This window comes from Kurthia zopfii (genome assembly GCF_003143955.1).
GTDB classification, from domain to species: domain Bacteria; phylum Bacillota; class Bacilli; order Bacillales_A; family Planococcaceae; genus Kurthia; species Kurthia zopfii.
Map to the genome: position 1 here is coordinate 1 of NZ_QFVS01000006.1, position 57,671 is coordinate 57,671.

Below are 57,671 nucleotides of genomic sequence, written 5' to 3' on the forward strand. Positions count from 1 at the left end.
ACCGAATCTATTTACACTTCGCATTAAAAAGAGCGAGCCACGCTTCATAAATGAAAAGTGATCTCGCTCAAACCAATCGATTTTTATTCAATTGAAAACTCTCACCAACGTTATTTGACAAAGAGCCGAAATAATTTAACGATTTATAATGTTGAAAACCGTCTACTAATGAGCTTTTTAATTGTTCAGTCATTGTTGTTCGATCTGACATATCAATTGTTGCAAAAATATTATATTGTTCTATTAATTTTGCATTAAATGATTCAGGATTTTGTGATAACGCAACAATCAAACAGTTTTGATCTTCTTTTCTAATTGCTTCAATTAATTCTTCTGCTTTAATTGATTCGCTTAAATCTAAACTAATATAATAAAATTCTGCCATACTACCACTTAACGATTTTATGACGCTTGAAGGTTTTCTAGTTGTTAAATTAAACTCGGCATTAATTCCTTTTAAAGTTGCGTACTTCTCTAATGTACTATGTACGATTTCAATATAGCTATAATCTTCTTCACATATAATTACTCTCATAATTACTCCCCCAAAACTTACATTCTTTAATTCTCTATAATCTATTTATAAGATTATCACATATATCTTAAGAATAGCATTAAATTAACATTTCACATAATACAAAACTTGTTAGATTTGAAATATAATATTAATATTCGTTTAAAAAATTATTATGGTTCAAACTTACGGATTTTTACAATCTTGCAAATAGCGTATTCACTGGAATTGTAATCATCATTATACAACAAATTTCGACAAATATAATAGAGTTAAAATGACTAATTTTAGGGTATAAATACTAGCAAGAGGTGATACTTATGTCCATACTAAATCAAAAATCAGATCAAAGTTTTGAATTTATTGGCAAAAATGTTGGAATTTTTATGATTCATGACTTAACTGGAAGTCCGCAGAATTTAATGGAAATTGGTGAGATTTTTGCAGAAGCAGGTTATTCTGTTCAAATTCCTTGTTTACTTGGTCACGATGAAAATGAAGAAGTATTACAAAACAAAACGATTGATGAAATTTATCACAAATTGTATGACGAATTTAATTCATTCAGCGATCAACTTGAATATACAATTTTATTCGGCTTTGCTACGGGTGGTGCTTTTGCACAACAAATTGCGAGTAATAATGAAATTGCAGGATTAATTTTATTGAATTCATTATTTGCCCCTCCTGAAAAACTAGTTTCCGTCGCGATGAACAGTTCCGAAATCACACTTCCTACAGGTACAATTGATATCAAAAACAATCGTGCCAAAGTAAAAGTATTCGAAAATGTTCCCGTTAGTTTAATTAAGGAATTGACTGAGGTTAGCTCTAGATTGTTTAAAGATGCAGTCAATATTCATGCACCTGTACTAATTTTGCAATCGATTGATGACCATGTTTATGCACCAAAAGATGCCGATCAAATGCTGACGAAAATTGGCTCTAGAGAAAAGCATCTGGTCATGCTTTACGATAGTTATCATTATGCACCTGTTGATTATGACCAAGAGCGAATTGCTAATCAAAGCTTGTTCTTTATTAAAGGATTAGATCCAAGGCGTGAAGATTAGCGAACATACAAAAGGGATGTACCGTGGCTTAACACGATACATCCCTTTTAACGTTTTAAAACGGCCCGTAGTTCATATAATGCGCTACGATTAAAATAATGACACTGACAATAACTTGTGCGATGAAAAATGGAATATACCATCTCACCCATTTATTCCACGGAATTCCGGCTACCGCTAATGCGGCAATTAACGCCCCGTTTGTCGGGAATAATAATGCGGCAATACCATCACCTAATTGGAAAGCTAATACAGCAGTTTGACGTGTAACATTAACTAAATCTGCTAATGGAGCCATGATCGGCATTGTTAATGCTGCTTGACCACTTTGTGATGGGATTAAGAAATTGATGACCATTTGAATGAACATCATTGCGACAGCTGTAAGCGCTGAAGGAACATTTGCTAACATATCACCCATGAAGTGTAATAATGTATCTAATAATCCACCACTTTGGAAGATTACAAGTACTGCTTGAGCAAGACCGATTATTAATGCTCCACCAATTAACTCACTCGCTCCTTTAACGAAGCTATCAGCGATTTTCGAAGGATTCAGCCCTCCAACAATCCCCATAATAATACCCGCTAATAAGAATAATCCAGCTAATTGAGGAATAAACCATTCATATACTTTTACACCGATAATAAGTGCAACAAAATTCAATAAAAATACTGATAATACTAATTTATGACGTAAAGTCATTTTTAATGTGACATCTTTATCTTGTGGACTAAATGCACTAAACTTGCCGTAAATACCCAGTTCAGGATTTTTCTGAACTTTAGAAGCATGACGGTAAATAAAGTATGACGCCATTGAAAAGAAGATGATGAAAATGACGATTCTGAAGCCCATACCAGAGAACGTTGGTAATTCGGCAATACCTTGTGCAACTGCTGTCGAGAATGGGTTTAGGAATCCAGCGGTGAATCCCATCCAAGCACCCATTACAACGATTGCGAAGCCGGTTACAGCATCGAATCCAAGTGCAATTGTTAAAGGTACAATTAAAGCTACATAAACCGCTACTTCATCACTCATACCCATTGTTGCGCCACAAATTCCGAAGAATAGGACGAAAACAGGAATCATCAGTTTTTCTTTGCGCTTCATTTTTTCAGCGAATGTAACGATGAATGTATCAAGTGCGCCAGTAGCATTCATAATACCGAATACCCCACCGATGATTAGTACGAAGAAGATTGTCCCTGCACCATTTACCATCCCTTCGTGAATACTCGTGAATATATCTAGAAATTGAACAGGTGTATTTTCTACAAATTTGAATGAATCTGCAATTAACACACTATGCCCATCTTTATCTTCAGTGTCGTAGTGACCAGCAGGGACTATGTACGTCAAAATCGCTGATATAACGATTAATGAGAATATTAATACGTATGCATTAACTCCTTGTCCCTCACTATTTTCTTTTTTTCTTTTAAACATAATATAACTCCTTATAAACGAATAATGATGACTTAAATTGATTTTAAATACAATAATAATTATACATAGAGAATTATTTTTATACAATAGATTTTTTATTCGTGGAATATTCAAAAAACGTATTTCTCGCATACAAGAAATACGTTTTCCGATTTTACTTTATAATTAGCCTTTGACCTTCATAAACAAATGATAAATCCAACCTGTTTAATTCGATTAATACTTTTTCTGATTGATTAAACTTCTTGGCAATGGATGGAATCGAATCGCCATTTTTCACGAGATATACTTTCTTTCCTTTCGTTAAAGTCGAATTAAATGTTTTATATTTTTGTGGCTTACTACTAGTGGATCTAACTTTCGTCGTACGAATCTTTTTTCTTTATGGCTATTCAACTTTTGTGGTTGTTTGCGCAAGACCTGTTGTGGTTCATTTGCTTCATTCATTTGTTGATCAGTGACAGCAATAACTAACTTTGAACCAACTTGAATTTCATTTGAATCAAGATCATTCCATATAAATAATTGATCTGTTGAAATTTTGAATTCCTTCGCGATCGTACTTAAAGTATCCCCTTTTTCAATAACAATATATTTTGTAGGTACTAGTATTAATACTTCATCAAATTCGGTTAAGTGATGGCGGACAATAATTTCATTTAGTTTTTCTGCATATTTCGAGTCAGTGGCATATGCTCCTTGAAGAGCTTGAGTCGCTTCTTCATAATGATCACTAGTACTTTTCCAAGTTTTCATATAATAGAACGGATTACTTTTCAAGCCGTTTTTCATTAAATTCGCATAATCTTCAAGAGATTCATTCGTTGTTGAGTATTTACGAAAGGATGATTTAATTGAAAATAATTGAGCATTGCCATCGTCTTCCATCGTTCTAAAGTCGACTGTTCCACCATTATACTGTCCTTTTATACCGAATAAATTATTAAAAGGAGCTTGGCTTAGCTGACTTCTTCCGTAATTTGATTCTAGTATTGCTTGAGCGATCATTACGGATGCATAAATATTATGTTGTTGAGCAATTTCAGAAGCATCTTCACTGATTTTTTCAATGAATGGAACGCTATTTGCTGCCTCCACTGTCATATTATTAATTGATGACATTGCACCTATGATGACTAATACACTTAACCCCTTATAAATATTTATTTCATTCAACCACCTTTTATTAAATTTTACATAATTTACGTCTTCACTCTTTACCCTTTTATGACCTAAATATTCCTAAGCAACCATAGATTAATTATGATAAAATAAACTAATAATTCACAATTCGGGGTGCTGCATGCGAAAAATACATTATAGTTGGGTCATTTTAATCATCACATTTATATCCATCATAGTTGCTGGAATCGTTCGATCATCTTCCGGTGTTTTTATAGAACCTTTTGAAGCTGAGTTTTCATGGAGTAGAGCAAATATTTCACTCGCTTTTGCTGTCGGATTATTTTTATACGGCTTATCTGGTCCTTTCATGGCCGCATTTGTCGAAATTTTCGGACTCAAAAGAGTGATGGTTTATTCTATGGGCTTATTAGCTGTCGGACTTTTGGCTACATTATATATGAAGGAACAATGGCAGTTAATCTTAATATGGGGTGTTTTAATTGGCGTGGGCTCTGGATTATTCTTAACCGTTTTAAGTACACAAGTTGCCAATCGATGGTTTTCAAAACATCGTGGTTTGGCCGTCGGTATACTTACTGCTGCCACGGCCACGGGACAACTCGTTCTATTACCTGTTCTAGCCATATTAGTTGAGCAATATAATTGGCAAGCCGCAATTAAACTAATTTTACTTTTGGCGATTATCATGACGGTTATTTTATTACTATTTATGAAAGATACACCAGAATCAATTCAATTGAAGAAATACGGAGAACTTTCGGATTCACCTCCACCTCCAATACATAATCTTTCAAAAAATCCGTTTGTACTCGTATGGAACTCTTTAATAGAAGGTTTACGTTCAAAGGCGTTCTGGTTATTAGCTGGTAGTTTTTTCATATGTGGACTTTCTACAAGTGGATTAATCGGTACGCACTTCATCAGTTACTGCATGACATTCGGTTTTCCTTTAGTAGTTGCCGCTTCCATGCTATCTTTTATGGGAATTTTTGATTTAATCGGCACGACATTGTCGGGTTTCTTATCCGATAAAATCGATAATCGTTGGTTATTATTTTGTTACTATTCATTACGTGGACTATCGCTTTTAGCCCTTCCATTCGCATTGAATAGTGGTTCATACACTTGGTTAGTTGTCTTTTCCATTTTTTACGGCTTAGATTGGATTGCAACTGTCCCACCAACAATTGGCTTAGCTAGACGGGAATTCGGCATCGAAAAAAGCGCTATGATGTATGGCTGGATTGTTGCGTTCCATCAACTCGGCGCTTCATTTGCTGCATATGCTGGTGGCGTGATTTTCGACATCTTCAATTCCTATTCATTCGCATTTATGTTGGCTGGTGGTTTCTGTGTATTAGGTAGTCTTTTTGTTATATTACTTAAAAAACATGATCCGAAAACAGAAATTTACTAATGTTTGCAACCTTTTTGTAATAAAAACTGTTCTAGTAAAGGTGTAAAGTTATGATACAATAACTACTGAATCTTTATTAGGAGTGACCTTTTTGAATTATGAATTATTAAAGTCAATCAATGGATTGGCCGGACAAGTAGGTTGGATTGACGATGTAATGAAATTCGCCACTAACTACGCAGTCCATGTATTTGCCGTTGTTTTATTACTAATGTGGTTCTTTGGCAAGGAACAAATGAAAAAAACGGTTGTTTATTCTGCTATTTCAGGTGCCGTTGGTATTTTAGTTAATGTACTTATTAGTAAAATTTATTTTGAAGCACGACCTTTTGTAACGCATGATGACATTCATATACTTGTGGATCATGCCGCTGACGCTTCGTTTCCAAGTGATCATACGACCGGAGCAATTGCTCTTGCGTTTGCCATTGCGCTTCGCCATAAAAAACTCGGCGTAATTATGATGTTATTTGCATTATTAACTGGCTTCTCTCGTATATATGTTGGAAATCATTATCCAGGGGATGTTTTAGCAGGAATTATTGTCGGTATTTTAGTAGCTTGGATCTTTTCTAAAATGAAATGGCTTGTAAATCCAATTGCGAACTTCATTATTTCAATTTATAATGCTATTCCATTATTACCAAAAAAAATGTAGTCATTCCAGCAGGGAACCTAGTATCACAGGTTTCCTGTTTTTCATTTGTGCTATTTTAAATAAAAATGCAAGTAATAAAAATATTATAAAATACCGTTTTTAGCTATTTGAAAGCGTTTTATCCTTATTTATTGACAAATTTGTGAACGAAGTATATGATTAAGTCACAAAGTTGTCACAGTTTTCAGGAGATGTATATAACAAAGGAGGAATTTCTAATGAACTTATATGATATTATTTTAATCGGTGTTAGTTTGATTTCGATCCCTCTCGTTTGTGCAATTTGGCTTGATGCATTCTATGCTCATAGAAAACGTGTTGAGTTCTCACTTCTTAGAACCGCAGGATGGTATGCAGCAATTTTCGTTGTATCTTTCGTACCGACAGTGATCGCAGTCTACAATTTGAAAGGTTAGGTGTACGAACCGTGTTTATTTTCACATAGAAGCTCATCAATAGTCATCATTGATAAGCTTCTTTTTTTCGATAAAAAAATGCCGACCATTAAATGATCGACAAATACTTTTCATTATTTTGCTGCACCAGTAGACATCATAAGGAAACCTACGAAAGCCATACCGATTAAAACGCCAATTATATTGACGAAACTCATAACACTTCTCTCATTCTTAACAATACTGACTGCAGTTAATACACAGCCAATCATGTAAATAAAGAAACCTGAAAAGATGAAAAAGTTCCCTGATAAAAATTCAATTGATTGATCCGTAAATGGTGGAATTAAGAAAAATAATCCAGCAAAAACGAATACGAATGCGAAGCGCGAAAAGACGCGTGTCATATGAACACTCCTTTATAATCTATAAATCGTTCGATATCCCACTATGTAGAATAGCATATTTTGAACAATTCCAGTAGTTGGTTTGCACATGTGACATGAATTTGTATGAATTTTGGAATTAATTACCTGTAACTTGTTTTAAAGTTCTGGTAAATACTTCTTCTGGTTCAACGCCAATTATACCAAATCGATTGTCGAAAACGAAAAACGGCGCGCTTTCAACACCAATTTGTTGCGCAGCGTATTGATCCATTTCAAGTTCATAAGCAAATTTATCTTCTTCTAATACTTCTTTTGCTATCTCTTTTGATAATCCTATTTGTTCAATTACTGTATACAGAAAGTTTCGATCTGATAAATCTTTTCCATCTGTAAAGTGAGCTTTCATTAGTAAATCCGTATATTGTTGATCCAAATTTTCGGATGCTACCCACTTCCCTAGACGGTGTGCATCAGCCGTATTCGCACCAATCATTGTATCGAAATTAAAGTCTAATCCAACTTCTTTTGCATGCGCTGTTAATTCTTCAAGAAATTCATCCAATTTGCGTTGATTTCCGCCCATCATGTCAAGCATATAGTCTTTATAAGGTATGTCTATACTACCTTCGATTTCAGGATGTATTTCGTATTTTCTAAAAATCATATTTGGTGCTTCATCTAATTCTACTTTTTCAATTGCATTCGCTAGTTTTGTCTTGCCGATATAGCAAAATGGACAAGTAAAGTCTGAAAATATTTCGATCTTCATAATATGCCTCCTAGTTCCAGGCATTCATACCGCCTCGAACATTTTTAATTGATGTAAATCCTTGTTTTTTAAGCTGTTTACAAGCTTGCATACTTCTCATACCACTTTGGCAAATAACGATTACTTCTTTATTTTGATCTAAAGTACTGAAATTCGAACCTAGTGGCATGTTTTTAAATTGTTTAATATGTCTACCTTTATATTCGGCAGGTGTGCGTACATCAATTAATAATTGATTCGCATTTTTTTGATTGATGATACTTTTTAAATCACTTGTTGAAATTTGTTCAACACCTTTTGCAGGCTTCATTCGAATGATTAAAAATAGCACAATGACCGCAATGACAATCCAAACCATGTCGCATCTCTCCTATAAGATATCCATCCAAATTTTAATGGCAGTTGCTAATATTAAAATTGCCAAGAAAACTTGTAGAATTTTGATATTTAATTTCTTACTTACTTTTGCCCCAATTGGAGCAGCGATTAAGCTTGCAATAATCATAATAATTGTTGGAAGCCATTCTACTTGGCCAGTCGAAATCTTTCCAATCGAACCACCAATCGAAGCAAGCAATGTAATTGCTAAACTTGAAGCAATTGTAACTCGTGTTGGAATGCCTAGAACAACGAGCATGATTGGCACAAGGATGAATCCTCCACCAGCACCGACAATTCCGGATGCAAGGCCGACGATGATTGCTAAGCTGAATGCAAGTGGTTTATTGAATAGAATGTCTGCTTGATCTTCAACTTTCTTTTTCGGAATAAACATCATCACTGCGGCAATGATTGCCAATACACCATATACCATATTGACGCTTGTTTCGGAAAAAGAACTTGAAGCAAAACTACCAATGAAACTACCGATTACGACCCCAGATCCCATCGTGATAATTAACGGTTTATTAAGTAGTGAGCCATTTTTATACGCTAATACACCTGCTAATGACGCAAACATTACTTCAACCGCACTAATCCCGGATACTTCATGGGATGTGAAAGCTGTAAAGCCTAAAAGCGGTGGTACGTAAAGAAGGAGGGGAAATTTAATAATTGCCCCACCAATACCTAACATACCTGAAACAAAGCTACCGACTAAACCGAGAACGAATATTGTCAAGATCCATAGAAAATCCAAGGTATTTCCTTCTTTCTATCCGATCATTACCCTTTTTGGATAGTGAAAGTTATTTCTTCACCATTAACTTCTTGACTTAAAATTGTGTTTTTACTAGCATTTGCCCATGCTGGAATATCTGCTAACGACCCTTTATCTGTGACAGTTACTTCTAGTATTTGCCCCGCTTCTAAAGTATCTATTGCTTTTTTCGTACGTACGATTGGCATTGGGCAAGCCAACCCTTTTGCGTCTAATTGTAAATCAATATTCATTTTAATTGTCTCCTCTAGTATATACTATTATCGAATTGCGCATCGGTTAGGGCCGATTTCCATCTCTGTTTGTTCTTCATTTGTTGGGCTAATTTTCCCCATATTGACGTGACGAATTTGCGTATATGCATTTGGTTGTGGTGGTAAATGATCCGTTACAGCTTTACGGAATTCTTCTTCATCCGTCATATTTAGTCCGTGATTTTCAACTAATAAATCGCCGAAACGTTTACCTACTGTACCATTCGCGTTTAATTCCTCGATTACCATGAAATGCGCTGGTAAAACGATTAAATCTTCATTTAATTTGCGGTAGCGTGTATATAGCGTTTCGCGTAAATCCCCTACCCAATCCTCCGCAAGTCCAGCTAAGTCTGGGCGACCGATTGAATCGACGAATAAAATATCCCCTGTTAGGAAATATTTATGGTCAATAACCATAGAAGTTGAACCAATAGTATGACCAGGTGAATAAATTGCTTGTAAATCTAATGTCGATCCTCCAATTGTGAATGAAGCTTGATCTTCTAACTTCGCATATTTAAAAACGACTTCTTCCGCATCTTTTTCAGGTAAATAATACGTTGCACCTGTTTTCTCGGAAAGTAATCTTCCACCTGAAATATGATCGGCATGTAAATGCGTATCGAATACATATTTGATTGTCACGTTTTTTTCGTTTGCGAAGTTTTCAAATACATCTGTAAATCGTACTGCATCTACAACCGCTGCTTCGCCTTGAGAAACGACCATGTAAGATAAACAACCTTTACCTAAACGAACAAATTGGTACAATTCCCCGCCATTTTTTAAATCACTAACTTTAATTGGTTCAATATATGAACTCCAAGCTTTCATGCCGCCTTCTAAGTAACCAACATCTAAGCCTTCTTCTTGGATTAGATCGGCAACCATGATTGAAGAACCTTCTTTAGCACAAACGACTAGAATGTCCTTGTCTTTCGGTAATTTCGGTAATAAATCTTCCACTCCATCTAGTAATTCAAAATATGGAATGTTTAAGTATTCAAAGTTTTCGCCTTCAATTTTCCAATCAGCGAAGTCTCCTTCATTACGAACATCTAAAATAAATAGTGATTTTTTATTAATCACATAATCTGCAATTTTCTTTGATGACCATTTCGTTGTCATTCAATTACCCCCATAGGTATATTTTATTTGAAATATAAGAGTTGTTCAAGTAATACGTTTGAACAACTCAAATTGTTTATTAGAAACTTAATGATGGAGCTGCATCTTTAGCAAATTCTAAGAAAGTTACTGCACCGCCAACTTCGATTCCATCCACTAAATCTTCCGCTTTAATGCCCATTACGTCCATCGTCATTTGGCACGCGATGAATTTGACCCCTAAATCTTGCGCCATTTCTAGTAATTCAGGAATAGATGGGATATTTGCATTTTCAAAACCAGCTGCTACTTGCTCACTACCTGCTGGTACAGATAAATGATTGATTCCTTGTTTATGAATGAAGTTTAAACCTTCAAATGTGAAGAAGATTGTTACTTCCTTTTCTGTTGCCGCTGCTGCTGTTGCAATGTTGAATACTTTATATGCATCGAATAATCCACCGTTACTTGCGATAATTGCTACTTTGTTTGACATAATAAATTCCTCCAATAAATTTAAATTGTTTTTTCGATTAACCCTTTATAACCATTCATACCTTGTTCCACATTGAAAACTTCATCAAAACCATTTTTTTGTAACATCTGGCATGCTAAATCACTTCTTTGACCAGAGCGACAGATTACATAGATCGTTTTGTCCTTATTCAGTTGCGATAAATTATCAAATAATTGACCGAAAGGGATTGAAATAGACCCTTTAACATGACCAAAAGCATACTCAACTTCCTCACGAACATCTAAGACTAAAGAATCAGAACTGATAGAATCTAAGTTTTCAACATTGAATGTTTTTTCAAAATGAACTTGTTCTACTTTCGATGGATCACATTTTCTTAAATAGTGAATCAGCTTTCCATCTTCCTCAACTAAACCAATATATTGATGTCCTGTTGAATCTGCCCAAGCTGGTAAATCTGCTTTCGAGCCAGCATCAGTTGATACAACTTCAAGCGTAGCACCTACTTCTAATGTATTCATCGTCTTTTTTGTTTTGACGATGGGCATTGGACAAGCCATCCCTGTTACATCTAATTGATGATCTACTTTCATAGAAAACAATTCCTCCTCATACCGATAGGGGTATATTTTCATTAAAAAATAAAAACGAACAATGCCGTTTTGTTATTTCCTACTCACACTTTAATATACCCCGTTAGGTATTGTCAACAAGAAAGTTTATGAATACATTTTATTAATAATTAAAATATTAGTTATTAAAGCAAAAAATTAACAGAAAAGACTAAACGATTCATTTATACTATATATAATATTAATAGGAGGGACTATTTTGAAAAATTTATTCAATTTCAAATCGATCAAGACGAAAATTCTATTTAGTTTTGCCATTGTTTTCGTATTTGTATTGGTTTACAGTTACATAAGTTTGACAGCATTTAAAGAAATACGTGCAACTACAGAGAATATGATCCAGCAAGAAATGAAGCTTCAAATCGCAAATGAAAAAGCAGCTTCAAACTTTGCTATACAAGTATCTTCTGTACGCGGCTATATTATTACCGGAAATCAAATTGAAGCAAGTCAGTTCGATTTATATGATGAAAAAAGATTAGAAAATGAAGAAATCATCAATAAATTAAGTAATAAAGAGTTTGCAAAAGACTTAATGGATCGTACTAATCAATGGTCGAATGATGTTCGTACTAAAATCATAGATGAGTATGCGAAAGGTAATGAAAAAGTCGCAATTGCCAATCAAACCTCTATAAGTGCTACTACGAAGGAAATTCTCGCTTCATATGACCAATTAACTACTGAACGTGCAAAACAAGTTACTAAAGAAGGTGAAGATTTAGTTGCTTTAACGAAGAAAATCCAAATTTTCACATTTATTTTAGCGTTAATCACTGTTTTATCAGCAACGATCATTTCTGTAATTACAGCAAGAATCATTTCAAGACCTCTCGTACGTATTACGAAGAAACTCTCTACAATCGCAGATGGAGATTTAACGCTTGAAAAAGAAACAATGGACCGCAAAGATGAGATTGGTCAATTAAATAGTAAAGCGAATCTACTATTGGATCGTTTACGCGATATGATGGGAACGATGCAACATGTATCACAAAACGTCGCTAATCAAAGTGATTCATTAGCGCAAGCTGCTGATGAAATTAAGCAAGGTTCGAATCAAATTGCCATTACAATGCAGGAATTAGCTGAAGGTTCTGAAGAACAAGCTTCAAATGCCAGTGATTTAGCTTCAACTACAGACGGCTTTGTATCTGTCATTAAACATGCAAGCGAAAATGGTCAAAAGATTTTCAATAGTTCCACTGCTGTATTAACCTATACAAACGATGGTTCTGATTTAATGCAGCAATCGACGAAACAAATGAATTCAATCGACAATATTATGAGTAATGCAGTAACTAATATGCAAGAATTGAACAAGGAATCTGAACAGATCTCTACTTTAGTTCAAGTCATTAATAGTATCGCAGATCAAACGAATTTATTAGCATTAAACGCTGCGATTGAAGCTGCCCGTGCTGGTGAAGCGGGTAAAGGTTTCGCAGTTGTTGCTGATGAAGTACGTAAATTAGCAGAACAAGTGACGACATCTGTAAGTGATATTTCTACGATTGTAGATAAGATTCAAGTAAATACAGTCAAAGTTTCTCAATCATTAGAAAATGGTTATGGTGAAGTTGTTAAAGGTACTGCTCAAATCAAATCAACGAATGAAACTTTTGAAATCATTCGTAACGCAGTATCAACTATGGCTACTAATGTTAAAGAGATTTCAACCGATTTAGATGGCATCGTAACGTCTTCTCAAACAATTCAATCTGCTGTAGATGAGATTGCTTCTGTTTCTGAAGAATCGGCTGCTGGTGTGGAAGAAACAACTGCTACTGTGCAGCAAACGACTAGTTCGATGGAGCAAATTTCAGGAAATGCGGATGATTTAGCATCTATGGCTACTCAATTGAACGCAACAGTTAGACAATTTAAACTATAAGCATAAGAAAAACGGAAACTGCGTTGTCGCGCGGTTTCCGTTTTTTGTTATTTTCGATCAATTAAACGATTTGCTTCCAAAACATTCACTTTCTCCTCACCAAAAACATTCAACACTTTATGTTCTGTAGCATTTTCAATTATTCCTTTCACTTCTTGAGTAGATAAACCACTCTCATTGACGATTCTTGGAATTTGAACCTTCGCTGCTTTCACCGAAATATGCGGATCTAATCCTGATCCCGATGCAGTCATCAACTCTGCTGGAATATCTGACTTTGCAATACTTGGATTTTGATGTTCAAATTCTTTCAGCGACTCTTTCAAACGATCAATTAATGCTGGATTTGAAGGTGCGTAGTTATTACTGCCCGAGCTAACCCCTGCAAAATCTGTATCCCTTTTATCGTACATATTATATCCAACTGCAGATGGTCGAGATGTAAAATGTCCTTCCTCATCAAATTGCTGACCAATTAATGAGGAACCGATTACTTTTCCATCTTCTTTTATTAAGCTTCCATTCGCTTGTTTTGGAAAAGCTATTTGCCCAATTCCGGTTAATACAAGTGGATAAATTAAGCCACAAATGACCATAAAAGTTAATGTGATGAGCAATGCCTTTTTCAAACTTTTAATCCAATTCATAATTTACATCCTTTCTCTCAAACGATTAAATAAACGGCGCAATTAATAAGTCGATGATTTTGATACCTAAAAACGGTACAATTATACCCCCTACACCATATAGTAATAGATTTTTAGTTAGTAATTTATTCGCTGAAATCGCTTGATACTTCACGCCTTTTAAAGCAATTGGAATAAGCATAGGAATAATAATGGCATTGAAAATTAATGCAGCTAAGATCGCACTAGTTGGTGAATCTAAATGCATAATATTTAATTTTTCCATCTGTGGAATCCCCGCTACTAAAATCGCTGGAATTATCGCAAAGTATTTCGCTACATCATTAGCGATACTAAAAGTAGTTAATGCGCCACGTGTCATTAATAATTGTTTACCAATGCTGACAACTTCGATAATTTTCGTCGGATCCGAATCTAAATCGACCATATTGGCTGCTTCTTTAGCGGAATTTGTCCCCGTATTCATAGCCACACCTACATTAGCTTGCGCAAGTGCAGGCGCATCATTCGTGCCGTCTCCCGTCATTGCTACAACATGACCTTGTTCCTGTTCTCGCTTAATGACATTTATTTTATCTTCGGGCTTACTTTCTGCGATGAATGAATCAACACCTGCTTCTTGCGCAATTGCTGCTGCAGTCAATGGATTATCCCCCGTACACATAACTGTTCGAATACCCATTTGTCTTAAACGGTCGAAACGCTCTTTTAACCCCGCTTTTACAACGTCTTTTAAATAAATGACACCAATTACTTCACCATTTTTAGTCACTACTAATGGTGTACCACCTTTATTCGAAATATCTTTTACAAATTTTTCTGCATCCGACGGCATATTATTTACGTATTTTTTGACTGAATCGAACGCACCTTTTCTATATACATCCCCATTCGCACAATCTACACCGCTCATACGCGTTTGAGCCGAAAATGGAATGACTATTAGGCTTTGTTGCTGATCATCTGATAAGGACAGTGATGGAACTAATTGAAGTGCTAATTGAATGATTGATTTACCTTCCGGGGTATCATCCTGCTGTGAACTATAATATGCTGCCGTTGTAATATCTTGTTGTGTAAAATGATTCACCGCATAGAATTCAGTCGCCATGCGGTTTCCGTAAGTGATTGTACCAGTTTTATCTAAAATCAAAACATCGACATCTCCACATGCTTCAACTGCTCGACCATCTTTCGCAATGACATTAAATTGTGTGACGCGATCCATGCCTGCTATGCCAATCGCCGAAAGTAAGCCACCGATTGTTGTCGGTATTAAACAGACTGTAAAGGCAATTAATGTAGTAAAGGAAATATCGATTTTCAAAAAATTCAACATTGGAAACATCGTCACTACGACGAGAAGAAAAATGATCGTCAAACTAACAAGTAATGTTGTTAGCGCAATTTCATTTGGTGTTTTTTTACGAACTGCTCCTTCAATTAATTCAATCATTTGATCTAAAAATGATTCGCCTGCTTTTGCAGTAATCTTTATTAATAGTGAGTCACTCGTTACAACCGTACCACCCGTTACCGATGAAAAATCTCCACCATTTTCTTTTATAACGGGGGCTGATTCTCCTGTAATTGCCGATTCAGCGACCGTGGCGACACCTTGGATTACTTCGCCATCATTTGGAATCGTCTCCCCAGCCTTTACAAGTACTAAGTCGCCTAACTTTAACGATGAAGAGTCGACCATTTTCTCTTGTCCATCCATTAGTAAACGTGCCTGTGTGTTTGATTTTGTCTTTTTCAAACTGTCAACTTGCGCCTTCCCTCTACCTTGTGCAATTGATTCAGCAAAATTGGCGAACCATACAGTGATAAATAAGATGATTGTTACGATGACATTGTATATTCGATTTTCGTGACTACTAAGTGCGTTTGGGAAAAATACTAAGATCAATGAAATAACCATGCCGATTTCTACGGTCATCATGACAGGGTTTTTCCACATATATACAGGGTTAAATTTCTTGATGCCTTGCCATAAAGCCCCGAAGATTATTTCACGACTAAACGCTGCTTTTTTTGAACCTTCCATTGATTTCACCTTATTTCATCGATATTTGTAAGAATTCTGATATTGGGCCGAGTGCAAGTGCAGGTAAGAATGTTAAAGCACCAACAATTAAGATAATTGCCACTAAGAAAGTAGCGAACATTGGTGTATCTGTTTTTAACATTGTTTCCGTTTCCACATTGACCGCTTTTTTTGCGATTAATGTCGCAATTGCTAGTTGTAAAGCGATGGATGTATAACGACCAAAGAACATCGCTAATCCCGTTGTCACATTCCAAAAAGTCGAATTGTCTGCCAACCCTTCAAAGCCTGAACCATTATTTGCTGCAGAAGAAGCGAATTCATATAACACTTGAGAAAGCCCATGCGCTCCTGGGTTCGTGATTCCATCGACACCACCTACTGTTGCTACAGCGAGTGCAGAGAAGCCTAAAATCAACGCTGGATGCACTAATATACATAGCGCGATTAACTTCATCTCTTTCGCTTCAATTCTTTTGCCTAAAAACTGTGGTGTACGGCCAATCATTAAACATGCGATGAAGATGGCAAGTAACATATACATCATCATATTCATTAAACCAACGCCTTTGCCCCCGAAAACGACATTCAACATCATATTGAACATTGGTACGAGTCCACCAAGCGGCGTTAAAGTATCATGCATATTGTTAACCGTACCTGTTGTAAATGCTGTCGTTACAGTTGTGAAAAGTGCTGATTGTGCAATACCAAAGCGACTTTCCTTCCCTTCCATACTTCCAGCTTGCTGATCCATGCCTAATTGCGTAATTAGTGGATTTCCAGCTTTTTCGGCAAAGTAAACAGTTACTAAGCCAACGATGAAAATAGCAGCCATTGCTGTGAAGATCACCGCACCTTGTTTGCCAATCCAAGATTTTTTATTTTTTCGGTAAGCAATCATGAGTCCAAATGCGACAACACATGCACCTGGTAAAAGCATCATCGACAACATTTCAATAATTTTTGTAAGGACTGTCGGATTTTCAAAAGGTGTAGATGAATTGGCTCCGTTAAAGCCTCCACCGTTAGTCCCAAGATGTTTAATGGATTCCAATGAAGCAATTGGACCAAAAGCAAGATCTTGCTGCTTCCCTTCAAGCGTTGTAATCGTCGTATTTTTTTGTAATGTTTGCGGTACTCCTTGCCAAATCAGTGATAAAGAAATGACAAATGAAAATGGTAATAATACGCGTGTAATAATTTTCGTAAAGTCGACGAAGAAATTACCATTCACATCAGATTTCGCAATGAATTTTCGGCAAAATGCCATGCATACTGCGTAACCAGTAGCCGCTGATGTAAACATTAAAAATGTAATGACAATCATTTGAGATAAATAACTAAGTCCGGATTCACCACTATAATGTTGTAAATTCGTATTCGTCATAAATGAAATGATCGTATTAAATGACAATGTTGTTTCCATATTGTCAATTTGATTTGGGTTGAAAAATAAATATTTTTGCGTTCTCAATATGATGTAGCCGATTGCGACCATCATAAAATTGACAGCTAGCATAGATAAGAAATATTTCTTACCTGACATATCATCTTGTTGAATGCCACACACTTTGAAAATAAGCTTCTCAATAGGCGAGAAAAATCGCTCACCGATTGTTTTTTCATTCATTGAAATTTTGTTTAAGTATTTCCCCATTAATAATACGAGCGGTAAATAAATGAGGAGAATTAATAGTATTTGAAACATTTTCTCACCACCTTAATATTGTTCTGGATTCGTTAATGCGTGTAATAAGTATAAAAATAAACAAATGATGATGCCGCCAAGTACATACAATTGACTTACCTCCTATTGATCATGATTTTTATTGCACCAAAGCATTAGTAAATAGAGAACCCCGAACCCGCTAAACATGATGGCTACCATTAATAGTTCGAGCATCGTTCATCACCCTTTCGAATTTTGTATCCTTACTATATTCCAAAGGAGATTTAGGTAGTGTTTAGATAACCGCTCGAAACATTAAGATGGTATAAAGAACGACATTCATCAAAGTAATTTACAAAAAATGTAGTTATAATAGAGAAAAGGTGGTGGAAATATGACTGTTCATCAAAAAGGGAAATTGAAAATATTTCTCGGATATGCTGCTGGTGTAGGTAAAACTTACACGATGTTAAAAGAAGCACATGATTTACTGGAGCGGAAAATCGATGTAGTCATTGGATATGTAGAACCGCATATGCGACCTGAGACGACCGCTTTAATAGAAGGATTGGAGCAAGTTCCACTTCTTAAAGTCATGTATAAGGGGAAGTCATTCAATGAATTGGATTTGAATGGCATCATGAAGAGGAATCCGAAATGCGTGCTAATTGATGAGCTAGCTCATACGAATACACCAGGATTAAGGCATGAGAAAAGATACGGAGATATTGAAGAATTATTGAATCACGGCATTGATGTTTATTCGACTTTGAATATTCAACATATTGAAAGTTTGCATGACATTGTTGAGAAAATCTCTGGTATCGCAGTTCGTGAAAGAATTCCCGATCGAATCGTTGATGCTGCAGATCAAATAAAACTTGTAGATATCGAACCTGATGAATTGATTGATCGATTATCCAATGGCCAAATTTATCAAAAAGAACGTGCTGAAAAGGCGTTAGATCACTTTTTCACTATTAAAAACCTCACTGCTTTGAGAGAAACTGCATTACGGAGAATAGCGGATACAATACAGCAAAAGAATTTTGAAAAAACGGTCAATGAACATATTCTTGTCGGCGTGAGTAGTTCTCCTACAAGTGCAAAAGTAATTCGTACAGCCGCCAGACTCGTCCAATCGCTTCATGCAAAATTCACTTGTCTATATGTCGCGCTTGATGATGTTGAGATGTCTTCGGAGGATGAATTACGGTTGAAAAGTAATTTGAAATTGGCGGAACAACTGGGCGCAACGATTATTACTGTAAAAGATGACGGCATTGTTTCTGCCATCGCCAACTACGCCCAAATCAGTGGTGTAACTAAGATTGTAGTGGGCAAAACTTTGAGCCAAGGTCGAACTTTCCCACGTAGGAAACTCACCGACCAATTGAACGAGCGAATTCCAAATATTGCCCTTTTTATCGTGCCAGATCAAGATCATATTCCAAAATCCTTCAAACTCCCAAAAGTAGATGTTTCTTTTAAATGGAGTGACTTTGGTAAGATGTTTTTCATTTTCTTTATTGCGACATTATTAGGACTGTTTTTTGAAAAACTAGGCATTAGTGAATCGAATATGATCACCATTTATATTTTTGCGGTATTATTAATTGCCTTTTGGACGGATGGTTGGATCTTAAATATTATTAGTTCTGCATTAGCCGTTCTCACATTCAATTTCTTTTTTACGACACCAATTTTTTCATTCGAAGCGTATCACCATGACTATCCCATGACATTTACAATCATGTTCATTGCAGGGTTTTTGACGAGTAGTCTAATGAAAAAAATTCGAAAACAAGAAAAGCTAGCAACTTCAAATGCATACCGTGTTGAAGCTCTTTTAGAAGCAAATCGAAATCTACAAGGTGCTAGGTCTCACAAGGAATTAATTCACATTGGTTGTCATGAAATGATGAAAATAACGGAATTACCTATTGTTTTTTATGAAGTGGAACAGGATGCAATTGTTCAGAATCACTTCTTTGAGTGCATCATTCAATCCGAAACGAAAAACACGCAAATTAAAAGCCAATTGTTTAATGCAAATGAGCGCGCGATTGCAAATTGGGTTGTTCATAATCAAAAAAGAGCCGGTATGACAACAGATATTTTTAAAGATGCGCAGGCGATTTATTTGCCGATTTTTCATAATGATGCGGTGATTGCAGTTCTGACGATTACCCTTTCGAAAAAAGAGCAGCTTCCTACTTTTGAAAGACAAATTCTGCAAGCAGTTACGAATGAATTTACTTTAGCGTATGAACAATATTTCTTATTAAAAGAAAATGAAACTGTTGCACATGAGAAAAAAATGGAACAGATTCAATCTAATTTACTCCGTTCGATTTCTCATGATTTAAGAACACCTTTAACAACGATTTCGGGAAATGTGGATCTACTTAAATCGAATGAACGCTTACTTTCAATGGAACAAAGAAAAAATATGTATGAAGACTTGTCCTATAATGCGAATAGATTAGTGCAACTCGTGGAAAACTTACTCGCTGCTTCCAAATTATCGAACGGAAATTTCCCGCTTACGATCCAAAATGAAGTGGTGGAAGATGTACTATTTGAAGTCGTTCAACATATTAAAACATACAACTCTCGCCCCATTTCTTTGAATATTGAGGAGTCAACTTCAACTGCAAAAATGGATAGCCGATTGATTTCGCAAGTACTTCATAACTTAATTGACAACGCTGTTCACCATACAGCTGCGGATCGAAAAATCTTCGTAAATGTGCATGAAGTATCCGGAAATATTCGATTTGAGGTCATCGATGAAGGGGATGGATTATCAGAAGAACAAATTCAAAACTTACTCAATCCAAATCGAATTATGCAATTCAAACAACATGATCAACAGCGCGGATTAGGAATCGGTTTAATCCTCTGCCAAAATATATTGCAATTACATCAATCAACATTAACGATTCAAGTAAATGAACCAAGAGGAACAAACTTTGGTTTTACATTAGAAAGTGGTGACCATGAATGAAGAAAATCTTAATAATCGAGGATGACTTAGCGATTGGCAACTTAATGAAAATGGCATTTGAGCTGAACCAATTTTCTTATGAATTAAGTGTCACTGGCCAAGACGCATTGCAAAAAATCTTATCCTATCAACCTCATATCATAATTTTAGATTTAGGCTTACCCGATTTAGATGGGACGGAAATTATTAAAAAAGTGAGATCTTGGAGCAAAACACCAATCATCGTCGTTAGTGCGCGCGATGATGAAACGGATAAAATTGAAGCACTCGATTTAGGAGCGGACGACTATATTACGAAACCTTTTAGTATTGATGAACTGTTAGCGAGAATTCGCGTTGCATTGCGCAGAGTTGATGAAATTCAACCGGCGAGCAATTTATTTACGAATGGCCCATTAACAATCAATTTCTTATCACAGGATGTTTGCGTAAACGAGCATGAAATTTACTTAACACCTAATGAATACTTGCTGCTCGAAGTTTTAAGCCGTAATGTCGGCAAAGTGTTGACGCATAATTTCTTGTTAAAATCCATCTGGCAAGATGCACTAGACACGGATATTCCTAATTTACGTGTGTTTATGGCCACTTTGAGAAAAAAACTTGAAATTGCTGATTCCCCACTTATTCAAACCCATATTCGAGTCGGCTATCGAATGATTCATTATTAAATGATGGAGAAAGTGAAGTTGTGTGAAAACACGATTTCACTTTTTCTATTTGAATTTGCTACAATAAAGTGGACAGATCGATTAGGAGTGTTTATATGAATAAGATTTTTATTATAGAGGATGATGCGGCAATCGCTGCTCAAATTAAAGAACATTTTCAATCTTGGAGTTTGGAAGTTGTTATTGCGCAAGATTTTCATCGGATCATTGATGAGTTTAATGCGCACACACCTTCACTTGTCATCATCGACATCCAACTACCAGCTTATGATGGTTTTCACTGGTGTCGTGAAATCCGAAGTCTTTCGGATGTGCCAATTATTTTCCTATCTTCACGTGATCAACCAATGGATATGATCATGGCGATGCAAATGGGTGCGGATGATTATATTCAAAAACCTTTTCACATTGATGTACTATTATCAAAAGTTCAAGCGATACTTCGTAGAACATACAAATACACCATTACGACGAATAATCTTACGAAATGGAATGGTTTAGACATCGATTACGCAAGCAGTACAATGACTTTCAACGGTACACAAGTGGATCTTACTAAAAATGAACAGTTTATTTTAAAAGTACTACTTGAGCATCAAGATGAAATTGTATCGCGTGATGAACTCATGCGCCGGTTGTGGGATGATGAGCGATTTGTAAATGACAATACACTTACCGTAAACGTCAATCGATTAAGAGGTAAATTAAGCGATTTTGACTTAGATGATGCCATTGAAACGAAAAAAGGTCTTGGTTATATGGCCATCACAAAGGATGGGAAGCGATGATCCGACTATTCATAAAGGATCAAATTAGTTGGATCTTATTTTTCGTCATTCTCCTACTTTGGATGAATTTATTATTTTATTTAGATGCTGGTTTTGAAGGGATTTCAATTGCCTATTTGAATATGACTTCCATTGGACTATTCATCGTATTCGTCATTTTCCGCCTCGTTATTTGGCATTTGCAGTTTAAAAATCAAGCGATTCTCCATTTTGAAGGCAATAGTTTATTTGATTTATACAACCGTGAATTTGAAAAGCTATTAGAACAGACAAAGCAAAAGGAAAACTTAATGTCCGTCCAATTCCAAGAGCAGGCAGATGAGCAAGTCATGTGGATTCATGAGATGAAAACGCCGCTTACTGCACAGCGGTTGATGATTGATGCATTGCCACCTTCAAAAAAGAAGCAAGAGCTTGATTTAGAATGGATTCGCATGAATTTCTTACTTGATCAAACATTGCATACATTGCGAATGCAAACATTGGAAAAAGATTTGATTTTACAACAACTTCCTTTACGAGAACTATGTATTAAAGAAATACGCTCACTTCAAAGCTGGTTTTTAGAAAAGGATTTAGAAATCGACATGGATGATGTCACACATGAAGTGCATAGTGATGCAAAGTGGCTTCAGTTCATACTTCGACAAATTTTATCGAATGCCATTAAATATTCGCCGAATGGTTGTTCTATTGAAATAATGAGTAAACAAACAGCCGATCAACGCGTATATTTGGAAATACGCGATCACGGTGTTGGCATTTCTAAAGAAGATTTACCAAGATTGTACCAGCGTGGTTTTACCGGATCATTCGGACGTAAACAAAGTGCTTCAACAGGAATGGGCTTATATTTAAGCAAGAATATTGCGGATCGCCTAAAGATCAACATTCAAGTCACATCTGAATTAAATGAAGGGACAACTGTGAAATTATTCTTCCCGATCCCAAATAAAATGGACGAAATTCATACAGTGTGACGAAAATGTCACTTTAAATGACATATTGTCACGTCATTCAAACGAAAGTCACGTTGAATCATCGTATGCTTAATGTATCAAATAAAGGAGGCGTTTCTTTTGGAAATCGTCAAAGCGAGAAAACTTACAAAAAGCTACGGTAAAAAACAATCAGCAACTCAAGTTTTAAAAGGTATAGATTTAGATGTACAATCAGGTGAATTTGTTGGCATCATGGGCCCTTCAGGTTCTGGTAAAACTACATTACTGAATGTGTTATGCTCCATAGACACATACACTTCAGGTGTCGTTGAAATAAATGGCAATTCACTGCAAGACTTAAAATCAAAAGAACTATCGAAACTACGTCGTACAGAGATGGGCTTCATTTTCCAAGACTATAATCTTCTTGATACATTAACAGTCAAAGAAAATATCCTACTTCCTCTTGCGGTTAATAAAACGAAAAAAGATGAAGCGGAAGCTCGTTGCCAAGAACTTGTGAAACAACTTGGAATCGAAGGTATTTTAAATCAATATCCAAATGAAATTTCAGGCGGTCAAAAACAAAGAACTGCTGCGGCTCGTGCGTTAATTATGAAACCTTCAATTATTTTCGGTGATGAACCTACTGGTGCGCTAGATTCAAAATCAGCTGCTGCACTTTTAGAAAGTATCGAAAAATTGAATAAAGCAAACCATATTACAATCATGATGGTGACACATGATGCGGTCGCTGCAAGTTATTGTAGCCGTGTATTATTCTTAAAAGACGGTAAAATTTATACGGAGCTTTATAAAGGAGAACATAGCCGTACGGAGTTTTTCCAACAAATTATGAACACGCAAGCCGTACTAGGTGGTGAGCCAAATGAAGCTTAGTACGCTAGTTTTCAGAAGTATGCGCAAGAATATTAAACATTACTTCCTATACTTCTTCGCCCTTATTTTTAGTACAACTTTATATTTCTCATTTTTAACGATTTCAACAAATGATAGTGTCACTTTATTAAAAAATTCTAACGTAAAAGCTGGCGCAGCATTTTCAGTTGGCTCGATTATTTTACTAATCATCGTCGTTCTATTCGTTTTCTATGCGAATCAATTATTCATGAAACGCCGTAGTAAAGAAATCGGGCTTTATCAAATGATTGGTATGCCAAAATCAACAATTAGTTGGATGATTTTAGTTGAAAATATTATATTATGGATCATCGCGATCGCTACAGGTATCGCACTTGGTTTCTTCTTCTCTCGCCTATTTACAATGGCATTTTTAAAAGTTATTAAAAGCGAACAACTTGTCACTCTATACTTCTCACCAGAAGCGCTTTGGAAAACAATCGTTGTATTCGCCATCGTATTAGTTGTCATCATGCTTCAAACAATTTGGATCATCTCTCGTTCAAAATTACTTGATTTATTCCACGCTGAAAGTAAAGCAGAGCAAAAAATCAAAAAAATCTCATTCTTTAAACTTGTCATTGGGCTGTTCGGGATCGTTTTAATCGTTTATGGTTACTACCGTTCAACAGTATTATTCAAAATTAGCGATAATGTATCGATGAATGATATGTTCATCTCAATGGGTGTAATTTTAGGAACTGTTATTATCGGGACATTTTTAGTTTTCCGCTATTCAGTGGCTTTCATTATGAACTTAATTCGCTCAAGCAAAAAAGGTCATTTACGATTAGGTGATGTATTAGCAGTAACACCTATTATGCACCGCATGAAATCAAGCTCATTATCACTTTCGTTGATCACAATTTTAACAGGATTAGCGTTAGGGATTTTATCACTAGGATACATCGCTTACTACGGTGCTGAATCAACAGCAAATCAAAGCTCTCCGTATGATTTCATTATTTTAAATCAAAATGAAAAATTCGAGCAATCATTGAAAAAAGAAGAAATCGAATTTACGAAATACGAATTTACACCATTAACTGTTCAAGTTGATACGCGTAAACTTTTGAAAAATACTGTACCAAAGGATTCTGAATTCAACACTTCATTTGAAAATCTTGTCATTCCTTATTCACAAGCGAAAAAAGTTATTCCTGACCTTGAATTATCGAATAATGAAGCTTATTTAAGCGGTTATAGTCAAGTAATGGCATCATTATTACCGCTTAAAGCAGATGAAGAAATTAATGTTGATGTTCATAACTTACAAAAGAAATTAATCGTAAAAGAAATTGCACAAAAATCAATTGTGCCAAGTATGTTAACTTATGGATCGTATTCAATCATCGTACCAGACCATGTGTTTGATCAATTAAAAGTTCAAAAAGATATTCGTACAGCTACGATTTGGAAATCTTACACTGGATATAATATTCACCCTGAAGACGTTATTAAAGTGCAAAAAATCTATGATCAAACTACAAATAATGGTGAATTTAATTCGAAACACGCATCTACAAACATTTTTTCGAAAAACCAGAATCTAAATATGCAAATCGAAGCTTTAGGGTTAGTCATCTTCATCGCTGGATTTATCGGATGTGCCTTCTTATTAGCAACGGGTAGTATTTTATACTTCAAACAAATGTCGGAAGCAGAAGAAGAAAAAGCTTCATTCACGACATTACGTAAAATTGGCTTTACAGAACAAGAGATTATGAAAGGCATTATTCTGAAACAAATCTTTAGTTTCGGACTTCCACTTTTAATCGGTGTATTACACAGTTACTTCGCTGTTAAATCTGGTTGGATGTTCTTCGGTTCTGAATTAACTGCACCACTATTCATTACAATCTCAATCTATGTCGCGCTTTATTCAATCTTTGCTGTATTCACTACGCTTTACTATAAAAAAATTGTGAAACAAGCACTATAATCAACTAACCCCTTCCCAACACTTTGTGAAGGGGTTTATTAAATACTGTGGCTTTCAACATTGAGAAATAGTAAAATGTAATTACTATAGTTTTAAAGGGGCTTTTCACATGAATGATTTAGATAAGATGATGATCATGCGCAAACTTGCAGAACTTGCTAAAATGCTTGAAGATCAAACTGTCACACAGGAACAATACTTAAAAGAAAAAGAAAAATTGATGGAAATGTTACGTAAGTTTAATCCATCAATCTAAAAATAAGCTAGTTGCGCATAATTCCGCAATTAGCTTATTTTTTATCGATCATCCATGAAAAACTTCGCGCGTTCTTCCTTCACCCAATCTTCCATATGATTTTCGCTGCGACTAACGACGCGGTTAACAAGCACATCATGCCAAATATAATCTTCCAATAATCGAATATGTACGGGATCATTCGTATAAAATGCATTCATATCTTCTGAAATGGAAGGTCCATAAATTAGTTGACTACTATCAACCGAAACAATGAACCAACTATTCGAATTAGGCTTTTCCGTAAAAAATGTACTTCGATGTTTATCAACCGTTTCAATGCCATTTTCAACATGCAAAGTAATACCATGAACAGGCACTTTTTTAGAAATCTCTCGTAAATCCTCCGCTAATAATTCATATAGATCATCCCACATCGATACGATGACCTTCTGTTGAGCATTTTCAATGATTGAGCGAATATACGTTAAAATCGTATCCTTTTCACGGATTTCCACAACTTTAGCAACTGCTGTTTTTTGTTTTTGCTTTAAACTATTGAGCGAATTACTTAACGAACTAAAGTCATCCTGCCAATCTTCAGTCGTTTTCTTTAAAAATACATCTACAGGCAATGGTTGATAATAGATTTTATCTTCCACTTCATTTTTTGTAACAATTCCCTTTTCGAGTAAGCTACCTAATACATCATAAATTCTAGCGCGCGGAATGCCAGAATCCTTACTTATTTGATAAGCAGTAACACCTTCGTTTTGCAGCAATGCAATATATGCTTTTGATTCATATTCTGTATAGCCCGTTCTTTTTAATAAATCAATTATTTTCTGCATTTCCGAATCGCCTCACTTTTCTAATAATTATTATTTACAATCATAACATAATTAGTTACTATTATGATAGTAACTAATAGAAAGGACGTAAATAATGCCATTTGATTTAGATCCACAATTACTTATAATTCTTTTAATAGCAGGTTTTGTAGCCGCATTTATCGATTCTGTCGTCGGTGGCGGTGGATTAATTGGTTTACCCGCACTTCTTTATTTAGGTTTGAGCCCTGCCGCTTCCATTGCGACAAATAAATTAGCAGGAATGGTCGGTTCATTAACTTCAACAATCACATTCTATCGATCTGGTAAGTTAGATATTCGAGCAGGCTTGAAATACTTCCCTCTCACATTCTTTGGAGGACTAATTGGGGCATTCGCAGTACATATTATGGATCCTGAAATGCTCAAACCACTCATGTTGATTATGTTAGCACTCGTCCTTGTATACACAGTATTCAAAAAAGACTGGGGCAGTATTGAAGTGAAGAAGGATCATACACCACAAAAAATGTTCCTATTCATTGTCGTCATCTTTTTAATCGGATTCTATGATGGTTTCTTAGGCCCTGGTACTGGTTCATTTTTAATTTTCGCATTTTTAACAATGGGGCATGATTTCTTAAAAGCAGCTGGTAATGCGAAACTAATGAATTTCGGTAGTAACTTAGCGGCATTAATTATGTTCGCATTTCTCGGTCAAATCAACTATGCTTACGGTATTCCAATGGCATTTGCTCAAATCTTCGGAGCAATCGTTGGTTCAAGATTTGCTATTCGCAAAGGTTCTGGCTATGTTCGAGGACTTTTCATTTTCGTTACCGTAGTTTTATTAGCGAAAAACACATATGATTTTTTCTTTAAATAATATTTCGGAGGTACAATATGAATACTTTTATTGAAGCATATTTAAAAGAAATGGATAAAATTAAGAAACAAGCGGATCTAACTGTTGCGCAAATTCCTGAAGATCAACTTTATTGGACACCTGATCACGAAAACAATAGTATCGGTGTACTTGTTCAACATATTTCAGGCAATATTGATTCGAGAAGTACAGATTTTCTAACAACCGATGGCGAAAAAGCCTCGCGTGATCGCGATGGTGAATTTGAAGCTCAACATTTAGATTGTCAATCATTGCTTGCCAATTGGGAACAATCTTGGGCTCTGTATTATGAAACGGTTCGTTCATTAACAGTTGAACAACTCGATCAAAATGTATCAGTAAAAGGCAAGGAAATGTCCGTAACATCTGCTCTACTAGCGCAACTCGTTCATTATTCAGGTCATATTGCACAAATGATGGTACTTGGTAAACTATTATTACAAGATCAATGGCAAACACTTTCAATTGCAAAGAAGAAATAATGAAAATCCCTAACACGGTTTTGTGTTAGGGATTTTGTTTAGCGTTTCCAAATTACTTAAAACTTAATATTACTTGTTTCCTTACTCATTTTTGTAGCAATTGGTAATCTAGTATTGTTATTTGATTTTTAGTTGACAAGTCTTTATTTTCAATTTACTGCACTGAATACTTACCATTAACTTAATTACGTTGAAAAAGAAAAATCTATGATAACTTACAGAAATTCTTGAACAACATTTAGTGGAAGGGATTTTGAAAACTAGCTCAATCGAGACTTTTTACATTTCGCACTAAAAAAAGAGCGATTTTCAATCAACTGAGAACGCTCACCAAAACTATTTAACAAAGAGCCAAAAAGGTATGAAATCAATAGATTCCATACCTTTCTCAATACTAATATTCAATTACTGCTTTTGCTACATTTGATGCGTGATCGCCTACTCGCTCTAAATTGGAGATGATATCTGCAAAGACGATACCTGCTTCACCCGTACATACACCATTGTTTAAACGGTGAATATGGCGTTTACGTAATTGTCTTTCCATTAAATCGATATGATCTTCGCGTTTTAAAACTTCTTGTGCGATTGATTTATCAAGTGTTTCAAATGCTTCGACTGACATTCGAACCGTTTCAGTCGTGTATTCGAACATCTCTGTTACTTCTTTACGTGCTTCATCACTTAAGTAAACTTTGTGATTATCTTTATACTCGATTAATTCGACTAAATTCTCAACATGGTCCCCCACACGTTCGAAATCTCGAATAAGATCCAGTTGCATTACGTGTTCATTTGAATCTTTATTGGATAGTGATTTTTTAGATACTTCGACTAAGAAATTCGTAATGCGTCGATCAAGCGAGTTAATTGCTACTTCTAATTGCATCGTTTTCGCAGCATCATCTGTTTTCTTCGTTTCGAAATAAATCAGTGCGTGTTTTAAGCCTTCCACACTGTATCCACCCATTTTAATAATTTCTTCTTTCGCTTGTGCTAATGCAATATTTGGTGACTTCTCGATAATTGAATAATCAAAGTCTTGATTTGTAATTTCGATTTCGTCTTCTTTGCCTGGAATCATCTTCGTGACAATATATGCCCATAAACCAATGAATGGTAATTGAATCAATGTATTGACGATGTTGAATGTTCCGTGAGCAAAGGCAATTTGCATTTTGGCTTCAAGTCCTAATGTACGGCTAATATACTCTACAAATGCCAAGAATGGAACTAATAGAATTAGGAAAATAATCGTTCCAACGATGTTGAACATTACATGTGTAGCGGCTGCACGTTTTGCGGCAACACTTGCACCTAATGATGCTAAAACTACTGTAATCGTCGTTCCAATATTATCTCCGAATAGTACCGGCAAAGCACCTTGTAAATTAATCAGGCCATCTGCATACAATCCTTGTAAAATACCAATGGTCGCACTTGATGACTGTACAATTAATGTGAAAATCGTACCGACTAATACGCCCAGTACCGAGTGATCACTCATGGACAACATCATATCGACGAATGCTGGTGCATCTCGCAATGGCTTCATTCCATCACTCATGAAATTCAGACCGACGAATAATCCACCAAAACCGAAGACGATTTGACCAATATTTTGTACATTTCTTTGTTTAAAGAAGAATAGAAGGACTGCCCCTACCGCAAGTATTGGGAATGCATATTCACCAATATCAATACCAATTATTAGCGCTGTTACCGTTGTACCGATATTTGCACCCATAATGACACCGATTGCTTGCTTTAAAGTCATAAATCCTGCTGATACTAGTCCGACTGTAATAACCGTCGTACCAGAGCTTGATTGAATTAAGGCTGTGACAAGAATACCTACTAGCACACCTTTTATCGGATTCGTAGTGAAACGGTCCAAAAGGTCTCTAAGTCGATCTCCCGCTGCTTTTTGTAATCCATCTCCCATAAATTTAATAGAGAAAAGGAATAGCCCAAGTCCGCCTAAAAATTGAAAAATCATCTGTTGATAGTCTAAATTCATGTTCATCTCAACTTTCTATCTGTTTTTGGTGTTGTTTCATGCATTAATATCCCCATATTAGTCATATAACACCTACTCAGAAATAATTCATCAAATTGTATTATACCATCATTTCCTAAGTTTTTTGAATAATTATGCGGAATCTTTTTTTAAATGCTTTTCTTCTAAATATGCCCTTTTCTGCTCAAAAAGATCGTCACGTTGATCAATATCGATTTTTTCTTTTCTTAATACATCAATTAAACGGATTTTTTGTAAATCAATATCGTCCGCAGAATGTTGATCATATAAGTCCGTTTCCGCCAATAAAATGATTTGTCGCACTTTCCCAAGCTGCTGATTCACGAGATCATATGTTTCCCAATCAATTTTTGCAGAAAGTGATATGAAATCAAAATGGCGGATTGATTGTTGAAATTGCATCAGAATTTGCTCGATTTTTACTACGCTCGGTTCATGCATTTCATCCAATTTCACGATTGTTCGATGCAATTCTTTTGATAACTGCTGATAGCCTGCTTCTAAATCCCATAAACGACGGATTAATTGAAGATCTTCTTTCTTTTCATTTTCCTCATCTTCAATCGCTTGCAAACGGCGATCCTCTGCTTGCGTGAATCGAATTGTCTGATTAACCCCTAACAATGTGATGAAACCGCCAATTAATGTACCATAAAAAGCAATCCAGCTTCCCTCATCCGCCGCAAACCAATCTGCATCAGGAAAACCTTTGATTTTAACAACGATATTTGTAAGTACGACTAAAATAAGTGCTGCAATTAAATAACTAATATATAATTTGAACGTATAGCGAACGCGTTCTTTCTCACTTTCTATTTTCCTAGCAGTCTTTGCATTCATCCTATTCACTCCTCCTCAATTTATTCCCATTTTCATATATAAAAAAACAACATGGCGAACCATGCTGTTTAATAAAAAACTCGTTTAAACGAGCCTTCTTTTCCATCAACGATTAATTTGATTGTATCTGTCTTTTTAGGCAAAGTTACTTTATACAAAACATCACGATTTTTCGATCCTTGAACATTTACTCGCTCTGTTTTTACTGTAATTGTAACATCTTTCCCTTTTAACGATAATTCTGCATCTTTAATATCTGTTGCTAACATTGAACGATCTCGACGATCCCCTTGAACATACAAATAATACTCAGCTTTATCATTGTTTAATAAATAATAACCACCTGAAACTTCATCTTTCATAAAGCCATCCATTAATTTTTGGACTTTCGCAGGTGCTTGATCCACTTTTTCAATTTTAGCCGTATCATTTGAACATGCTGTCATTGTGAATAATGCGATTACTAAAATCGCTACTAACATTTTTTTCAAAATATTCACTCCGTTCCTATATATACTAGAATATGAGATTGAAATAATTTTGTCAATAACGCTTGACCATTACGTTACGTCATACAATATAGTTGCACTTAAGGAGGGATATTATGAACTATTTAATTGGGGATTTAAGTGACATAGTTAGGGTTTCCAAAAGAACTTTGCAACATTATGACAAAATAGGATTGCTCAAGCCCGCAACAATAAATGATGCAGGATATCGTATTTATAATGAGCATTCTGTCGATCAGCTACAACAAATCTTATTTTATAAAGAATTAGGATTTTCATTGAAAAAAATTATCGAAATTCTCAATTCACCTAATTTTGATTTACTTGCTTCACTACAATTTCAAGAGAAGATCGCAAATGAGAAAATGCGGCAGTATGATCAGATGATTCGTACAATTCGACAAACACAGAAAGCAATTGAAGGAGAGATACAAATGTCAGCAAAAGAAAAATTTAATGGTAGTTTATTCGACCAAAACCCCTATGAAGAAGAAGCAAAACAACTATTTGGTGAAAAGGCAATCCGTGATTCAAAAATAAAAATGGCGCAGTTTTCTTCTATAGAGTTACAAAATTTATGGCAGCAGCAGTTTAAAAAACTATCTAAATTGCGCAATTCTAAACCTAATTCCCCCGAAGTATTGAAAGAAATGGACAGTTTCTTCAAATTTCTAAATCAACATTTTGGCAATTATTCGAAGGAAGCTTTTGCTGGACTAGGCATGTTATATGTACAAGATGAACGTTTCACAAAGAATATCGATCAATACGGTAATGGATTAGCACAGTTCTTACAAATTGCGATGCAAGCTTATAGTTCAAAATAAAAAAGAGGTCATAAAATGGCCTCTTTTTTGCTAATTCTTATCTTTCACTTTATATTCAAGTAATTCATCTTTTGATGGTGCATTTTGAACGTCTTTTTGTAAATCTAATCGCAATTTCTCTGTTTCTAGTTTAAATGTTTCATGCTTCACTTGTTCTAGCTGTAATTGCTTTTCTAACATACTAGACTCAATTTTCAATTTACGCTCTCTAAACTTCAAATGTCTATGATAGGCATCGCCTAATAAACTCGCAACAACTACTACAATTATCATAATCCAAAGCATTGTCGATCCACTCCTCATTCATAATACGTTTATATCGATTGGTAGGTTTCAGTTATTTATAAAAAGATGTATACTTACTTTACTATGAAATAGAGGGTGTTGTAAATTGGACGGAGCAAAAAATCTAGGTGAATTGACTGAAACTGAAAAAAACGTGTATACTTATGCGTTTCATGACGAGTTCAAAGGGATGGGCATCGATCCTGAAAAACAGGAATACTATATCGAAAAAATCCTGAACAGCTCTGAAGAAGCAATTTTGCATTTACGTAAAAACGGGGCAATCGCCATTGCAAGAGAAGTTGTTCAGCCGAATAATATTTTCGAAGCGTAATTATATGTAAAGCAGGAATCGTTGTTAAAACGATTCCTGCTTTTTTATTTAATCATAAATTGAGTGTGACTATAGCCTTCTTTTGATTTTTTCACGAGTAATGTCGCTGGAATTGTATCTTTTAATTCAGCAACATGCGAAATAATCCCGATCATTCGACCCGTTTTTTGTAGTTCGACTAGCGTATCAATCGCTTTCGCCAAAGCTTCTTCATCAAGCGTACCAAATCCTTCATCGACAAACATCGTCTCCATCTGAACATTTCCTCTAAAGCTTTGAATCATATCACTCATTCCAAGTGCAAGGCAGAGTGATGCATTAAATTGCTCACCGCCCGATAGCGTCTTCACATCACGTTCTTGCCCTGTATACGTGTCATAAACATCTAGGCTTAATCCAGATTGCTTACCGTTCGAATCAAGTCTTTCACTTCTCGATAGGCGGTACTGACCATTTGAAAGAGGTAGTAATCGCTCATTAGCTGCCTGAATGATTTGTTCCAAATACTCAATTTGTAAATATCGCTCAAATGAGATTTTCTGCGTATTTTTCCCTGAAAGAAGATCATATAGTTTAATAATATTGCCTGCTCTACTTTCTAATGCAGCTTTCTCTTCATTTGATTTTTTCATCTGTTGGAGCATTCGTGCAATATTTTTCGTTAAATGAACTGTATTATTTATGTCATTAATTCTTTGAGTCAGTTGCGCCGTTTCAGTTGATAATTTCAATTGAATTTTTTCAAGTTCAAATTTCTCTTGTTGATCAAATTGTGCTTTACCTTTTTCAATTTGCTGATTTAATGCAAATAATTGCTGACTGAATTTCTCTAATTCTTGACGAATTGCAGTCATTTGTTCTGGTAGTAATCGTGCGGATGTATATTCTTTTCCGTTTTCAAACCCTGCTTCTAACACTTTCGCCTTAAACTGCTCCTCGGCTTGCGCTAATTTTTCTTCGGCTTGTTGGACGTATTTTTGCTGATTTTCCTGTGAAGTCATTACTGAAGTTGAGTTTTTCAATGCAATTTCATATTGTGTAATGGCATTCTTCATTTCGCGCTCAAATACTGTCGTTTTCTTCATTAGCTCAGCAATTGAATTTTCTAATTGCTGTTGATGTTCAAATGATTTTGGAAGTTGCGCTGTCTTCTCCCGAATTAATAATTGTAGTTCTGAGATTTCCATCGAACTTTGACTACTCATTACATTCAGTTCATTTAACGAATTCCTCATTTTTTCAAGTGAATCTTCTTTACTTGCGCTTGTTTGCTCTAATTGATTTAGCTTGCTTTTATTATTTTGGATCTCATGTAACTGTGCCGATAATTGCTGCTGTAAAGTTAGTAAATAAGGTAGTCCTTCTGTTGTCACTTCTTCAATCATTTGATTTTCTTGTGCGATTAACTCATGTAACTGTTCGATTTTAGCCTGAAAACTGTGAAGCTCTTTTTCTGATTTCTGCCTTTTTTCATTTGCCGCTTCCAAATCTTCTTTCGTCACTACTGTAGCCGTAAGATCATGCATTTTTTCATGGCTTTTGCTCCCACAAACCGGACAAGGTTCTCCATCAACCAGTTGCTCGGCTAAAATATACGCTTGGCTAGAAATCCAGTTTTTTTCTAACTCCGAATAATCAACTTTTGCCTGTTCAAATAAAATGACGGCATTCTTTTGTAACTCTTCGATTTGTGACAAGTCTTTCTTATACGCTTCTGCTTTTTGAGCGCGCGTTACAACTTGATCGACTTTTGATTTCTGCTCGTAAACTTCTTCAAATTTTTCAGTAGCCAGTTTCAATTTCTTTCTTTCATCATTTAGAATGACAATCTCACTTTTAATAATCTTTGATTGTTCCGTCCAATTTACAATATCTTTCTGCATTTTCTCAAAATCAACCGTTTTTAATTGTAATTGTTTTTGTAATTGAGTTACTTCTGCATAAAATGGAAGAATTCTGTTCCAATCTTTTAGTTGATCCAAATCATTTTGCTGCTGTGGCATATTTTTTTGAAATGCATCATATTCTTTTTTTGCTTCTTCAAATCGCTGTGAAGCTTCTTTGCTTTGCGCGATTAATGCAGTAAGCTGTTCTTGAAGTTTCACCAGTTCCATTCTTTGATTGCGAAAAGTCTGTTCATACGGGATGATATGCTCTGCTTTTTCAGCTTGAGTTAATTGGTTTCTTTGTCCTTGAATATACTCTTCTTTACTTTCTAAACGAGTTTTTTCAATTTTAGCTTGTTCATAAAGTGCCAATTCCTTATTAAACTGCTCGGCGTGATTAAATTCTTTTTGAACTTGATCGACTACTCTTTTTTGATCATCTAATAAAGCTTGTTGTGAAGTCGTTAATTCCTCATAATATTCGGCTTCTTCCTGCAATCCTGCAATCAGTTGCGTAGATGATTTATACTCTTGAGCTAACACTTCGAACACTTTACTTTGACGAAGTGGCAGCGTATCTTGAATATTTTGGATGAATGCTTGTTCTTCAGCTTGAATAGCGGCCATCTGTTTTTCAGCTTCTGTTTTCTTTGATTTCAGGCGATTTGTCATTTGATCGAAGCTTTCCGTTTTGAAAATCTTTCTTAAAATTGCTTCTTTATTTTTCGAATCAGATGTTAATAATTTTCTAAATTCACCTTGTGGTAGCATGACAATTTGCTTGAATTGATCCTTTGTTAAGCCGATTAATTCTTCTAATTTCAAATTCAAATCACGGACACGATGTGAATCAAGTACAGGAATTTCTTGGCCATCTACTATTTCTACAAATTCAGTTTTATCGCCTGTTGAAGACTTATTTCCCTTCTTCACATGGCCGATTTGTCGAAGAATGCGATATTTCTTCCCCTTTATTTGAAAAACGAGCTCTACTGAAGTATGTAAATCGTCCGTCGCAAAATCACTTCGTACATTGCCAGCATTTTCACGTTCTTCCCCACTTACACTGCCATACAATGCAAAACAGATGCCATCAAAAATCGTCGTTTTACCAGCGCCAGTTGCACCAGAAATGACGAATATTTGATTTGACTCCAATTCCGTGAAATCGATTGTTTCTGTGTCTCGATATGGGCCAAATGCAGTCATACTCAATTTAATTGGTTTCATTTCGTACGACCTCCTTCTCTTTCTTCTACTAATTCTTCTGCAAGTAATTCATTAAATAAAGTCATCATCTGCTCATCAGGCTCTTCATTTAAAATCTCACCATAAAAGGCGTTAAATAAAGTCGTAGTATCCATCTTATGTTTACTCTCAACAACTGATTCTCCAGCATCAACAATAGTATGATTCATCGTTCGATCAACGTGCATCGCATTTGGGAATACTGTTCTTATTTTTTCCATAGGGGCAATAATCACCGCTTCATCGTGTAAAGTAACATAGACATAATCTTCACTCGGAGCCATTTCTAATAAATCCTTCATATATCCTTCGATTCTTCTCATATCTCGCTTAGGATTTAATGGGATTTTTTCGATTTCTACCTCGCCATTCGCAGCCATGTCAACAACTAGGAAACCTTTTTGATGTGTTGCTTCTGAAATACTATATTTTAAAGGAGAACCGCTATAACGAATTTTTTCGCTTTGAACAAAATGTGCCTGATGTAAGTGGCCAAGTGCGGTATAGTCGAATTTGTCGAATAGATTGGCGTCAATACATTCCGAGCCTCCTATTGATAAAGGTCTTTCACTTTCATCTGTATTCTCAATCTGTTCCCCATTTTTCGTGACAAAAGCATGCGCAATACTAATATTTCGCCCTTCGTTAAATGGAATATGTTCGATAATCTTTTCCATCGCTTGCTCGTTTGTTTTGACAGAATCATCTTCAAATACATATCTCACTTCTTGTGGATCCGCAAATGGGATTAGGTGGAACGCTATTTCGCCATATTTATCTTGTAGAATAATCGGGGGCATTTCCTTTTTTAATTTCCCGACTAAATGTAAATTACTTTCTTTAAAAATCGTCGAGCCAAAATCCACTCGACTCGTACTATCATGATTTCCCGCAATCGCAATAATTGGGATATTTAATTCTTTTATAATAATCGAGAAAGTTTGATCCAGTAATTGAACTGCTTCAACTGGCGGAATCGATCGGTCATATAAATCACCTGCTATGATGATCGCGTCCGGTTTTATTTCCTTTACATGTTGAAGAAACTGTTCGATTATATACTTTTGATCCTCTAACATTGACACTCCTTGAACTACTTTTCCTAGATGCCAATCGGCTGTATGTATAATTTTCAATTAAATTCCTCCTTTTTAATAAGTATATCAATTAATCGTGCAAAATATTGTACATCTACTGTCTACTTTATTATATACTAGAAACAATACTATACATAAAGGATGATTATTCTATGGCACCTACAATTTTAGTTGTTTCAATCGCAATTATTCTATTTTTTGCTTTCATGGTATATCGAGTAAAATCAAAAAATGTGGAGACGAATGAGCAAAATATCGCCCATTATTTTTTAAGTCATAATGGCTCACTTGATTTTTATGTAACTACTGATCATCAATTTGTTAGTTGTGCTTCTAATAAAACTTTTGATATTCAAGATATTAAAAAGATTACTGCCATTGCAGATCATGAAGTGCTATTTGAAAAAAATGCAACTTCAGTACAATTTGATGATCTACAATTATCATCTAAATTTGATGATTTCGTAAAATTTGTATCCTATGAGATTGAATTAAAAAATGGTGAAGTATTTGAATCTGTAGTAGATGTGGCATCAAACAAAGGTTCGAGACAGCGTGAACAGTTAAAACAGACTTTCCTAAAAATTACGGATATTTTCAATAAATTAAAGATCGCATAAGAAAAAGCAACGCGTAGAAATGAAACTCTACCCGTTGCTTTTTGTAATTAAGAAGAACATAACAACTATGATGACGATTGGAACTACCGTGTACATCAGTGCTTGCCATAGTTTGAACCAAGTATTTGATAACTGACTGCCCATTAAAAATTCCTTTTTAACAAACTGTCGATCTACTTTATACATAATGAATAATGCGATACAAAGATTACCTAGCGGTAACATAATATTACTCACTAAGAAGTCAGTAGCATCAAATATTGTACGGTCAAAAATGTGGAAATCCGCAAGTAAACTTGAAGATAACGCAGCTGGAATCGCTACAATTGCAACGATCACGCCTAGTAACCATGTGATTTTCTTACGTGCATGAGGGAATTTCTCCTCGAAAGCAGCAACAATAATTTCATATAAGCTAAACGAAGATGTCAATGTCGCAAATAAGAATAATAATAGGAAAATCGCAAAGAATAACTCACCGAAAGGCAGTTGTTGGAATACAGTCGGAAGTACGACAAACAATAATCCAGGCCCTTCAGTCGGCTCTAATCCGAATGAAAAGACGACTGGGAAAATCGCTAATCCCGCTAATAAAGAAACGAAAATATTCATTAATACGACAGATCCTGCCGAATTCGGTAAACTGACATCTTTTTTCAAATATGAACTGTATGTTACCATACATGAGAATCCTACCGCTAAAGCAAAGAATGCCTGCCCTAGTGCGTATAATATTGAATCAAATGTGATTAATGAGAAATCTGGTTTTAAGAAGAATGTTACACCTTCCATTGCACCAGGTAGTGTCAATCCGCGTACTACTAAAATAATAAAGAATATAAATAGTAGTGGCATCATAAATTTATTCGCGCGCTCAATGCCATTTTGAATGCCTAGCGATACGACTAAAACATTAAATAATGTAAAAATCACTAATCCGATAATTGTGATGCTCGCCGATCCAGTTACTTCGCCAAATAACGAACCCGCATCTAGGTTTGGCGTAATCGCATTACCTGCCACAGCTTTCGTCGCATAGATTGTAATCCAACCACCGATGACACTATAAAAAGAAAGTAGTAGGAAACAACCGACAACACCTAAACGGCCAATCCAACCCCATATTGAGTTCGGCAATAATTTTTTATATGCGGACACAGCTTCTTTCTGTGTTCCTCGGCCAATAATAAATTCTGAAATTAACATAGGTAAACCAATTAATAAAGTAAAAATCACGAATAGTAGAAAGAATGCTCCTCCACCACTCATGCCGGTCACGTATGGTAGCTTCCATATCGCACCTAGTCCAATCGCAGCTCCTGCTGATGACAGTATAAAGCCTAGTTTCGTAGACCACTGTCCTTTATTCTCATTCATAAAAACCCTCCATAACTCTGCTCAGCTCAACAATACTAAGAATTGCGAGACTCTAATCTGTCTATTATTTTATCATGTTTCAACAATTAATTGAGCGGAATTGTAGATTTCTTTGTTATTCATTTACCCTTTTCTATAAAAACAAAAAGAATCACAAATTACTGTGATCCTTTTTGTCGTATCGATTACCTATATTCATATAAATTAAGCCAATAATAATCGAAATAACGATGCCAACCGTACCGATTATAAAAAATATATTCGATTCATAGATTGCACCAGGTATATAAAACAGCATACTTAGTGTCACTGCGAGCATTAATTTGCCCATCGCTCTACAAAGTGCGGGTTCATCTATTTTCATTCGATCTTCTTTTGGTAGCATATTATGCCCCGCAATTAGAAAAGCACCTCGACCGCTTAATAAATACAAACTTAGAATGACAAACAGAAAGATGACCGTGCCAATTACGATTAAACCTGATGTTTCTTCCATCTATATCTTTTTAACAAACTCAGATTTGATATAAAGTACGCCAACGCCATCAAATTTACTTTGAATATTATGCCCGTCTGGACCGTCAACTAAGCGGATTTTTGCTTTCGTTCCCATTTTTAATGGGCCAGATCCACCTTTTACTTTAATATCTTTGATGATTGATACCATATCTCCATCTTGTAACTCATTACCATTCGAATCTACTGTTTTATTCGCTGCTTCCGCTGCATCTAAAGAATCTTGTGTCCATTCATTTGCGCATTCTGGACAGATGAATAAATTGCCGTCCTCATATGCGTATTCAGAATTACATTGTGGACAATTTGGAATATTTGCCATGTTAAACCACCCTTTCAACTATTTACTTAATCATACAACAAAATCGCTATTAATCTACAGAGTTTGCTAAACTAACACAATTTCAGTCATTATCCATTACATATGAAAAAAAGAACCGCACCGGAATGCGATTCTTTCTGAATTTAAGAATTAAAGTGACATTGCTTGAGCAGAAGGTTTAACAGCATCAGCTGAAGCAACCCAATCCAATTGATCTAAGAAAGTAAGTGTATCTTGATATACTTGTTCTCTTTCTTTACCAAGTGTAATGATGTGACCAGAATTTTGATACCAAATGATTTCTTTTTCTTCTGTATCAACTGTATCAAAAATGAATGGTGCTGATTCTTGATATAGTTTATCATCTAATTTACCTTGTAATACTAATGTTGGTGTATCGATCTCACCGATTTCATCAGAAGTATGTTCAATCATTTTTTGAATTTCAGTAATTGCATGACGATCCATGTTTTTAAGATCTTCTAATTCAGCAGCAACTGTATCTTCGTCTTTGCCTTCAAACTTTTTATAAACTTCAGCGTATTTATAAAGTCGATCGAATAGACCGTCGCTTGATTTGCGTTTGATTGGAGCACACATTGATACGACACCTTTAACTGGGAATTCAGCGCCAACTTTAAGTGTAAATACGCCACCTAGTGAGATACCGACTACAGCGATTTCTTCATATCCTAAGCTTTTAAGGTGATGGTAACCACTTGTTACATCTTCCCACCAGTACTTTGCACCATAACGTAGAATTTCTTCAGGGCTTACGCCGTGACCACGGTACATAGGTGCGTGACACGTATATCCTCTTTTATTTAAGAATTGTCCTAATTTTTTTACGTCTTTCGTACTACCAGTAAACCCGTGAAGTAGGAGTACGGCTCTTTTTCCGCCTTCAATTGTAAAAGGTTTAGGTGCAAGTAATTTCATTTGAATGGGCTCCTTTATATTTAAAAAGTGTTTTTTTATTCGTAATTTTAATAAAATGATGTTTTATTTATTTCTGTGATCTAAGTAGTTATTTGAACTACAATTTTTCGTCACATTTCTAACTTACATACACTCTAACACCCTATTTTAATAATGTACAGTATATTAGGTTATTATTATTGATGCAATTATGTAATCGATTTGATTCTCTATTTTATATAGAAATACTGTTATATCAACGTTCGTGAATAGACACATACAGATTTACATTCGTCCATTCTTTTTATAGCATTTATTTATATCAAATATAGATAAAACCTATCTCACATTAATAAGTTGTTACTTTCAAACGCCTATTTATCGTAGAAAACGGTGGTATACCCGCGATTATTTAATATATTTTTGATATCCATTCTATTTTACTTTGTAGTGAAGTGACACAGATGATATAACAGTTGTACTAATGAATCCAATTTCTGAATGCAAACACGAACATTTTCAATCATTGATGAATGGAATAGAAAGCAATTGTTTTCTCCGTATAATTTATATACAAACCCTTTTGTAGATTGCTTTGTTCTCTATTTATGAAAATTCGTATTTCAAACAATAATTCCACTATTCTAAGCTTTTTACGGCTATTCTCATTACGTCTGTACTATAATAGTACTTATAAGAAAAACAAAGGGGTTTTCATTTATGAAAGTAAGCACGACAAGATTATTAGAAGAAGAAGCTAAAATCGTCTACCAAGAAACTGCCGGATTAGCGATCATTACAATTCACAGACCACAAGCGAAAAATGCTCTTACTGCAAATATGTGGACACAATTACGTTCAATCGCCTTACAAGTGCTAGACAATCCGAAAAACAAAGTACTTCTTATTAGAGGTTATGGGGAACAATTCACTGCTGGTTCTGACATTAAAGAATTTAATTCAATCTCACTTGGTCAAGCGGAAGAAGCATTTGTTCATATGGAAAGAACGATTTCTACGATTGAAAAGCTACCGATTCCGACGATTGCTGTCATTAATGGGCCTGCAATGGGTGCCGGATTAGAGTTAGCGCTCGCTTGCGATTTACGTATCGGAAGTGAAAAAGCAAAATTAGGCATTCCTGTAGGCAAGTTAGGCATTACATTAAATAATAAATTCGCACAAAGATTAGTTACACTGATTGGTCCTTCAATGACGAAGGACCTTGTCTACACTGGGCGTATGTTAAAAGCAGACGAAGCTTATCGATTAGGTATGTTAAATTATCAAGTTGCAGAGAAGGACTTAGATCGCTATGCAATACGTATTGGCAAACTCGTGGCGTCAATGTCACCCGCTTCATTATTAGCGGTGAAAACATCTGTGCAGGAATGCGTGGAGTCGGTTCCTGTTCTTTGGAAAGGTTCTTCAAATTTCGTAGATCCACATGATTTTCCAGAAGGTGTCCAAGCTTTTGTTGAAAAGAGAGCCCCGCAGTTCAACCGAAAGATTAAGTAAATAGAATAGTAAAAGAGGAAGAATCAATTCGCTGATTCTTCCTCTTTATTAGTTTTGCTTAGATTCTTTTTCAAGCATTTTTCTAATGGACTTAATTTTTAAATTCACTTCGAAAAACTCAATTTTAAACTGCTCATCGAAATTTCCATTTATCGTGCGCTGCAATTGCTCCAGCTTATGTACCATCTCATTCGTTTCATCAAGGTCATATTGAAAAGTAACTGTAGTAATAGGTAACGGGTATAAAGTAAAATCGATTTTTTCAATCGATTTTACTATTTTTGATGAATTACATGACTTACTAATACATTGAATAAAATCTTTTTTATGAAAAACATCTAGATCTTGATGAAAATCAGGTTGCACAATCGTCGTTTCCCCAATTTTCTCACGTTTTGATGTGAAAATTTCATATCCCTTCATGATTAATCGTTTGAAGAAATTTTGTTGCACTTGTACGACGGGGATCGGCATGATGTGCTTACCTTCCGTTCGTCGAATGAATTGCGCCATTTTCATTTGATGGCGTGATCGATAATTCTCGATATGATGAAATTCATCGATTTTTTCAAAACCAAGTCTTTTCGCAATTAGTTTCGTCATTTTATCAGAAGTTCCAATAATCATTAAATGACCCGGTTGAAACTCATCAATTGCTTCCTTTACTTCTTGAACATGGTCAGCATCTTGAAAAATAGCTCTCTTAACAGCCTTTATACTGCTTTTTTCAAATTTAGCTGATGTACCTGCTTTAATCTCACCATTAATAATGAGTAAACCATCATCAATGATCGCTTCAATATTGTTTTGATGTGCGAATTCAAGTGCAAAAGAGCTTTTCCCTGTTCCACTTGGTCCACTAAAAGAATAAGTTTTCATTGTCTTCCCCTTCAAGTACTAATTTTTTCACTGCGTAAGCTACGCCATCTTCATCATTCGTTTTTGTAATATAGGTTGCCAAGCTTTTAATGTCATCTACAGCATTTCCCATTGCGATTGGGTGGCCGGCATATCTTAACATCGTCATATCATTTAACTGATCGCCCACTACCATTACAGAGCTGACATCAATGTTTAAGCGATTTACAAGACTTTTCAAAGCTGTTCCTTTATTAGCTGTTTTAGAATTCACTTCCATATTTTGTTCAAAGGAAGAAGTGACGTTAAAACCTAATGCAACACATTTATCCCAAACTTCTTTTCGCTGTTCTGGTGTTTTAAAGAATAAATTAAACTTATCGACGGGTTCATCAAACTCCTGTATAAATGATTTGATTTCAGGCACAGGTGTCCTAGAGCCGCGTAGAAATTCAACATGATTACCACCACCGTACTCGTCAAGATGGTCGTAGCAGTATTGATCAATAAATACGCGCCCCAAAGCAAATAGTTCGATACGTAAATCAAATGGTTTCAAAATATCCATTAACTTTCTGACATCATCAACAGGTATCGGATTTTCATAAATCATTCGAATATGATGCCGATCCCAAATAATAGCCCCATTAGACGTTATATAATATTTAATATAGGGCATATGTTCAAATTCTAATGGCAACTCTGCTATCGTCCTACCTGTACAGATTACCACTTCTTTCCCTTTATTCATCGCTTCATTTAAAACATCAATCGTGTTCTTAGTAATTTTTAAATCTGAAGTTAATAATGTACCATCTAAATCTAGCGCAATTAACTTAATCTCCATAAGCATCTCCACTCCAAACAGTTTAACTATTCCTTTTAGTATAACAATGTTCCTATCTATAGTATTACCTTTTTCAATTAAATTATTCCTTCTATTTTTCAAATACATAAAAAGGCTGAATCATACAAATGTACGATTCAACCTCTTCATTAGTTTCTAAACTTTGAAAGTCTTCGTTAGTTCATGCAACTGAACAGCCTGAGCTGAAAGTTCCGTCACTACACTATTGATTTCTTGCAATGTTGCAGATTGCTCTTCCGTTGCCGCAGTAATGCTTTCTGTTGCTACAACAGAGCTACTTGCATGATTGGCAATTTCTGATACTGAAGCCGTTACTTCTTCCGTACCTGCAGAAAGTTCTTCAGCTGTAGCCGTTACTTCTTCAAGCTGCGTTCTCATTCGTCCAACACTTTCTTCAATATTGCCAAATGTGATTCCAGCATTTTCGATAATGTAAACACCTTCACTTACATTTTTCATGCCTGATTTTACAGATTTAGCAACGATTTCTGTGTCTTTTTGAATAGTTGAAGTTAAATGTACAATTTGGCTTGCTGAATTTTTCGATTGCTCTGCCAGTTTACGAACTTCTTCAGCTACTACCGCAAACCCTTTACCATGCTCACCTGCTCTTGCAGCTTCAATGGCCGCATTCAATGCTAGTAAATTCGTTTGATCTGTAATGTCTGTAATCATTCTCGACATTTCTTGAATTTGTTTTGTTTGACCACTTAATGTTTCAATTAATTCATTCGTTTGCGTTGATGATGAAGCAATAACATCCATTTGTGTTTTCGCCACTTTTAAAATATCTCGACCGTTTATTGCTAGATCATCTGCTTCTTTTGCATAATCAAATAGTTGTTGAGATGATTGTGCAATTCTTTGAACACCTGTAGCAGTTTCTTGCATTGCTTCAGCACTATCATTCGCATTTGCTGCGCTATCATTTGCCGCAACAACTGTTAATTCAACTTGGGAAGAAATATCTTCTGCAGCTCGTGATACTTCCGAAGTACTTGCAGACAATTCCTCAATTGAAGCTGTAAGTTGCTCCGCATTTTTAGAAATCGAATAGACGAGATCTTTTGTTTTTAGTTTCATATCATTTAATGAATCTGCTAAATCACTAATTTCATCTTTTGATTTTACTTCCACATTCGGAATTGAATAATCGCCTTTTGCAATTTCTTTCATTGAATTCACGACATGTAGAATCGGTTTTACAATGAATTTCTGAACATAAATGATAAATAAAATGGCTACTAATGCACTAATAGCGCCTAAAATAACCGTTAATAATTTGGCGAATTTAGCCGTGGAATCTAGTTTTTCATTTGCAGCATTTAAACTTTGGATTTCTGCCATGGCAATTTTATTACCATATCCTAAAATGGTTGTATTAATTCTTTTAGCATCATTTAAATAGGGAATAATACTGGCATTATCCTTATTGCTTTGCACTGCTGCGATTAGTTGATCCGATACTGTAATAAATGATTCATTTTCTTTTACGATTTCATTTACTGAACTTTGTAAAGCAGCATCGTCTTTTGCAGCATTTTTTAAAGTATTGATTTTAGTTTCAAGATCATTTCTTCCACCATCTAAAGCTAGTTTGGCAGTTTCAGATTTTAATAGTACATAATCTCTTAATTGAACACCTTGCAAAGCTAATGTGTAATTTACATCATTTGCTAACTGTACATTGATATAACTTTTCTGAACATCATTTTTGAATGTTGTTTGAACTGCATTTAAACGATTATATGTAAAAACAATGATAATGATTGTTAATACAAGCATTGTAATAAAACCAATGCTCATTTTTTTCTGAATAGACAATTTTGTACCTCCATTAGTTATTTATAACTGTTATTTTAGCATAAAAATAAGACTTATTACACACTACTATTTAACTATTTATTCACAAAATAAAAAACAGAGATCTTTTAGCATTAAACTAAATTCCCTGTTTTTTATTAATTTTTTCTATTCTTCAAAAAAACCTGTCTTAATTTTCTTATCCAGATAATCCAATAATTGCCTGATTTCATCGTGTTTAAGCGGGCTTTTATTTTCATTTACAAAATCCCCATAAATCGCCGAATCCACAATTCTCAATAATTCTTGATAACTATTGTTTTCACATTCAACTGTAACTTGCACAAAAAGCGTTTGCGTACCATTCCATGAAAAATCATTAATTCTAATAATCATTTTTGATTTTTACCCTTTAAACGATCCTGTTGTTTTTTTATTTCTTCTTCTTTTGCTTTTTCTTGCTGCACTCGTTTCCACTGCATTCGCAATTGGAAAACAGTTAATACTGCAATAATAATGAAGAATGGCTGTGTTAGCGATAATCCAATTTCTGATTTCCCGCCTAACAACGGTAATACGAGTGTCATTACAACAATAAATGTAATCACACGAAGTTGTAGCCAGAAGTTCTGCTCCAAATTCAATTTTTTAGTCGGTGCAAAACAAATGATAATCCCTATGATAAACAGTGTAATTAACAATGCTTTCGGAATGATCGTCCATACGCTCCAATGACTAAAGAAATCCATGCAAAGCATGACCACAACTAATATGTATGCTAATAATTCTCTAAATAACTTCAATTTCTCTCCTCCTCAAACCCTCTCATAGCATAGCATGAACCATTAATTCTAGCTACCAAAAATATCGTATATTTAAAAGAGAAATTACAGCTTTTACATGTAGCTAGTCGAACAAAAAAAGCCCGAAACACAGCTTTCACTATGTTTCAGACTTTCGATTATAGAATATTACTTAATAGCAGTAATGTCTTTTAATTCTTTTAAGATTTCAGGTGAGTCTTTTAGGATTCTTTGAGGTGTAGACATCTCATCTACACCTTTATGTGTGTAGTATACAGCACCTTTTTCAGTAATGAAAAATGCATATGGGAAAGGTTTTTTAAGATCGCGTTCTTTTTTGTTTTCAAAATAGAAGAAATACGATTTTACGCCTTTCATTTCTTTTTCAGTATCACCAATAGTGATTTGTTTCGTATTTTGACCATCAATTGCATCTAATACTTTTTGCATTTTGGCTTGATCCTTAATAGTAACGCGCTCTTTTTTAACTTCTTTATTGTTTTCAATCGTTTGAATTTCTAAAGAAATAAAATTACTCGCTTTTGGAACTTCCATAACTTTTTCTTTGTTACCAGAGAAAATGATATAAGCTACACTAGCAACTAGTACGACGATTACAGCGATCGGAATAAATTTTTTAATGAGAAACACTTCCTATTACATTATTTACTATCAATTCTCTTTAATTATAGACTACATATTCAAAAGATGCATGACGTAAAGTTTGATTTTATTGACGTAAAACAAAAAATTCATGTTTTCGTCATAATTATGCCCCAATAAATAACACTGCTTGAGCGATTGACAAAAGAAGTGCTGGGTTTTTAATTGGGCAATCTTCTTCTACTTCAAACTTTGCGATAAAAACATTACGCGTATCATCAAATGATGTATGCCATTTCGCGACAACTTCTTCATTGTATGTGAATGTTGAACCCAACTCGCGATCCATATCAACCCGTAACATCGTTTCTCCATTTGAGATTACAACTTCCGGTATTAAAGCTTTCCACCCTGTGTACGCAATGCGATAAATAGGGGCGCCGTCTTCTTTTGCTTCAAAGAAGATTTTACCTTTTCGCTGAATCTTCTTACACACAGCTTTAGGGAATCCATCGATTTCACTTTCAATCTTCACAAAATACTTATAGTCCAATGTTGAATCTATGACACGCTTAATCGGGTTACTATAAACGCGTTTAACCGTACCAATCGATTCCCCTTCTAATTCAACTAACAACGGTTCAGTATGTTGTAAAACTGCTGGTACTTCATAGTTATATATTTTCATAATGCCTACAGAATCGTAGTTACACCTCCGCTTACTTCATACTTTTACAGTAATTCAACTAATGTTGAAAATCAAACATATACTACTAGATTTCATAAAAAAACAAAACCAGACCGAAGTTGGTTTTGTTTCATTCATTTATGCATTTACAGTTTGAATTTTGTTCGCAACACGATTCGTTAACATTGTAGTTGCTTTCGGTAGCACTGCTGAGAATACTGGATTTAGAACTGCAGCAGCAAGACCACCCGCTTTAATTTCTAAATTACCTGTCATTTTTGTTTCAGAATCAGAAATAGGATCCGCTTCAAATGAACCTGCACCTTTAAATTTATCCGAAATACCAGTAAGTTCAAACGAAATTTTCGTTGGTTCTTCCCAACCCGTAATATCAATTTGTACTTCTACTTCTTTTTTCAGTACGCCAACATTTCCTGCGAATTTCCAAGTAGATTGCTTGTCGTTAATAATTGTATGCTCTCTATAACCTGGTACTAATTTCGCCCATTTTTCCATATCGCTTACGAAATTCCATACTTCAGCTTGAGATGCTTTTACTGTTGTTGAATGTGATGAACTTGCCATTTTAGTTCCTACTTTCTAATTATGTAATTAGTTTCAACAATATTATATCAGTAATGTATTCTGTATAACAGTGAAAACTATTTACGTATTTGCCCCGAACCGTTGATGACATATTTTGTTGACGAAAGAGCTTCCAATCCCATTGGTCCTCTTGCGTGAAGCTTCTGCGTACTAATGCCAATTTCTGCGCTATATCCGAATTCAAAACCATCAGTAAAACGAGTCGAAGCATTGTGATAAACTGCAGCTGCATCTACTTTTGTTTGAAAAATTTGTGCATTATTCTCATCTTTGGTAATGATCGCTTCCGAATGATTTGTACCATACTTATTAATATGTTCAATTGAATCGCTCAAATCTTGAACCAACTTCACACTCAAAGTCATCGCTAAATATTCAGTTGCCCAATCTTCTACTGTAGCAACTTGCAATTCAGGAAAAGCTTGAGAAATTTCATCATCAACAATCAATTGTATACCTTCCCCTATTAAATAAGGAATGAATTGAGTACCATATTTTTCATACCAATTTGAGTGGATGAGTAAGCTTTCTGTAGCATTACAAACTGAAGTTCTTTGTGTTTTGGCATTTTTCACGATATTTTTCGCCATGACTAAATCAGCGCTTTCATCAATGAAAATATGGCAATTCCCTGCTCCCGTTTCTAAAACAGGCACTGTCGCATTCGCCACAACTGTATCAATAAGCGCTTTACTTCCTCTAGGTATTAGAACGTCTAAATATTCCTTAAGGACAAATAGTTCACTCGCTGTTTCGCGGCTTGTATCTTCAATTAATTGCACGGCTTCTGGGGGAATCGTCGTCGTTCGCAATGCTTTTTGAATTGATTTCACGAGAACACTGTTAGAGTATTTAGCACTTGAACTTCCTCTTAAAATAACCGCATTTCCCGTTTTCAAAGTTAGCGAAGCCGCATCAACCGTCACATTTGGTCTTGCTTCATATATTATGCCAATTACACCTAATGGCACTCTTTTTTTAATAATTTCTAAGCCATTTTCTTTTTGAATAACGTCCAATTTCTCACCAATTGGATCATTTAATTCAATTAAATCTAAAACTGCATGATGAATTGTCTTCAATCTTTGTGAATCCAATTTAATGCGATCTAATACGGATGAATCTAGCCCTTTTTCCATTCCAAGTTGAAGATCTTTGGCATTTTCCGCAAGAATGTCCTTCTCATCTTCTAATAATTGATGCGCAATCGCGAATAACGCTTTGTTTTTTTCGTCTGTCGTTTTAGAAATTAGCTGGTAACTTATTTCCTTCGCTTTTTTTGCTTTAATTAATACTTCTGACATAATATTCCCTCCTAAGTAATTGATACGAATCGATCTCTATGAACTACAACTGTATGATTATTTATTTCATCAGTTCTTTTACCCATGCATTTCTTCAATTCATCCGAGTTATAACGTACTTCACCTTTACCGATTAATCTTCTTTCACGGTAAATATCTACTACGTCACCTTCAATGAAATCACCTGTAATTAAATAAACACCTGCTGGTAATAGGCTTTTGCCATTATTTAAAATCGCATTTTCAGCACCTTCGTCAATATAGATTGAGCCATTTGTTTCTGAAAAAAGTGAAATCCATTGTTTTTGAGATGAAATCTGTTGAGGATTTTCTTTCGCAATATATGTCCCATCTCCATCACCATTCAAGATTTCAAGTAGTTTACTTTCTGAATCACCTGTACCAATAAATACATTTACGCCAAGTTCAAAGGCAGTTTTTGCTGCAAGTAATTTAGATTGCATACCACCTGTGCCTACTTTTGACCCTTCTGAAGTTGCAAAACTCAATAATTCATCTGTAATACAGTCAAGGTGATCAAAACGTTTAGCAGATGGCTCTACATTCGGGTTTGCATCGTATAGACCGTTAATATCCGTTAATATGATTAATTGCTCTGCATGGACTAAACCGCTAACTAAAGCCGATAGTTGATCGTTATCGCCGAAAGTTAATTCTTTGATTGAAACTGTGTCATTTTCATTTATGATTGGCAATACATTACGCTCTAACAATTCTTCAATTGTATCTTGTGCATTTTGGTAGCTCGTTTTATTCTGAAAATCTTGTCTTGTCAGTAATAATTGAGCAGCTACATAGCCATCTGATTCAAGCGCTTCCGTGTAAGCTTGAATTAATAAACTTTGGCCAACTGCCGCTGCTGCTTGTCTTCCTTTAAGCGTAATCGGTTTTTGACTATAGCCCATTTTTTTAAAACCGCAAGCTACTGCACCCGAAGATACGAGAATGACCTCGTAATTCCGTTGTTTTAAGTGGACGATTGCCGAAACATGTTGGCGTAATTTTGAAAAATCAATTTCTCCATTTGTTTTCGTTAAACTACTACTTCCGATTTTTACAACTACTCTTTTTTGATCCATAATTTCCTCCATAGAAAAAGCCCTTCCATCCATATTTAAGGACGAAAAGGGCTAATTCGCGGTACCACCTTAGTTGAATAGATGATTCATCTATTCCTCTCAATTCCCGTAACGCTGGAACGACGCCTATGTTTGCATAGGAGCTAAGAAGTAGGTTCTGTTAGGCGTGGATTATTCTCCCTTTCAGCCGGTGGAGAGAACTTTCTTTGATCCCGTTGCTAACATACTATTCTTCTTTACGCTAATATATTAAAGTATATTATTCATGATTATGCACTATTTGTCAATGCAATTACATTTCTATAGCAATACTATGCATATTATCGATAAAATTGGACGAGGGGGCTACGCAATTAAGCGCAACCCCCTCTACTATATATGACATGCTAATTGTTATAATTATAAATATTTCAACCCGATCATCCGGGGAATTAAATCGATTTTACACGCCGCGGTAAAATTGCAAAGTTATTCTCTAACCTAAGCAACGTAAACCCTACCTGCTTTTACGTCCTTGTGACCCTATAGTCACGCCAGTGTGAATAAGTATTTTCAAAAACAATTATGAATTGCCAATTTTTTCAATTAGCATCGTCAGAAATACTATTATCTCATAAATATAATTGTAAGTCAATAATTATTATTACTGTTCTTGTTTTGAATCACATAGACTAGCGAGGTGTACTAATCTTTACTAATCAACTCGAAAGTAGTTTGACCATTTTGAATCGCTTTAATGACACCATTTCCTGGTGAGAAATAAACTTTTTTATAGTTTTTTCCTTTTTTGTCATAGAATTTTTGAACGACTACATTTTTGAATGAACCTGCTTTTACTTTTGCAGTATAATCAATAGTTGCAATTCGACTATAGCCATTCGCTAGTGAGCCTTTAATTGCCCCTTTATAAATTGGGCCATTAATTGAAAAACCATACCCTGTATCATAATTGAAAAGTGTATAGCCATCTTTAGATGTCGTTTCAGTATGAGTGAAGCCGTTATTTACATTGCCCCATTTAATGATGTTTTTCTCTTTCTTTTGATAATAGGTTTTTAATTCTTTGCCCGCTTCTATATCAAAAACTGTGTAAGTTCCGTATTGATCACGGCCAAAATCGCGTTCAACTTCTTTTGAAACGTATTCATTGCTCACAAAACCATAGCCTTTTTTAAACTTAATTTTCGTCCAATTCTTGCCTTGTGATACAACTTCTAAAGCCGTATTTTGACTGATTTCGCCTAGTTTTTTAGAAGAAGTACTTTCCCCACTTCTTACATTTAAATTAATTTTTAAACCTGGTGTTGCATAGAAACTACCTTTTAAAACAGGTGTTTCTGATTCAGATGAAGTTAGTTTCTTCTTATATAAATAGTGACTCGCTACATAGCCATAACCTTTGCCGAACTTTACTTTTGACCAATCTTTTGCGTAACTAATCACTTCCACTTTCGAACCATTTTTAATTTCGCCTAGTTTCGCCGAAGAAGTTGTTTTAGATTTACGTACATTTAAGTCAATATTACTGCCTGTTTTCACATAGTAAGTTGTTGTTTTTACAGCGCTAGTAGTAAGTTTCTTAGAAATCAAATATGTATCGTACACGTATGCATAACCTTTTTTAAACTTAATTTTAGACCAACCATTTTTATTCGAAAAAACTGTCACCTTTGTACCGTTTTTGATTGTGCCTACTTTTTTCGAAGTCGTTGAAGCGCTCGCACGTACATTTAGGTCAATCCCCCCAGATACCTTCACATACATTGTTTTTGACGCTGCTTTCGCCTCGATTTGTCCAATTTGAACTACCGATGCGCTTAAAGCAACAGCTGTACCTATTAATAAAGTTTTTTTCATTCTTTAGTCCCTCCAAAATTTAATGAATAGCTTATGTTCCAATTGAGTATTATATACTGTGGAATTACTAATGAATAGCTATTCAACGGACTTTCGAACTAAAGGTGTATTACATTTTTATGCAATAGGGTATATGGTCATTATCACTAAATAACAACCACATACCATTTATCTGCTTCCGTCTAGCCTATTTACCTATTAATACAATTTCATTTTTCTTAATTAGTTTTTGGAGATTCGCCATTTCGATTGCTGCAACAGCAGAATCATATCCTTTATTCCCTGCTTTTGTCCCAGCTCTTTCAATTGCTTGTTCAATCGATTCAGTCGTCACAACACCGAAGATTACCGGTAAATTTTGAGCTAAACTAACTGTGGCGATCCCTTTAGCCGCTTCGTTACAAACATAGTCATAATGCGTTGTGGCACCACGAATTACTGTAGCTAAACCGATGATTGCATCATACTTTTGCGATTGCGCTAATTGTTGAGCCATGAAAGGTACTTCGAAGGCACCTGGCACTTTAATGACATCAATTGCGTCATCTTCCACACCATGCCTTTTTAAACCGTCCACCGCTCCATCTAATAAGCGATTTGTAATAAAATCATTAAATCTCCCTACGATTATTCCCACTTTTAAGTCATTACCTGTTAATTTCGCTTCTATTAAATTCATCTTGTAATTCCCCCAATTTCTTTATTTTTTATTAAGTAAGCTTTTAGCATTTCAATTGAAATTATTAATAAATGGTGTTTTTCCGCAAAATCCGATAGACCTTTACCACTCAACATGAAACCATCATCTCCCATGATTTCACAAATGACAGCTGCCTCGTTTCTTCCACATAATTTCGCTAACTCGATACTCGCTTCTGTATGCCCTTCACGTACCAATAATCCTCCCTCTTTCGCTACTAAAGGGAAAATATGGCCAGGTCTTCTTAAATCAGTCGATTTTGTATTTTCATCGACTAGTTTTTGAATCGTTTTTGCTCGCTCATATGCGCTAATTCCAGTCGTTGTATCAATATAATCTACTGATACAGTAAATGCTGTTTGATGGTGATCTGTATTATTGGTAACCATCGGAGGTAATGATAGCTTTTCAGCAAGCTCCTCGCTAATTGGCGCGCAAATTAAACCTCTGCCATATACAGCCATGAAAGTGATTTGTTCCGGCGTAATTGTATCCGCTAGAGCAATTAAGTCACCTTCATTTTCTCTACTTTCCGAATCCGTCACGATGACCATGCCACCATTTTTCAGTTGATTGATTGCTTCTTCAATTCTTTCCAATGTGAACACCTCAAAATCCATTTAGTTGTAAAAAATCTCGCGTAATTGTTTGTGTTGTATGATTTGTTTTTCGAATATAATCCGCCTCAATATTAAGTTCACTTCCAACTTTATTTTTCGAAAGTGTTGTGCTTTGAAAAGTATGCGGAATGATTGATACTGTGAAATCTTTTCTACCAACATTGAAAATTGTTAAACTAATGCCATCTACAGTAATTGAACCTTTTTCGATCAATGTTTCTGCTAAATGGGGGCTAATTGAAATCGTTAATCGTATTTCATCATGCGTCCGATAAATCTTCTTCATAATGCCAATTTGATCAACGTGACCTGTGACATAATGACCTCCTAAACGTTCTTGAAGCTGTAATGCTCTTTCCAAATTCACTTCTTGACCAGGCGTTAGTTTGCGAAGGTTTGTCGCTTTAAAAGTTTCTGGCATGACATCCGCACTAAAAGAGTTTTGTGAAAACGTTGTGACGGTTAGACAGACACCATTCACCGCAATTGAGTCACCTATTTTTGTTTTTTCTAAAACTTGATTCGCATAGATTTGCACATTCATCGTCTGATGATTTTTTTGTATACTTTTTATTTTACCCATTTCCTCGACTATCCCTGTAAACAATTTGCATACTCCTTTCCAAATAAAAAAACCTCATTTTCAATAAATGAGGTCAATTGAGCGTTAGCAAATAAGCTTATACAACTGCTTGTATAAACTTCGCTCCTTCTCTCATCCAGACTATACTGTCGGCTTTGGATTCTCACCAAAATCCTGCTCCGAAAAGCTCGCGGGCTTAAGAGTTGCCTCATCACCGCCGATTGGGAATTTCACCCGACCCCGAAGGAATTATTCAGTTTACAAATAAAATAGACCACCATTTACAAATGGGGGTCTTTGAGTGCCTCAGCAAATAAGCTTATACAACTGCTTGTATAAACTTTGCTCCTTCTCTCATCCAGACTATACTGTCGGCTTTGGATTCTCACCAAGATCCTGCTCCGAAAAGCTCGCGGGCTTAGAGTTGCCTCATCACCGCCGATTGGGAATTTCACCCGACCCCGAAGGAATTATTCAATTAAAAAAGACCCACATTCAAAAGAATGGGGTCAAAGTTCAAAAGTAAATAAGCCTATACAATTGCTCGTATAAACTACGTTCCTTCTTTCATCCAGACTATACTGTCGGCTTTGGATTCTCACCAAGATCCTGCTTCGAAAAGCTCGCGGGCTTAGAATTACTTCATCACCGCCGATTGGGAATTTCACCCGACCCCGAAGGAATTTTTATTTGTGCATTAACAGTATCACTATAATTTGTAAAAAACTATAGATTTTATTATTTTATTAAAATTACAGTATAAAATACCTAGAATAACTTTTGCAGCGCATCCAATTTTTCATCCCAGAATTCATCAAAGATTGCCAACCAATCTTGTACTTCCTTTAATCCTTCTGCATTTAGGCTATACAACTTTTCCCTACCTTTTTTCTCGGTCGTAACTAGCGTCGCATTTTCCAGTTGTTGCAAATGTTTTACGACTGCATTTCGTGACATCGGAACATCCTCCGCAAGTTGAGAAATTGATAATCTTTTGTTGCGTAACTTCAGTAACAACTGCCTTCTAGTTGGATCGGCTATCGCTTGGAAAATGGCATTTGTCTGACTCATTGTTGTTCAACTACTTGTACTAATTTTTCTCCTACGATTTTTTCCCAGCCACCAGCCATGTTTGTATGAACCATTTTCGTAGGCATTTTCGCTGCTGACGAAACGAAATCTTCTACTTTCCATCCGCCATGGATCAAAGTGAACTCAGTTTTTTCGCCTTTTTCCTGTAATTTGAATTCAATAAACCAACCGTCTACATCCCAATCAAAACGAATATAAGTCGGTTTCTTAATGTTTGTTACCTTACACGCCGATGGACCAAAAGGTGATTGAATCGTAAATTCAGCCCCTACTTCAGCTACGAAATTATTCGGCATTAGCCATTGGGCAATACCTTTTGCAGTTGAAACAACTTCCCAAACTGTGTGAATTTCTTTATTTAATACGACTGTTTTTTCAATATTCTTCATTATTTCTCCTCCTATATACAACTAATCGGTGTTGTTTTATAACAACACCGATTAGTTGTATGTTAACGTAAAAAAAACTGGGACAATCAACTTGATTGTCCCAGTTTCTATTCAATTAATCTCTAAATTGACTATTATGAAGTTTAGCAAATTGTCCATTTTTTCGTACTAAATCATCATAATTTCCATCTTCTACGATCCCTTTTTTCGTCACAACCATAATACGATCGGCGTTTTTAATCGTCCCTAATCTATGGGCAATAACCAATGTAGTTCGATCCTTCGCTAAATCGTATAAAGCATCTTGTATGATTTTTTCAGTTTCAGTATCTAAGGCAGAAGTAGCTTCATCTAAAATTAGGATTGGCGGGTTTTTCAAGAACATGCGGGCGATTGCCAAGCGTTGTTTTTGCCCTCCTGAAAGTTTTAGACCACGTTCACCAATTTGAGTGTTATAACCATCTTCTAAATCAAAAATAAACTCTTCTAAATTCGCGCGTTTTGCTGCAGCGAATACTTCTTCATCACTTGCTTGTAAATTACCGTATGCAATATTCTCTTTAATTGTTCCAGTGAATAAGAATACATCTTGCTGAACTATACCGATTTGCTGTCTTAATGATCTTTGCGTCATATCTTTAATCGATAGCCCATCAATTGTAATATCGCCACTATTCACTTCATAGAAACGAGGGATTAATGAACAAATCGTCGTTTTCCCTGCGCCAGAAGGTCCTACGAAAGCTGTCATTTCACCTTGTTTCAACGTGAAATTAAGTTGATCAAGTACCGTTTTGCCATTATCATACTTGAAAGTAACATCATGAAAACCGATTTCACCATTTAAATGCTTCACTTCAACCGCATTGTCAGCATCTTTAATTTCCGGCTCTTGATCAATCATTTCTCTGAATCGTTTAAATCCAGCCATACCTTTTGGATACAACTCTAATAGAGCTGAAATTTTATCGATTGGCTTAATTAACACATTTGTAAATAGAATGAAGCTGACTAATTCA

60 protein-coding genes, 3 riboswitches and 1 other annotated feature (1 of these 64 running past the window's edge) are annotated in these 57,671 nt (G+C 35.3%); of the genes, 18 read left to right on the forward strand and 42 right to left on the reverse strand.

Features of this window, described 5'->3' with window-relative positions:
- Window positions 1–67 precede the first annotated feature (67 nt).
- Complete coding sequence (locus DF281_RS03645; protein WP_109348884.1) at window positions 68–535, reverse strand: hypothetical protein; 468 nt, start codon at window positions 533–535, stop codon at window positions 68–70.
- A 299-nt stretch (window positions 536–834) separates the two neighbouring features.
- On the opposite strand from DF281_RS03645, the gene DF281_RS03650 reads away from it, so the two are divergent.
- Window positions 835–1,587 carry an alpha/beta hydrolase gene (locus DF281_RS03650; RefSeq protein ID WP_109348885.1) on the forward strand — a complete coding sequence of 251 codons (753 nt, stop codon included), beginning with the start codon at window positions 835–837 and terminating at the stop codon, window positions 1,585–1,587.
- 55 nt (window positions 1,588–1,642) lie between these two features.
- Here DF281_RS03650 and DF281_RS03655 read toward each other — a convergent pair whose 3' ends face one another.
- Window positions 1,643–3,040 (reverse strand): YfcC family protein, encoded by a 1,398-nt coding sequence (locus DF281_RS03655; RefSeq protein WP_109348886.1) that lies wholly within the window; start codon window positions 3,038–3,040, stop codon window positions 1,643–1,645.
- A 303-nt stretch (window positions 3,041–3,343) separates the two neighbouring features.
- Entirely contained in the window at window positions 3,344–4,216 is an 873-nt protein-coding gene (locus DF281_RS03665) for a glucosaminidase domain-containing protein (RefSeq protein WP_133538365.1), read from the reverse strand.
- Between the two features lie 127 nt (window positions 4,217–4,343).
- Here DF281_RS03665 and DF281_RS03670 point away from each other — a divergent pair, with 127 nt between their 5' ends.
- The 3 genes from DF281_RS03670 to DF281_RS03680 all read left to right on the forward strand — a co-directional run bounded on the left by DF281_RS03670 (window position 4,344) and on the right by DF281_RS03680 (window position 6,677).
- Window positions 4,344–5,603 carry an MFS transporter gene (locus tag DF281_RS03670; protein WP_109348889.1) on the forward strand — a complete coding sequence of 420 codons (1,260 nt, stop codon included), beginning with the start codon at window positions 4,344–4,346 and terminating at the stop codon, window positions 5,601–5,603.
- Window positions 5,604–5,694: 91 nt separating this feature from the next.
- Window positions 5,695–6,261 (forward strand): undecaprenyl-diphosphatase, encoded by a 567-nt coding sequence (locus DF281_RS03675; protein WP_109348890.1) that lies wholly within the window; start codon window positions 5,695–5,697, stop codon window positions 6,259–6,261.
- A gap of 218 nt (window positions 6,262–6,479) precedes the next feature.
- Window positions 6,480–6,677: a hypothetical protein gene (locus tag DF281_RS03680; RefSeq protein ID WP_109348891.1), complete on the forward strand. Its 198-nt coding sequence runs from the start codon at window positions 6,480–6,482 to the stop codon at window positions 6,675–6,677.
- 113 nt (window positions 6,678–6,790) lie between these two features.
- Here DF281_RS03680 and DF281_RS03685 read toward each other — a convergent pair whose 3' ends face one another.
- The 8 genes from DF281_RS03685 to DF281_RS03720 all read right to left on the reverse strand — a co-directional run bounded on the left by DF281_RS03685 (window position 6,791) and on the right by DF281_RS03720 (window position 11,411).
- Entirely contained in the window at window positions 6,791–7,063 is a 273-nt protein-coding gene (locus tag DF281_RS03685) for a hypothetical protein (protein ID WP_109348892.1), read from the reverse strand.
- Window positions 7,064–7,181: 118 nt separating this feature from the next.
- A complete protein-coding gene (locus DF281_RS03690; protein ID WP_166636062.1) occupies window positions 7,182–7,814 on the reverse strand; it encodes a DsbA family oxidoreductase in 633 nt (210 codons plus the stop codon).
- A gap of 10 nt (window positions 7,815–7,824) precedes the next feature.
- Window positions 7,825–8,172, reverse strand: a complete 348-nt coding sequence (locus tag DF281_RS03695; RefSeq protein ID WP_109348894.1) for a rhodanese-like domain-containing protein — start codon at window positions 8,170–8,172, stop codon at window positions 7,825–7,827.
- A gap of 12 nt (window positions 8,173–8,184) precedes the next feature.
- Window positions 8,185–8,955 carry a sulfite exporter TauE/SafE family protein gene (locus tag DF281_RS03700; protein WP_109348895.1) on the reverse strand — a complete coding sequence of 257 codons (771 nt, stop codon included), beginning with the start codon at window positions 8,953–8,955 and terminating at the stop codon, window positions 8,185–8,187.
- Between the two features lie 26 nt (window positions 8,956–8,981).
- A complete protein-coding gene (locus DF281_RS03705; protein WP_109348896.1) occupies window positions 8,982–9,209 on the reverse strand; it encodes a sulfurtransferase TusA family protein in 228 nt (75 codons plus the stop codon).
- 27 nt (window positions 9,210–9,236) lie between these two features.
- Complete coding sequence (locus DF281_RS03710) at window positions 9,237–10,361, reverse strand: MBL fold metallo-hydrolase (RefSeq protein ID WP_109348897.1); 1,125 nt, start codon at window positions 10,359–10,361, stop codon at window positions 9,237–9,239.
- Window positions 10,362–10,440: 79 nt separating this feature from the next.
- Window positions 10,441–10,836: a DsrE/DsrF/DrsH-like family protein gene (locus DF281_RS03715; RefSeq protein WP_109348898.1), complete on the reverse strand. Its 396-nt coding sequence runs from the start codon at window positions 10,834–10,836 to the stop codon at window positions 10,441–10,443.
- A gap of 20 nt (window positions 10,837–10,856) precedes the next feature.
- Window positions 10,857–11,411 carry a sulfurtransferase TusA family protein gene (locus DF281_RS03720; protein WP_109348899.1) on the reverse strand — a complete coding sequence of 185 codons (555 nt, stop codon included), beginning with the start codon at window positions 11,409–11,411 and terminating at the stop codon, window positions 10,857–10,859.
- Window positions 11,412–11,649: 238 nt separating this feature from the next.
- Here DF281_RS03720 and DF281_RS03725 point away from each other — a divergent pair, with 238 nt between their 5' ends.
- Window positions 11,650–13,344 carry a methyl-accepting chemotaxis protein gene (locus DF281_RS03725; RefSeq protein WP_109348900.1) on the forward strand — a complete coding sequence of 565 codons (1,695 nt, stop codon included), beginning with the start codon at window positions 11,650–11,652 and terminating at the stop codon, window positions 13,342–13,344.
- 47 nt (window positions 13,345–13,391) lie between these two features.
- Here DF281_RS03725 and kdpC read toward each other — a convergent pair whose 3' ends face one another.
- From kdpC to kdpA, 3 genes are read right to left on the reverse strand one after another with little or no spacing between them, the layout of a single operon-like run.
- Window positions 13,392–13,991, reverse strand: a complete 600-nt coding sequence (kdpC, locus tag DF281_RS03730; protein ID WP_172461963.1) for a potassium-transporting ATPase subunit KdpC — start codon at window positions 13,989–13,991, stop codon at window positions 13,392–13,394.
- A 25-nt stretch (window positions 13,992–14,016) separates the two neighbouring features.
- Window positions 14,017–16,041, reverse strand: coding sequence for a potassium-transporting ATPase subunit KdpB (gene kdpB, locus DF281_RS03735; protein ID WP_109348902.1), 2,025 nt, complete (start codon window positions 16,039–16,041; stop codon window positions 14,017–14,019).
- A 10-nt stretch (window positions 16,042–16,051) separates the two neighbouring features.
- Complete coding sequence (kdpA, locus tag DF281_RS03740) at window positions 16,052–17,752, reverse strand: potassium-transporting ATPase subunit KdpA (RefSeq protein WP_109348903.1); 1,701 nt, start codon at window positions 17,750–17,752, stop codon at window positions 16,052–16,054.
- 355 nt (window positions 17,753–18,107) lie between these two features.
- On the opposite strand from kdpA, the gene DF281_RS03745 reads away from it, so the two are divergent.
- From DF281_RS03745 to DF281_RS14680, 7 genes are all read left to right on the forward strand, one after another.
- Entirely contained in the window at window positions 18,108–20,723 is a 2,616-nt protein-coding gene (locus DF281_RS03745; RefSeq protein WP_109348904.1) for a sensor histidine kinase, read from the forward strand.
- Window positions 20,720–21,394, forward strand: coding sequence for a response regulator transcription factor (locus DF281_RS03750; RefSeq protein ID WP_109348905.1), 675 nt, complete (start codon window positions 20,720–20,722; stop codon window positions 21,392–21,394). The genes DF281_RS03745 and DF281_RS03750 overlap by 4 nt, the downstream gene beginning before the upstream one ends.
- A 95-nt stretch (window positions 21,395–21,489) precedes the next feature.
- Window positions 21,490–22,182 (forward strand): response regulator transcription factor, encoded by a 693-nt coding sequence (locus tag DF281_RS03755; protein ID WP_109348906.1) that lies wholly within the window; start codon window positions 21,490–21,492, stop codon window positions 22,180–22,182.
- Window positions 22,179–23,162, forward strand: a complete 984-nt coding sequence (locus DF281_RS03760; RefSeq protein WP_109348907.1) for a sensor histidine kinase — start codon at window positions 22,179–22,181, stop codon at window positions 23,160–23,162. Before DF281_RS03755 ends, DF281_RS03760 begins: the two co-directional genes overlap by 4 nt.
- A 99-nt stretch (window positions 23,163–23,261) precedes the next feature.
- Window positions 23,262–24,023, forward strand: a complete 762-nt coding sequence (locus DF281_RS03765) for an ABC transporter ATP-binding protein (RefSeq protein WP_109348908.1) — start codon at window positions 23,262–23,264, stop codon at window positions 24,021–24,023.
- Window positions 24,013–25,986, forward strand: a complete 1,974-nt coding sequence (locus DF281_RS03770; RefSeq protein WP_109348909.1) for an FtsX-like permease family protein — start codon at window positions 24,013–24,015, stop codon at window positions 25,984–25,986. Before DF281_RS03765 ends, DF281_RS03770 begins: the two co-directional genes overlap by 11 nt.
- A 109-nt stretch (window positions 25,987–26,095) precedes the next feature.
- Complete coding sequence (locus tag DF281_RS14680) at window positions 26,096–26,242, forward strand: hypothetical protein (protein WP_166636063.1); 147 nt, start codon at window positions 26,096–26,098, stop codon at window positions 26,240–26,242.
- A gap of 41 nt (window positions 26,243–26,283) precedes the next feature.
- Here DF281_RS14680 and DF281_RS03775 read toward each other — a convergent pair whose 3' ends face one another.
- The gene (locus DF281_RS03775) at window positions 26,284–27,072 is read right to left on the reverse strand and encodes a TrmB family transcriptional regulator (protein ID WP_109348910.1); all 789 of its coding nucleotides are present in this window, start codon (window positions 27,070–27,072) and stop codon (window positions 26,284–26,286) included.
- A 94-nt stretch (window positions 27,073–27,166) separates the two neighbouring features.
- On the opposite strand from DF281_RS03775, the gene DF281_RS03780 reads away from it, so the two are divergent.
- Both DF281_RS03780 and DF281_RS03785 read left to right on the forward strand, forming a co-directional pair.
- Window positions 27,167–27,937, forward strand: a complete 771-nt coding sequence (locus DF281_RS03780; RefSeq protein ID WP_109348911.1) for a sulfite exporter TauE/SafE family protein — start codon at window positions 27,167–27,169, stop codon at window positions 27,935–27,937.
- A gap of 17 nt (window positions 27,938–27,954) precedes the next feature.
- Window positions 27,955–28,440: a DUF1572 family protein gene (locus tag DF281_RS03785; RefSeq protein WP_109348912.1), complete on the forward strand. Its 486-nt coding sequence runs from the start codon at window positions 27,955–27,957 to the stop codon at window positions 28,438–28,440.
- Between the two features lie 394 nt (window positions 28,441–28,834).
- On the opposite strand, the gene DF281_RS03790 is transcribed toward DF281_RS03785, so the two are convergent.
- The 3 genes from DF281_RS03790 to DF281_RS03800 form a co-directional block, all read right to left on the reverse strand.
- Window positions 28,835–30,460: a Na/Pi cotransporter family protein gene (locus DF281_RS03790; protein WP_109348982.1), complete on the reverse strand. Its 1,626-nt coding sequence runs from the start codon at window positions 30,458–30,460 to the stop codon at window positions 28,835–28,837.
- Window positions 30,461–30,592: 132 nt separating this feature from the next.
- Window positions 30,593–31,321, reverse strand: coding sequence for a hypothetical protein (locus DF281_RS03795; RefSeq protein ID WP_109348913.1), 729 nt, complete (start codon window positions 31,319–31,321; stop codon window positions 30,593–30,595).
- 68 nt (window positions 31,322–31,389) lie between these two features.
- Window positions 31,390–31,812, reverse strand: coding sequence for a hypothetical protein (locus DF281_RS03800; protein WP_109348914.1), 423 nt, complete (start codon window positions 31,810–31,812; stop codon window positions 31,390–31,392).
- 113 nt (window positions 31,813–31,925) lie between these two features.
- Here DF281_RS03800 and DF281_RS03805 point away from each other — a divergent pair, with 113 nt between their 5' ends.
- The gene (locus DF281_RS03805; protein ID WP_109348915.1) at window positions 31,926–32,657 is read left to right on the forward strand and encodes a MerR family transcriptional regulator; all 732 of its coding nucleotides are present in this window, start codon (window positions 31,926–31,928) and stop codon (window positions 32,655–32,657) included.
- A gap of 30 nt (window positions 32,658–32,687) precedes the next feature.
- Here the strand turns inward: DF281_RS03805 and DF281_RS03810 are convergent, their stop codons facing one another.
- On the reverse strand, window positions 32,688–32,942 hold the full coding sequence (locus tag DF281_RS03810) for a hypothetical protein (protein WP_109348916.1): 255 nt from the start codon (window positions 32,940–32,942) through the stop codon (window positions 32,688–32,690).
- Between the two features lie 106 nt (window positions 32,943–33,048).
- Between DF281_RS03810 and DF281_RS03815 the strand changes: the two genes are divergently transcribed.
- Entirely contained in the window at window positions 33,049–33,276 is a 228-nt protein-coding gene (locus DF281_RS03815) for a hypothetical protein (protein WP_109348917.1), read from the forward strand.
- A 44-nt stretch (window positions 33,277–33,320) separates the two neighbouring features.
- Here the strand turns inward: DF281_RS03815 and DF281_RS03820 are convergent, their stop codons facing one another.
- Complete coding sequence (locus tag DF281_RS03820) at window positions 33,321–36,392, reverse strand: AAA family ATPase (protein WP_109348918.1); 3,072 nt, start codon at window positions 36,390–36,392, stop codon at window positions 33,321–33,323.
- Window positions 36,389–37,546, reverse strand: a complete 1,158-nt coding sequence (locus DF281_RS03825; RefSeq protein WP_109348919.1) for an exonuclease SbcCD subunit D — start codon at window positions 37,544–37,546, stop codon at window positions 36,389–36,391. Before DF281_RS03825 ends, DF281_RS03820 begins: the two co-directional genes overlap by 4 nt.
- A gap of 113 nt (window positions 37,547–37,659) precedes the next feature.
- Between DF281_RS03825 and DF281_RS03830 the strand changes: the two genes are divergently transcribed.
- Window positions 37,660–38,127, forward strand: coding sequence for a hypothetical protein (locus DF281_RS03830; RefSeq protein ID WP_109348920.1), 468 nt, complete (start codon window positions 37,660–37,662; stop codon window positions 38,125–38,127).
- 27 nt (window positions 38,128–38,154) lie between these two features.
- Here the strand turns inward: DF281_RS03830 and DF281_RS03835 are convergent, their stop codons facing one another.
- From DF281_RS03835 to DF281_RS03850, 4 genes are all read right to left on the reverse strand, one after another.
- Window positions 38,155–39,504 carry a sodium-dependent transporter gene (locus tag DF281_RS03835; protein WP_109348921.1) on the reverse strand — a complete coding sequence of 450 codons (1,350 nt, stop codon included), beginning with the start codon at window positions 39,502–39,504 and terminating at the stop codon, window positions 38,155–38,157.
- 151 nt (window positions 39,505–39,655) lie between these two features.
- Window positions 39,656–40,000, reverse strand: coding sequence for a DUF3784 domain-containing protein (locus DF281_RS03840; protein ID WP_109348922.1), 345 nt, complete (start codon window positions 39,998–40,000; stop codon window positions 39,656–39,658).
- Entirely contained in the window at window positions 40,001–40,342 is a 342-nt protein-coding gene (locus tag DF281_RS03845) for a zinc ribbon domain-containing protein YjdM (RefSeq protein ID WP_109348923.1), read from the reverse strand.
- A 150-nt stretch (window positions 40,343–40,492) separates the two neighbouring features.
- The gene (locus DF281_RS03850) at window positions 40,493–41,281 is read right to left on the reverse strand and encodes an alpha/beta hydrolase (protein WP_109348924.1); all 789 of its coding nucleotides are present in this window, start codon (window positions 41,279–41,281) and stop codon (window positions 40,493–40,495) included.
- 699 nt (window positions 41,282–41,980) lie between these two features.
- Between DF281_RS03850 and DF281_RS03855 the strand changes: the two genes are divergently transcribed.
- The gene (locus DF281_RS03855; protein WP_109348925.1) at window positions 41,981–42,778 is read left to right on the forward strand and encodes an enoyl-CoA hydratase-related protein; all 798 of its coding nucleotides are present in this window, start codon (window positions 41,981–41,983) and stop codon (window positions 42,776–42,778) included.
- Window positions 42,779–42,826: 48 nt separating this feature from the next.
- Here the strand turns inward: DF281_RS03855 and DF281_RS03860 are convergent, their stop codons facing one another.
- The 17 genes from DF281_RS03860 to DF281_RS03940 form a co-directional block, all read right to left on the reverse strand.
- Window positions 42,827–43,657 (reverse strand): nucleoside/nucleotide kinase family protein, encoded by an 831-nt coding sequence (locus tag DF281_RS03860; RefSeq protein WP_109348926.1) that lies wholly within the window; start codon window positions 43,655–43,657, stop codon window positions 42,827–42,829.
- Window positions 43,638–44,483 (reverse strand): Cof-type HAD-IIB family hydrolase, encoded by an 846-nt coding sequence (locus tag DF281_RS03865; RefSeq protein ID WP_232025860.1) that lies wholly within the window; start codon window positions 44,481–44,483, stop codon window positions 43,638–43,640. Before DF281_RS03865 ends, DF281_RS03860 begins: the two co-directional genes overlap by 20 nt.
- A 156-nt stretch (window positions 44,484–44,639) precedes the next feature.
- Entirely contained in the window at window positions 44,640–46,328 is a 1,689-nt protein-coding gene (locus DF281_RS03870) for a methyl-accepting chemotaxis protein (RefSeq protein WP_109348928.1), read from the reverse strand.
- 147 nt (window positions 46,329–46,475) lie between these two features.
- On the reverse strand, window positions 46,476–46,703 hold the full coding sequence (locus DF281_RS03875) for a hypothetical protein (RefSeq protein ID WP_109348929.1): 228 nt from the start codon (window positions 46,701–46,703) through the stop codon (window positions 46,476–46,478).
- Complete coding sequence (locus DF281_RS03880; protein ID WP_240605506.1) at window positions 46,700–47,110, reverse strand: hypothetical protein; 411 nt, start codon at window positions 47,108–47,110, stop codon at window positions 46,700–46,702. Before DF281_RS03880 ends, DF281_RS03875 begins: the two co-directional genes overlap by 4 nt.
- Before the next feature lie 168 nt (window positions 47,111–47,278).
- Window positions 47,279–47,761: a hypothetical protein gene (locus tag DF281_RS03885; RefSeq protein ID WP_109348930.1), complete on the reverse strand. Its 483-nt coding sequence runs from the start codon at window positions 47,759–47,761 to the stop codon at window positions 47,279–47,281.
- A gap of 118 nt (window positions 47,762–47,879) precedes the next feature.
- Window positions 47,880–48,401, reverse strand: a complete 522-nt coding sequence (locus DF281_RS03890; RefSeq protein WP_109348931.1) for a tubby C-terminal domain-like protein — start codon at window positions 48,399–48,401, stop codon at window positions 47,880–47,882.
- A 138-nt stretch (window positions 48,402–48,539) separates the two neighbouring features.
- Window positions 48,540–48,986 (reverse strand): SRPBCC family protein, encoded by a 447-nt coding sequence (locus tag DF281_RS03895; RefSeq protein WP_109348932.1) that lies wholly within the window; start codon window positions 48,984–48,986, stop codon window positions 48,540–48,542.
- Window positions 48,987–49,063: 77 nt separating this feature from the next.
- A complete protein-coding gene (locus DF281_RS03900; RefSeq protein WP_126343896.1) occupies window positions 49,064–50,311 on the reverse strand; it encodes a glutamate-5-semialdehyde dehydrogenase in 1,248 nt (415 codons plus the stop codon).
- A gap of 11 nt (window positions 50,312–50,322) precedes the next feature.
- On the reverse strand, window positions 50,323–51,411 hold the full coding sequence (gene proB, locus DF281_RS03905; RefSeq protein ID WP_109348934.1) for a glutamate 5-kinase: 1,089 nt from the start codon (window positions 51,409–51,411) through the stop codon (window positions 50,323–50,325).
- Between the two features lie 34 nt (window positions 51,412–51,445).
- Window positions 51,446–51,659 (reverse strand) — a binding site (T-box leader).
- A gap of 436 nt (window positions 51,660–52,095) precedes the next feature.
- Window positions 52,096–53,268, reverse strand: coding sequence for an SH3 domain-containing protein (locus DF281_RS03910; RefSeq protein ID WP_109348935.1), 1,173 nt, complete (start codon window positions 53,266–53,268; stop codon window positions 52,096–52,098).
- 187 nt (window positions 53,269–53,455) lie between these two features.
- Window positions 53,456–53,947 carry a 6,7-dimethyl-8-ribityllumazine synthase gene (gene ribH / locus DF281_RS03915; RefSeq protein WP_109348936.1) on the reverse strand — a complete coding sequence of 164 codons (492 nt, stop codon included), beginning with the start codon at window positions 53,945–53,947 and terminating at the stop codon, window positions 53,456–53,458.
- Window positions 53,944–54,567 carry a 3,4-dihydroxy-2-butanone-4-phosphate synthase gene (gene ribB, locus DF281_RS03920; protein ID WP_240605507.1) on the reverse strand — a complete coding sequence of 208 codons (624 nt, stop codon included), beginning with the start codon at window positions 54,565–54,567 and terminating at the stop codon, window positions 53,944–53,946. Before ribB ends, ribH begins: the two co-directional genes overlap by 4 nt.
- Window positions 54,568–54,577: 10 nt before the next feature.
- Window positions 54,578–55,195 (reverse strand): riboflavin synthase, encoded by a 618-nt coding sequence (locus tag DF281_RS03925; RefSeq protein WP_109348938.1) that lies wholly within the window; start codon window positions 55,193–55,195, stop codon window positions 54,578–54,580.
- A gap of 96 nt (window positions 55,196–55,291) precedes the next feature.
- A riboswitch (FMN riboswitch) is annotated at window positions 55,292–55,423 on the reverse strand.
- Between the two features lie 90 nt (window positions 55,424–55,513).
- A riboswitch (FMN riboswitch) is annotated at window positions 55,514–55,644 on the reverse strand.
- Window positions 55,645–55,726: 82 nt separating this feature from the next.
- Window positions 55,727–55,857: riboswitch (FMN riboswitch) on the reverse strand.
- An 82-nt stretch (window positions 55,858–55,939) separates the two neighbouring features.
- Window positions 55,940–56,242, reverse strand: a complete 303-nt coding sequence (locus tag DF281_RS03930) for an ArsR/SmtB family transcription factor (RefSeq protein ID WP_109348939.1) — start codon at window positions 56,240–56,242, stop codon at window positions 55,940–55,942.
- Complete coding sequence (locus tag DF281_RS03935; RefSeq protein WP_109348940.1) at window positions 56,239–56,652, reverse strand: SRPBCC family protein; 414 nt, start codon at window positions 56,650–56,652, stop codon at window positions 56,239–56,241. The genes DF281_RS03930 and DF281_RS03935 overlap by 4 nt, the downstream gene beginning before the upstream one ends.
- A gap of 115 nt (window positions 56,653–56,767) precedes the next feature.
- A protein-coding gene (locus DF281_RS03940; protein WP_109348941.1) for an ABC transporter ATP-binding protein crosses the window boundary here: on the reverse strand, window positions 56,768–57,671 show its 3' portion. 812 nt of this gene lie beyond the right edge of the window; 904 of the gene's 1,716 nt are visible here — the last part of the coding sequence; its start codon lies off the right edge, out of view — the gene reads right to left on this strand; the stop codon is at window positions 56,768–56,770.

Bases quoted from the DNA above. Each gene is read 5' to 3' on its own strand.
- DF281_RS03645 (WP_109348884.1), bottom strand. From the start codon at position 535: ATGAGAGTAATTATATGTGAAGAAGATTATAGCTATATTGAAATCGTA.
- DF281_RS03650 (WP_109348885.1), top strand. From the start codon at position 835: ATGTCCATACTAAATCAAAAATCAGATCAAAGTTTTGAATTTATTGGC.
- DF281_RS03655 (WP_109348886.1), bottom strand. From the start codon at position 3,040: ATGTTTAAAAGAAAAAAAGAAAATAGTGAGGGACAAGGAGTTAATGCA.
- DF281_RS03670 (WP_109348889.1), top strand. From the start codon at position 4,344: ATGCGAAAAATACATTATAGTTGGGTCATTTTAATCATCACATTTATA.
- DF281_RS03680 (WP_109348891.1), top strand. From the start codon at position 6,480: ATGAACTTATATGATATTATTTTAATCGGTGTTAGTTTGATTTCGATC.
- DF281_RS03685 (WP_109348892.1), bottom strand. From the start codon at position 7,063: ATGACACGCGTCTTTTCGCGCTTCGCATTCGTATTCGTTTTTGCTGGA.
- DF281_RS03690 (WP_166636062.1), bottom strand. From the start codon at position 7,814: ATGAAGATCGAAATATTTTCAGACTTTACTTGTCCATTTTGCTATATC.
- DF281_RS03695 (WP_109348894.1), bottom strand. From the start codon at position 8,172: ATGGTTTGGATTGTCATTGCGGTCATTGTGCTATTTTTAATCATTCGA.
- DF281_RS03705 (WP_109348896.1), bottom strand. From the start codon at position 9,209: ATGAATATTGATTTACAATTAGACGCAAAAGGGTTGGCTTGCCCAATG.
- DF281_RS03710 (WP_109348897.1), bottom strand. From the start codon at position 10,361: ATGACAACGAAATGGTCATCAAAGAAAATTGCAGATTATGTGATTAAT.
- DF281_RS03715 (WP_109348898.1), bottom strand. From the start codon at position 10,836: ATGTCAAACAAAGTAGCAATTATCGCAAGTAACGGTGGATTATTCGAT.
- DF281_RS03720 (WP_109348899.1), bottom strand. From the start codon at position 11,411: ATGAAAGTAGATCATCAATTAGATGTAACAGGGATGGCTTGTCCAATG.
- kdpC (WP_172461963.1), bottom strand. From the start codon at position 13,991: ATGAATTGGATTAAAAGTTTGAAAAAGGCATTGCTCATCACATTAACT.
- kdpB (WP_109348902.1), bottom strand. From the start codon at position 16,041: ATGGAAGGTTCAAAAAAAGCAGCGTTTAGTCGTGAAATAATCTTCGGG.
- kdpA (WP_109348903.1), bottom strand. From the start codon at position 17,752: ATGTTTCAAATACTATTAATTCTCCTCATTTATTTACCGCTCGTATTA.
- DF281_RS03745 (WP_109348904.1), top strand. From the start codon at position 18,108: ATGACTGTTCATCAAAAAGGGAAATTGAAAATATTTCTCGGATATGCT.
- DF281_RS03750 (WP_109348905.1), top strand. From the start codon at position 20,720: ATGAAGAAAATCTTAATAATCGAGGATGACTTAGCGATTGGCAACTTA.
- DF281_RS03755 (WP_109348906.1), top strand. From the start codon at position 21,490: ATGAATAAGATTTTTATTATAGAGGATGATGCGGCAATCGCTGCTCAA.
- DF281_RS03760 (WP_109348907.1), top strand. From the start codon at position 22,179: ATGATCCGACTATTCATAAAGGATCAAATTAGTTGGATCTTATTTTTC.
- DF281_RS03770 (WP_109348909.1), top strand. From the start codon at position 24,013: ATGAAGCTTAGTACGCTAGTTTTCAGAAGTATGCGCAAGAATATTAAA.
- DF281_RS14680 (WP_166636063.1), top strand. From the start codon at position 26,096: ATGAATGATTTAGATAAGATGATGATCATGCGCAAACTTGCAGAACTT.
- DF281_RS03775 (WP_109348910.1), bottom strand. From the start codon at position 27,072: ATGCAGAAAATAATTGATTTATTAAAAAGAACGGGCTATACAGAATAT.
- DF281_RS03780 (WP_109348911.1), top strand. From the start codon at position 27,167: ATGCCATTTGATTTAGATCCACAATTACTTATAATTCTTTTAATAGCA.
- DF281_RS03785 (WP_109348912.1), top strand. From the start codon at position 27,955: ATGAATACTTTTATTGAAGCATATTTAAAAGAAATGGATAAAATTAAG.
- DF281_RS03790 (WP_109348982.1), bottom strand. From the start codon at position 30,460: ATGAATTTAGACTATCAACAGATGATTTTTCAATTTTTAGGCGGACTT.
- DF281_RS03795 (WP_109348913.1), bottom strand. From the start codon at position 31,321: ATGAATGCAAAGACTGCTAGGAAAATAGAAAGTGAGAAAGAACGCGTT.
- DF281_RS03805 (WP_109348915.1), top strand. From the start codon at position 31,926: ATGAACTATTTAATTGGGGATTTAAGTGACATAGTTAGGGTTTCCAAA.
- DF281_RS03810 (WP_109348916.1), bottom strand. From the start codon at position 32,942: ATGCTTTGGATTATGATAATTGTAGTAGTTGTTGCGAGTTTATTAGGC.
- DF281_RS03820 (WP_109348918.1), bottom strand. From the start codon at position 36,392: ATGAAACCAATTAAATTGAGTATGACTGCATTTGGCCCATATCGAGAC.
- DF281_RS03830 (WP_109348920.1), top strand. From the start codon at position 37,660: ATGGCACCTACAATTTTAGTTGTTTCAATCGCAATTATTCTATTTTTT.
- DF281_RS03835 (WP_109348921.1), bottom strand. From the start codon at position 39,504: ATGAATGAGAATAAAGGACAGTGGTCTACGAAACTAGGCTTTATACTG.
- DF281_RS03840 (WP_109348922.1), bottom strand. From the start codon at position 40,000: ATGGAAGAAACATCAGGTTTAATCGTAATTGGCACGGTCATCTTTCTG.
- DF281_RS03845 (WP_109348923.1), bottom strand. From the start codon at position 40,342: ATGGCAAATATTCCAAATTGTCCACAATGTAATTCTGAATACGCATAT.
- DF281_RS03850 (WP_109348924.1), bottom strand. From the start codon at position 41,281: ATGAAATTACTTGCACCTAAACCTTTTACAATTGAAGGCGGAAAAAGA.
- DF281_RS03855 (WP_109348925.1), top strand. From the start codon at position 41,981: ATGAAAGTAAGCACGACAAGATTATTAGAAGAAGAAGCTAAAATCGTC.
- DF281_RS03860 (WP_109348926.1), bottom strand. From the start codon at position 43,657: ATGAAAACTTATTCTTTTAGTGGACCAAGTGGAACAGGGAAAAGCTCT.
- DF281_RS03865 (WP_232025860.1), bottom strand. From the start codon at position 44,483: ATGGAGATTAAGTTAATTGCGCTAGATTTAGATGGTACATTATTAACT.
- DF281_RS03875 (WP_109348929.1), bottom strand. From the start codon at position 46,703: ATGATTATTAGAATTAATGATTTTTCATGGAATGGTACGCAAACGCTT.
- DF281_RS03890 (WP_109348931.1), bottom strand. From the start codon at position 48,401: ATGAAAATATATAACTATGAAGTACCAGCAGTTTTACAACATACTGAA.
- DF281_RS03895 (WP_109348932.1), bottom strand. From the start codon at position 48,986: ATGGCAAGTTCATCACATTCAACAACAGTAAAAGCATCTCAAGCTGAA.
- DF281_RS03900 (WP_126343896.1), bottom strand. From the start codon at position 50,311: ATGTCAGAAGTATTAATTAAAGCAAAAAAAGCGAAGGAAATAAGTTAC.
- proB (WP_109348934.1), bottom strand. From the start codon at position 51,411: ATGGATCAAAAAAGAGTAGTTGTAAAAATCGGAAGTAGTAGTTTAACG.
- DF281_RS03910 (WP_109348935.1), bottom strand. From the start codon at position 53,268: ATGAAAAAAACTTTATTAATAGGTACAGCTGTTGCTTTAAGCGCATCG.
- ribH (WP_109348936.1), bottom strand. From the start codon at position 53,947: ATGAATTTAATAGAAGCGAAATTAACAGGTAATGACTTAAAAGTGGGA.
- DF281_RS03930 (WP_109348939.1), bottom strand. From the start codon at position 56,242: ATGAGTCAGACAAATGCCATTTTCCAAGCGATAGCCGATCCAACTAGA.
- DF281_RS03935 (WP_109348940.1), bottom strand. From the start codon at position 56,652: ATGAAGAATATTGAAAAAACAGTCGTATTAAATAAAGAAATTCACACA.